Genomic DNA, 57,671 nt, shown 5'->3' with positions numbered 1-57,671 from the left:
CTAATAAGTTTGCTGGGATATCGACATTAGAAGCACGATGAGCGGTTACTAGGAAGAACTTTCCTGAAGTGACACCTAAATCGGCCAAAATGGTACTGGTGCTGGCTGAAATATCTAAATGTTGAAATAATGAATCTGAAACCGTATTGCCAACAGTGAAAATTTTATCACCATCAATCCCTTCTTTCGCCAAAATAGCATACTGATTTGGACCAACCGCAAATAAGTATTCACTCATGTGATCGGTCAGAATACGATTAGTTTCCTCTGGCATCGTGCGATCATAACTACGCAAACCTGCTTCAATGTGACCTACTTTAATATCAAGTTTAGACGCCGCTAATGCGCCAGCTAATACTGTATTAGTATCACCTTGTACTAAAACTACATCAGGCTTTTCTTGCAATAAAATGGGCTCCATCTCAATTAAAATATTGCCCATTTGATTACTATGTAAGCCAAAGCCGACACCCAAATTATAATCGGGTTCAGGTAACTCCAATTCTTTAAAGAAAATGCTATCCATCTCTTGAGAGTAATGCTGATTAGAATGGATGATGAAATAGGCAATGCCGCGTTTTTTACATTCATGAATAACGGGTGACATTTTGATTATTTCTGGGCGAGTGCCAATGATAATCCCTATTTTCATTTTGCTTCCTTATGTTGCTAAATTTATACAGATAATTTTATTTATTGTAAAGCATTTATGGATGCAAGTAACAGTGCTTCAGTGAATTTATTAACTATTTGTTAACTCTTTACTTTACTAAACTTTTACATACTAATTCAATTAACGGACCCTGCATATCTCGTTGAGAAAAAGCGTGGTCCGCCTGGCTAATTGTCAGCTGATTTATAGTAGCGCGAGCCATTAACTCACGCCAGTGCTTATTACTTTTAACTAATAACTTAAATTCATCGGCAGTTAAATCATTACCGCTCAGCAATGTATCACACGTACCGTCAAACTAATTTAACCCTTGTAGCATTTGCGTTACAAAGTAGTCTTACTTATTAATATCATTACTGGCTTGGCTTTGCTGATGGAAACTTTGAATATCAGTAAATGTCGATTTTGTTTTGACTTTTCCTGGTAAAAATTTTGCCAAAAATCTTTACTAATAAATCGTTGAACATAATAGCTACGAAGATAAGCTTTTACTTGGATTTGTATTTGCCTACCCCAAGGGTTTACTAAGAACACTTGTTTTATCTTCACTTGTTGAGGACGTTCATTGAGGTAAAGTAAAATAGCCGATGCTGCATCGCATAACCCCCATATAGCCAAATGAACAAATAGTCAGTGGCTACCAACGCGAGTTTGTGGACCACCAACAACAATGATCACGCCTGTATTAGCCTGCCCTTGATGAATTGGCTCTGGCAAATGCTCAATGACAACTAATTGTCTGCCATTATTGCTAAAAATAACACCTTGCTCACTTATCCGTTTGTCTCAGTTTTAGATAAGACTAACTTCGAAAAAGATAATTGAGAAAAGAGTAGCTGCTTTTGCGTTAAAAAGGATTGCGTAACTGACTAGGTCTTTGTTGATAATAGCTGGCATAATTACTGTTCCCTGTTTGATAGACATTATCCGTTTTAGAAAATATGCGTTGATAAGGAAAGTATTCAACTAGTGCTTGTGCAACTATCCCCTCTTCAAAAGCACCAAGTTGCATACTATGCCACTGATGTTCTTGCGCTATATAGGAAAATAATTGCTGTAGGTCTTCTTTAACTGAGGAAGTGAAAAATATTGGCTCTGCAACTGATGAGTAGAAACTCGTTAACGATGTAATATGATGCTTTGACGATGCACTTTTCTTGATAGCACTATTATCAAAAGTATGCACCAAAGGCCAAGCAATACTTAATATCGGCTCTTCTCCATCAACTATTTGATGTAAGCAATGAACGATCACTTTACTCTTAGCGCTGAGCATAAATTCCTCAGTCGCCGCTAACCAAGGTAGGGTTAATTCAAATAACCTCGCCTTCGGCATCTTACCTTTATGCTGGGTTTCATACTGAATTTTATATAGGTCAATAAATTCAGTAAATGAAAGCATGCGATAAGAGTAATACTCGCTCTCAGTCATAAAAGAAGACTACTCAGCCAATAACAAAGCTAATACTTGCTCTGTTTTTTCCTGCATTAATGCCACATCACCTTTAGACTCAACATTTAAACGAACCACTGGCTCTGTATTGCTGCTTCGCAAGTTAAAGCGCCAGTTACCAAACTCCATACTGATCCCATCTGTTTTATCAATCACTTGTGCTTGCTCTTGATAAAAAGCAAAAACACGGGCGATGGCTGCTTTAGGATCGGCAATGGTATTATTAATTTCACCCGATGAAGGGTAAGCCGCTATACGTTCTTTTACTAAACTAGAAAGCGGTTGTTTACGTAAACACACAAGTTCAGCAATTAACAACCAAGGGATCATACCGCTATCGCAATAGAAAAAATCACGGAAATAATGATGAGCACTCATTTCACCGCCATAAATAGCATCTTCACTACGCATACGTTCTTTGATAAAAGCGTGACCCGTTTTACTTTGAATGGCTTGACCACCTGCTTTTTCAGCAATATCAATAGTATTCCACGTTAAGCGAGGGTCATGGATTATTTTTGCTTCTGCTTTACTGCCTTCAATTTTATTTAAAAAATTCTCGGCTAATAAACCAACAATATAATAACCTTCAATAAACTCGCCGTTTTCATCAAACAAGAAACAACGATCAAAATCGCCATCCCAAGCAATACCCATATCAGCACCATGTTTAATTACCGCATCACGCGTTGCTGCACGGTTTTCGATAAGTAATGGATTTGGAATACCGTTAGGGAAGCTACCATCAGGCTGATGATGTACTTTAATAAATTCAACCGGAACATTCAGCGCATTAAAGGCGCTTTCAATGGCATCAAGCGCAGGGCCTGCCGTACCATTTCCAGCATTTACTACCAACTTCAACGGGGTGATGTTTTTATCGTCGATATAGGTTAATAAGTGTTCTGTATAAGGCTGAGTAATATCAACCTTTGTTAGCTTACCTACTATTTCAACATCAACAAAGTCGTTTTTTTCGGCAAGCGCTTGAATATCGAAAAGCCCCGTATCACCACTGATAGGTTTTGAATTTTCACGTACTAGCTTCATGCCATTGTAATCAATAGGATTATGACTTGCTGTAACGACAATGCCACCGTCGCATTGTAAGTGACTGGTCGCGAAGTAAATATGTTCTGTACCCGCTAAACCTAAATCAATAACGTTAGTACCACCAGCCATTAAACCTTCCGCCAAAGCAAGCTTTAACTCTTCACTGGTTAAGCGAATATCCCCCCCCACTACCACGGTTTTTGCTTGTGTATGTTGGGCAAAAGCGCGACCAACGCGATAAGCAACATCAGTATTTAATTGTTCGCCTAATTTTCCGCGGATATCATAAGCTTTGAAACAAGTAATTGCAGAAGGGCCTGATGTTAAGGCAACTTTAGATGGTGACATGGAATAATCTCGTCCTTGGTATTGTATGAATAATGGTGGTTAACTATTGAGAATAAAACAGTAGTAAATAAAGAGTACAGTTAACTTATATTAGATTAGCTTGATGTTATTTTTTCTTCTAATTCAGCTAATTTAGCTTCAAGCTCAGAAATTTTGGCGCGTGTTTTGATCAATACTTGCGTTTGCACATCAAATTCTTCGCGTGTTACCACATCAAGCTGTGATAATTTACTCTGTAAAACAGATTTCGCTTTATCTTCAAAATCACTCGCCATACTTTTTAAGCCAGGAGGGATAGATTCTGTTACTTGCTTGGCAATTTCTTCAATTTTTTTTGCATTCAACATAATAATTTCTCATCAATTTTCACTTGTTAGCATTGTAACTGTTTTGCCGATGACTAAAAACAGGTAAAATCTACCACATGAAAGTTTATTCGAATTAAATAACGATAAAAGTAATGAAACTAAATCCCGGACAAAATGAAGCGGTAAAATTTGTGAGTGGTCCATGTCTAGTATTGGCTGGCGCTGGCTCAGGTAAAACCGGGGTTATTTGTCAAAAAATCGCCTACCTCATTCAAAAGTGTGATTACAAAGCACGTAATATTGCCGCGGTAACGTTTACCAATAAAGCGGCACGTGAAATGAAAGAGCGTATTCAAAAAATGCTCGGTCGAGACCTGACTCGTGGTTTAACGGTCTCTACGTTTCACTCGCTAGGGCTTGATATTGTTCGTCGAGAAATAAAGATCCTGGGTTACAAGCCCGGCTTTACCTTATTTGATGATCAAGACAGCCTAGCATTACTCAAGGAATTAACCATTGATGAACTTGATGGTGATAAAGATTTATTGAGTAAACTGCAAAGCAAAATTTCAAATTGGAAAAACGACTTATTCTTACCTGATGATGCTCTAAAAGCTGCAAATGATGCCGACAGCAGTGAATATGCTGAATTTTATCAGCGCTATCATAAGCATATGAAAGCATACAATGCATTGGATTTTGATGATCTGATTCTGATCCCAACATTGTTAATGAAAAACTATCCTGAAGTGCGTGAGCGTTGGCAGAACAAAATTCGTTATTTATTGGTGGATGAATATCAGGATACTAACGCTAGCCAATACGAATTAGTTAAGAACATTACCGGCGAACGTGGTCGCTTAACTGTAGTGGGCGATGATGATCAGTCTATTTATTCATGGCGTGGTGCTAAACCAGAGAACTTAATACTGCTTGGTAAAGATTTCCCTGCGTTAAAATTAATTAAACTTGAGCAAAATTATCGTTCCAGTGGTCGTATCTTAAAATGTGCCAATGTACTTATTGCCAATAATCCGCATGTGTACGACAAAGCATTATTTAGTGAACTTGCCTACGGAGTCGAGTTAAGAGTTATACAAGCAAAAAATGAAGAGAATGAGATTGAGCGCGTTATAGGTGAACTCATTGGTCATCGCTTTATGAACCGCAGCCAATATAAAGATTACGCGGTACTTTATCGTGGTAATCACCAATCTCGTTTGCTTGAAAAAGCACTAATGCAAAACCGTATTCCTTATAAAATCAGTGGCGGTACTTCGTTTTTCTCCCGTCCAGAAATAAAAGATGTCATGGCCTATTTGCGCGTACTGGTTAACCCTGATGATGACAATGCCTTTTTACGTATTGTTAATGTCCCTAAGCGTGAGTTAGGACCTGCTACCTTAGAGAAATTAGGTACTTACGCTAACATGCGCCAAATTAGTATGTTTGCTGCCAGTTTTGAACTTGGCTTAGAACAAACCTTAACCGGTCGAAGCTTAATGAAAATGCAAGCATTCACGCAATGGGTCGTTGATATTGCTGATCAGGCTGAACGCGGTGATACTGCCGCAGTATTACGCTCTATGATCCGACAAATTAATTACGAAGATTACCTATACGATACCTCGATGAGTGCTAAAGCAGCCGAGATGCGCATGAAAAACGTTACCGAACTCTTCAGCTGGGTTACCCAAATGCTTGAAGGTAGTGATGACGAAGAGCCCATGACGTTACCGCAAATTGTTACTCGTTTAACTTTGCGCGACATGATGGAGCGCAATGAAGAGGAAGACAGTAACGATCAAGTTCAGTTGATGACACTGCACGCCTCTAAAGGCCTAGAATTTCCTTATGTATTCTTAATAGGTATGGAAGAAGGTTTATTACCCCATCAAACCAGTATTGATGAAGGCAGTGTTGAAGAAGAACGTCGCCTTGCTTATGTGGGTATTACCCGCGCTCAACGTGAGTTAATATTCACTTACGCGAGAGAACGCCGTCAGTTTGGTGAATTGTCTCGTACTGAAGCCAGTCGATTCTTGCATGAATTACCGCAAGATGATTTAAATTGGGAATTAGGTGCAGCGAAGAAAAAGACGGTTGAGCATGTTGAGCAATCAAATAAACAGGGCATGGCCGGTTTACGTGCTCAGCTAGCTAAAGCCAAGGAAGCTAAAAAATAAGTTTACAGCCTTAACTTGAACGATTTAACTTGAGTGATATTTATTCACCTGAACAATATGTAAATATTAGTGTAGGCTCAAGAAATTATTCAGGTATTAATTAACTCTAAATTCAATGTGTAATTAAGTGATATCTATAGATGAAAAAAATCAATAATATAGCTAATTTAAAAGGTGTTTTACTCACTCTTATAATATTTTGGCAAGCGACTTTGTCTGCCAATACACTACCCAAGTCTTTAGCTGAGAGCACCAATAATCAACCTAAAGAAGTACCTATGTCTGATACTGTTCCAACCGTAAAAAAGGCATTAGTTATTCAATTAGAAATCGTTGAATTAACTGATAATAGCGGCTTAATTTATATAGGGGGGAAGGTGAACGCAGCCGATATTGAGCTGTATTTATCTCAAATGAAGGAAATACTAGGTGATGATTTTACTCGTTATCGACAATACCAAAGCGAAAGAGATCATCAGACTTTCCACATGACATTAATTAATCCATACGAATACAAATCAGTCACAAAAGAGGTTGATATCGGGACAGTTATGTCTGTATCTTTAATGGGCTTAGGGCAAGTAAGTAAAAATGATAAAACAACATATTTTGTTGTTGCTCAATCCCCACAGGCATCAAGTTATCGTCAGAACTTAATGTTAACTGATAAAGACTTTCATGTAACCTTAGGGTTTTATCCTAACGATATTTATGGTGTTAGCAAAGGAATAGCAACACTTATCAAATAACATACTGTATTAAAACTTTGTGTTGTTTTACTAACATTCTTTAGAAGAGTATTACTCTCGCCACCTAAGTAATACCAATCAGACTAATTTATTGAGCACCTAGCCAAGATTATATGGTTTCAAGGCAAGGCATTGGTTGAGGAGAATAGCTCCTGCATTATCTAACAACCAGCTACGAGTAATTAAATGCTAGTGGCTTAACAGAATCGCCCCTGCAATAATAGCTGCTGCAGCAACAATACTGTAGATAATGCGATGGTTATTTTTACTCTGGTTCGCCAACAGTGTTTGCATTAACTGCGTTTGTTGGTGCTGGTTTTCACGGCTAGTTTTTAAGTAGTCGTAAATTAAGTCAGGCATTTCAGGTAGTTTTTCGTTCCAAAAGGGTAAATTAGCTTTAATTTTACTTAAAACTGCTTTAACGCCCATTTGCTCTTTCACCCAGTTTTCTAAAAATGGTTTTGCTGTTTGCCATAAATCTAACTGCGGATAAAGCTGACGACCCAAACCTTCAATATACAACAAGGTTTTTTGCAGTAAAACAAGTTGCGGTTGTACTTCCATATTAAAGCGACGCGCAGTATTGAATAAATTAACTAATACTTGTCCAAAAGATATTTCTGACAATGGTTTGTTGAAAATAGGCTCACAAACAGTGCGAATAGCAAACTCAAATTCATCCACACTAGTATTGGCTGGCACCCAACCAGAATCAACATGTAATTGAGCAACTTTTCGATAATCACGATTAAAAAAGGCAACGAAGTTTTCAGCTAAATAGCGTTTATCTTCGCGATTTAATGTACCAACAATACCGCAATCAATAGCAATCCAAGTAGGGTCTTCTGGGCTAGTGGCATCGACAAAAACATTACCTGGATGCATATCAGCATGAAAGAAACTGTCACGAAATACTTGTGTGAAAAAAACCTCTACGCCGCGTTCAGCCAGTAATTTCATATTCACACCAAGCTGGTTAAGAGTCTCTACCTCACCCACACCAATGCCATATATACGCTCCATAACCAAAACATTTTCAAAACTATATGCACTATGAATTTCAGGTACGTAAAGCGCTTTGTCGTACTCACTGCCTTGTTCAAAATTACGCTTTAATTGAATAGCATTAGCTGCTTCACGATTAAGATCTAATTCATCTAAAATGGTTTTTCGATATTCCTCAACCACTTCTTTTGGACGTAAACGCTTACCATCCGGTAACCAACGCGCTACGACGCCAGCAAACAATGACATCACTTTAATGTCGGCTAAAATAGTTTTACTGATATTAGGTCGCAACACCTTAATAACGATATTCTCATTTTTATCAGTTGTAAGTAGTGTTGCAGTATGAACTTGCGCAATAGAGGCAGATGCTAAAGGGATAAGATCGAAGTCTTTAAAGTGTTTTTCAAAAACATCTATGCCCATTGCATTAATGATAAGCTGTCTTGCTTGTTCACCGTCAAACGGGGTTACTTTGTCTTGTAGTAAGGCGAGTTCATTGGCTAATTCGGGTGGCAATAAGTCACGTCGAGTTGACAGCATTTGGCCAAACTTAATAAAAACAGGCCCTAAAGATTCTATAGCCAAGCGAAAACGCTGCTCTGGGGTTTTATCTTTATGCTTATTTCTCAACCAAAATAAGCTGTGCCTGCCGACTTTGGCATACCAAGGCAACATATCCGCAGGTACCATCTCGTCCAAACCGAAATTTAAGAAAGTTTTGACTATTTGATAAAGACGTTGACTACTCACGACGGTTATTATTTCCTATATATTATTAGTGCTGATAGAGCTATTAGTGTTATTCGCTAACTAAATTTTTACTGCTTGCCTGCTATATTGGCAACAAGTTTATCGATACGCGCAGACAAGCTATCAACCTTACTCGCAGCGTCTTTAGTTTGTTGATTAAAAGCATTTATTTGACTACTTGTCACTACCAAACGTTTTTCATGTACAAGATACTCGCTAATATCCGCTTCAAGTTGCTTACCTGTAGCCAAAAGCGATTTGGTAATTTTATTACCAAACTGTAAAAGTTTATGAGTAGGTACGTCACCAAGGTGTTTAGCAAGCTCTGTTTGCCAATCTATTTCAAGTGATTGTGCAATGTTGGCAAATTGTTGTGCTATTTTGATATCACCACTAACATCCAGCTCATCTTGTTTAATTAATTGTGTCAGAGACTGATTGGCTTTTAATTTTTTAAGCGTACTAACGCTCGTTTTTATGCTGCAATCACTACATTCAATAGTAGACCTAACAATGATCACAACTGGGCTAGAAGTATTATCAACAGTAAAACATAACGGGAATGAGAGTTCTGCCAACTCAAGCATTAATGTTTTTTGAGCGACAGTAGCAAAAGAGAGTGATTTATTATTTAAACTTAACGCCTTATTAATGATTAATTCAAGCGTTGCCGTTGCCACTTGTGGTAATAATAAACTGTCACTCAACTTGGTGCCAAATTGAGTACTGAGCTGATTACTTAATTGCTTACTTAATTGAGTATCAGCCTGGTTATTAGAAGGTTTCATTGTTAAAACTTATAACCTTTGTGTAAAGCAACTACCCCACCAGTTAAGTTTTTAAAGCTCGTTTGTTCAAAACCAGCTTTTTCCATCATATCTTTCAAGGTTTCTTGATCTGGGTGCATACGAATTGACTCGGCTAAGTATTGATAACTTTCACCATCTTTTGCTACCAGTTCGCCCATTTTAGGCAATATATTGAATGAATAGAAGTCATAAGCTTTATTCAATAATTCATGTTCTGGTTTTGAAAACTCTAAAACGAGTAAACGTCCACCCGGTTTTAGTACAGAATAAATAGAGCGCAAGGCTTTGTCTTTATCCGTGACATTACGTAAGCCAAAGGCGATGGTGACAATATCAAAAGTATTTTCTTCAAAAGGTAAATATTCAGCATTTGCTTGTACATATTCAATATTTTGAACTAAGCCTTTATCGCGTAATTTATCACGACCCACATTTAACATTGAGCTGTTAATATCAGCTAATATAACTTTGCCTTCTCGTCCAACTAACTTCGAAAACTTAGCCGTTAAATCACCCGTACCACCCGCTAGATCTAAGACCTTATTGCCTGGGCGTACACCGCTTGCATCAATAGTAAAACGTTTCCACAAACGATGAATACCAAATGACATTAAATCATTCATCACATCGTATTGCTTAGCCACCGAGTGAAATACCCCTGCAACCATAGAAATTTTGTCGTCTTTTTCTATCGTTTTATAGCCAAAATGCGTCGTGCTTTCATTGTCTGCATCGACTGACGTATGTGGGGTTGTAGATAAGTCACTGGCTTGAGAGTTTTGATCTGTGGGGGACATGATATTTTCACTTAAAGCAATATTAAAACTATAATTGCCGATAGTTTACTGTATGCATGCTAAATCACCAAATGCCCTACTGACTTTTTATTGATCTAACTAAAACAAAGGTGTCATAAATCAGTAATAAATACTTAAAAGACATTTATTTAGGCTAGATTTAATGTAATAAAGCAACAAATATGAAATAAAATTACAAATTTATCTTGCGAGTATAGAGCATGTACTCTATACTTCTCTGCGTTCTCTAATGCGGACGCTTGTTGTAATAATTGAATATTTTAGCTTTCCTCATAGCTAAGTCACCGATAGCCTTGCTATCGGTTTTTTTTTGCCTTATTTTTGTCTCTACCATAAAACTATTCTCATCCCCCTTATTTCAAATAGCTTAGATCCATTAGAAACTAGATAAGTAATTAAGCAACGACTCTAACTTGTACTGTTAATCAGCAAAATCAATCGAGTTGTTTGCTCCGCCTTAACACGGTAAAATATTGTTCATCTATACAAACCTCCTAGGCAACCATGTCAATCAGCAGCGAACAACTCAATACCATAGAAAAATACGATGAAGAAAAGCGTTTAAGCTACTTACTTCAACAAGTGGTTAGCAACAAAGAAATTTGGATATTAGCTGACGAGCATGGTTGTGTAATGTTAAATACCGAAGATGAAGATTGCGTGCCTGTATGGCCAAACGAAGAGTTTGCGCAACGCTGGGCAACCGATGAATGGCAGGAATGTAAAGCTGAAGCTATATCATTAGACAAATGGTACAGTCGCTGGAGTACTGGCTTAGTCGATGATGAACTAGCGTTGGTTACTTTTCCAAATCAAGATAATCAAGGCTTGGTATTATTTCCTGAAGAGTTTGAAGAAGCCTTATTAAAAGAAACCAAGAAACAAAATCGAAAGTAAATGGCTATATATACCCCTATGATATTTTGAAAATCGAGTTTAAAGAGGTCAGATTGATTCAGGAGAATATGCTCCTGAACAATTCCTAATAAATAATGGTACAAATGGTACAAAATCCAATCACGGATAAATTCACTTTACATTGAAAGATTTCTAACCCGACAATCAATAGTATCTAGAGGTAAAAATGGAAATCCGCATTGGTTCACTAACACATCCTGCAGTCATCGCATTGTTAGATCAGCATCATCAAGATATGTTGTTACACTCTCCAGAAGAAAGTGTACATGCACTCGATTTATCAGCATTAGCGCAAGAGGACATCACCTTTTGGTGTGCTTGGAAAGATGATGCATTAGCAGGCTGTGGTGCCTTAAAAGAGTTAGACAATGCTCATGGTGAAATTAAATCCATGCGAACCTCACCAGACTTTTTACGCCAAGGCATGGCTAAATTACTTTTGGAATATATGATCCGCGAAGCAAGTAGTCGTGGTTACCAAAAACTAAGTTTGGAAACAGGCACTATGGCCGCCTTTTTACCGGCACAAAAACTCTACCAACAACTTGGTTTTCAAGTTTGCCCGCCCTTTGCCGATTATCAAGAAGATCCTTACAGTACTTTTATGACTAAAACCATTAGCTAGATAAACTACCCTGAATAATTTTGTACTTGAACTTAACAAAAAGTAAGTTAAAATAACATTTATCGTCATTTGAATGATATTCGAATAAAATTATCTATAGATATCACATAGGTTACACATGGCTCCAGCTCCACGATTTAGTGCAGAAGAACAAGAAAGATTAATTATATGTGCTGCAATTAAAGCAATACAGGAAAGTAGTTTATTAGACTTTTCCATGTCAGCCATTGCTAAATTAGCGGGCCTGTCCATGGGATCTGTTTATAAATTTGTACAATGTAAAGAAGATGTCCTTATTGCTTTAGCCACGCGCATGTATCAAGAACGACAATCCGTGTTTAAAAAAGTACATGCTTTACCCTTAACAACGCCAGAGCGCATTCTAGCGACAAGTTTGTTAGATTTTTCTAAAGTTCAAATGTATAACTTTGATAATCAGCTCGAAAGCATTGTTAATACTGAAGCAATGATGAAACGATGTTCAGAGCGTTGGTTAACGCAAATGAATGCGTGCGAAGAACGATGCCAAACGATGTTTCAGCAACTTTTGCAAGCTGCCGCTGATTCTGGCGAACTAATATCAGGTAGCCGAGATATTGAAGAAATAAACTTAGGCACTTGGTCGTTATCGGTTGGTTACTTTCAAACGGTGCATTTACATCAATGTTTAAAAAATGATCTTGATGAAAAGACTAATGAAAGTAGTGAAAATAATACCTTCGTGCTAGCCGCAGATAATCCACATATTCGCACGATGAAACGTTTAGTAAACACATACGACTGGCAGCAAAAAATTTCAGATGGAGATATTAAAAAAGTTTGCCTGCACCTAACAAGCGCAGAACTTAGATAAGAAACAAAGGTTTTGCATTGATTTACTACAACTAACAAAATCAAATCGGTGCCGCTGACAAACACAAAATTACTTAGACATAGAATTTAAGTATCTGAATAAAAAGATAAAGGAACAATCATGAACATAATTAAATGGCTTTTAGTAATAATCATATTAGCCGGCACCATTTTTGGCTTACAGAGCTATAAATCATCGCTACAACAAGCCGCGAATGACCAAGCAGCCAATATGCCTGAAATGGCAGCAACAGTAACCGCTGTGAAGGTGGCTAATATTAGCTATCAAAAACAGATTAAAGTCAGTGGTGAAGTGCAGGCATTTAAATATTTAATGCTCAATAACGAACTAGCGGGTGAAATTACCCATTTAAATGCAGCCTCTGGACAGGTTGTTAATAAGGGGCAAGTATTACTTGCACTAGACCATCGTGACGAAGATGCACGCTTAATGGCAGCTAAAGCGACACTGACATTAAATCAACAAACCTTAGACCGTAATATTAAGCTGCATAAAAATCGTGGAATTAGTGAAGAGCAAGTTGATCAAGCTCGCGCTGCAGTACAAATAGCAAAAGCAGATATATCAGTGATCACCACAGCTATCGATAAAAAGACGTTGACCGCGCCATTTACCGCTAAGGTAGGCATTCATACTTTAGAAGTTGGCCAATATTTAGATATAAACAGTCAAGTACTTGAACTTGTTGGTGTTAATGACTTTACTTGGATTGATTTCAAGCTGCCGCAACTTTACCAAGAATTAGCTTTATCTTCGACGGTAAAAATTAGCCCTATCAATCAAGATTCGATATTTGAAGCAAAAATTATAGCTATCGACCCACAGTTATCTCGCCTTTCTCGTCACTTAAAATATCGCGCGCAACTGCCATCAGCAACGTTAGCATTGAAACCCAATACCTTGGTATCGGTGATCGTGCCTATTGCGAATAAAGCAACGCATACTGTTGTGCCTGATTTAGCCATAAAACGTGATGCATTAGGTAACTATGTCTTTGTTTTAGAAGCTGATGAAGCAGGTAGCTATCGCGCTAAACAAGTCCCCGTTGAGTTGGGTGAACGACAAGGTGAACAGGTTATGATCCTTGCTGGTGTAGAAGCAGGACAACTTATTGCAAATAAAGGCGCGTTCAAGTTATTTCCAGGCATGAAAGTATACCTTGCTGATGCAATTGCTACTGATACAACCAAAGACAAGCCTCAAACAGTAGTTTCTGATGCTAGCGCGCAATAATAAGGGATTATGATGCAAGAAAGTAAACCATCTGTAATGGACATATTTGTAAGACGACCAGTCGTTGCGATTGTCTTATCTATCATTATCTGTATTGCTGGTCTTTGGTCAGCAAGTAAAATTCCTGTACTGCAATTTCCCAAAATAGACAGTGCCTCATTAGTGATTGAAACTTATTATATTGGTGCTTCAGCTGACGTAGTAAAAGGCTTCATAACCGAGCCCATTGAACGTGCAGCCGCGACTGTACCTGGCGTTGAATACGTTGATTCAACAAGTACTTCTGGCAGCTCTAAAGTAACCGCTTGGCTCAAGTTAAATGAGAACTCAACACTGGCATTGGCAGAGTTAACAGCAAGATTAGGACAAATTCGTTTTGAATTACCCCAAGGAGCTCAAGACCCTGTTGTGTCAGTCAGTCGTGCCGATAGACCCTTTGCTGTCTTTTACTTAAATGTCCAAGCCAATGGTAATGACTTATCACGTATTACTGACTATTTAACTCGCCAAGTAAACCCTGTTTTAAATGCTATTGAAGGCGTACAACGCGTGGGTATTGAAGGTGCGAGAACACCTGCAATGCGCGTATGGCTCAATGCGCAAGCACTACAGGTATTTAACTTAAGTGCTAGTGATGTATATCAAGCCTTAGCAGCAAATAACACCATAGCCACTATGGGCTATGTGGAAAATAGTCGGCAGAAAATTGATATTGTTGCCAATACACAACTCAGTAGTGTTGAAGAATTTCAACAACTAGTCATTAGTGAGATTGATGGTGCTACTATTTATTTAAAAGATGTCGCGAAGATTGAACTCGCCGCAGAAGATACCAGTGTCACCGCAAGATTAAACGATAAAGATGCTGTTTATATTTCTATTTGGCCTTTACCTGGCGCTAATGAGATTGCCATTGGTGATAGATTATATAAAAAAGTTGATGAACTGAACAAAACGCTACCCCACGGTATTTCAATTGATTATGCCTACGACGGCACTTTATACATGCGCGATGCATTAAGAGAAATTTTTACCACGCTCGCCGAAACGGTTATTTTAGTTGGCTTAGTTGTTGTGCTACTTATGGGTTCATTTAGAAGCGCTATAGTCCCTTTAATTACCATACCTATCTCTATTTTAGGCGCAATTGCCGCCATGGGTATGATGGGATTTTCGTTAAACCTATTAACCGTATTAGCGATAGTGTTATCCGTTGGTTTAGTGGTAGATGATGCCATTGTGGTGGTTGAAAACGTTGCACGCTTAATGCGCCAAGGTTTGTCGAAATTTGATGCGGCGCTCATTAGCTCTCGCCAGCTGCTTGTGCCTATCATTTCAATGACATTAACTCTGGCAGCCGTTTACGCTCCTATTGGCTTTTTATCAGGGCTAACAGGTGTATTGTTCAAAGAGTTTGCTTTTACTCTAGCCATTGCCGTCATCATTTCAGGTATCGTTGCTATTACTTTGTCACCGATCATGAGCGCTTATGTGTCACCCAAAGGTGGCGAGGAAAGTTGGTTAACCACTAAAGTAAACCATATTTTTGAAAGGCTACAACGAAAATATGGACAATTGTTAAACCATATATTTAAGTGGCAGGGACAAGTATTTTTAATAGCGCTAGTCGTCTCACTGCTCACTGTACCTTTCTATCTCTATTCAAAAAAAGAATTGGCACCAATAGAAGATCAAGCCACCGTTATGTTTGTCATTCAATCCCCTCCTGATGCGTCAATGGCTTATAACGTTGCGCAAATGAACCCTGTTATTGAAAGCTTACAAGAAATTGAAGGCGGTAAGCAAATATGGCAAATAATTTTTGGTGGCGGCGGATTTGGCGGTTTAGAGTTAGTTAATGCTGACAATCGTGATTACAGCGCGCAATCTCTAGTACCTAAAATTTATGGTAAATTATCGCAAATCCCGGGACTTAACATGTTTCCTATTTTGCCATCCTCATTACCGAGTTCCGGTCAATTTGAAATAGAAATGATTGTTAAAGCAACTGCCCCGTATAGCGAAATGAAGCAATATGCGGATCAACTTGTTGGTGCCGCATTTGCTAGCGGTAAATTCCTGTTTGCTGATACCGATCTGAAAATAGATTTACCGCAAGTAGAATTGCAATTAAATCGAGAGAAAATTGCCGATTTAGGCATGAACGTCGGCGCAGTAAGCGAACAATTAGGTGTTTTATTATCGAGCAATTTTGTGAATCGCTTTGATGCTAATGGCAAAGCTTATCGAGTGATCCCTATTGTAAATGATGAAGTGCGTAGTAAAACTGAAGCAATTTTATCATTGGATATTAAATTACCTACCGGTGAGTTATTGCCCGTTTCAGCCGTAGCAGATTTAAAATGGAAAACCGTACCTAGACAACTGGGAACTTTTGCTCAGCAAGCGTCTTTTAGAATCTACGGAGGTGTTGCGCCAGGATCGAATAAAGAAGCGGCGTTATCAGCTATTGAAGATGCAGCAAAAGAAATATTACCTCTAGGGTATTCCATTGATTATGCGGGAGAATCAAGACAATTACGTAAAGAGGGTAATACCTTAGTTATGGTATTGGGTATTTCTTTATTGATTGTATTTTTGGTATTAGCGATACAGTTTAATAGCTTTAGAGACCCGTTGGTTGTATTGCTTGGCTGTGTACCATTGGCCTTATCAGGTGCCCTACTCATCCCTTATATTGAATTAACCACTATTAATATTTATTCGCAAATAGGGTTAATTACCTTAATAGGTTTAATTGCTAAAAACGGGATTTTGATTGTTGAATTTGCTAATCATGCACAAGAGCTCGGCGCGAATAAACTCGCTGCAGTAACTGAAGCGGCAACCACACGTCTACGTCCTATTTTAATGACCACAGCAGCCACTATATTGGGGCATTTCCCGTTAGTATTAGTGACAGGTGCTGGTGCAGAAGCGCGAAATAGTATTGGTATTATTTTAGTCGCAGGTATGTTTATTGGTACTATCTTCACCTTGTTTATTTTACCAAGTTTCTATTTACTCTTAGCAGAAAAGAGACAAAAAATTATCGGTGAAGAGATGCAAGTTTCTGACGAAGCTTTGCAGAAAGTAAATCATTAACTATTTTGTAATAACACGTATACCCATCCGCTAAGGACAGACGGGTAGTTATTAACCTAAGGTAAAATTGAATCTATCACTTAATATTAGTTTTCTTGCCAAGTGCGCTGACATCATAAAGATGGGTCATAGTGAGTATATTTCTTAAGATAAGTAAATAGAGTGCACACGTGAGCTTTTTCTTTTACTGTATAAAGCGACATTAAATTTTTCACTGCGCAGCTTTAACATTATGAAGTTACATCACATAGATGGCCATATTCAAACAATTTTACTAGCAGAGTATCCTGATAGGCTACTATTGCTTGATGGTTGCTGTCGCTCAGATATTTCTATGCTCAAGCATTTTATCACCAAGACCTTACAACGTTCTTTCAATGATTTAACCTTAGTCGTCGTAACACACATGCATCCTGATCATGCGGGCGCCGCCGATAAGCTTCGAAAACTAACTGGGTGTAAAGTTGCTGCTGCCAATGTCAGGGGCCAATGGTACTCTGGCATAGACGGTCGGCTCATGCATCTTGCTGACATTCTATTAGCTAAATGGGTAGCAAAACGCATGAAAAAACCGCGTCTTAACTTCTGGTATTCTAGTCAGTTAATCGCCGATTATAAACTTGATGACGGTGAGCAATTACCCGGATTTTCTGAATGGGTTGCTCTAGCGACTCAAGGTCATACAGATAGGGATTTATCCTTACACCACCTGCCCAGTAATAAAGTATATGTTGCTGATTTAATAGTTAAGGTAAAGAATAAATTCATCCCGCCCTTCCCTATATTTTACCCTAATCGTTATCGGGCCTCGCTCCACAAAATCATCGAATTAAAGCCACAAAGTATAATTCTTGCGCATGGCGGTGAAGTAACTCCAACAGAACATGATTACCAACATTTATTATCATTAGCACCTAAAATACCAAAAACACATTGGCGGTCAGTTAAATCGAGGTTGTTCAAACCATTTAAGAAAATTCGTAATTGAAACTGAAAATAAGTGTAAAAACTAATGATTTTGATACTGAAGCAACTGAGTTTTGTTCATTTATGTCATTAACAACTTCGTTTTTTACAATAAACATGAGCTTATTTTATGAACAAATTGGTTAATAATGATCTAAATCAAAGAAAAAGAGTAATTACTCTATAAATGACTTTACTTGTGTAGAGTTGTTACTCTATAATTACCTTGTTCTTAAGCGAACACTTATTGTAATAATTTTTTTGTAGCTTCCCCATAAGCTTTGCCGATGTAATTCATAACTACTTATTAGTTCTGAAAATACCATCGGCTTTTTTTTATCTATAAAAACATCAATTCCCGCTAATAGTATTACTTCCTTTTACATGCTTACATCAATTTCCAGTAAAACTTTCTAGTTCAACGTCTACGTAAAGCGTAAACTATTGTTCAATAATTCATTCACTAGTCGCTAATATACTTAATGGCTAGTAATAGACTCTGAGATTTTATGTCTGACCAACCTGCTGCTAGTGATCTAGCAGAGAATGCTTCAATTGATGCTCCTGAAAAGAAAAAGATCTCCATTCTTCTTGAGCTTATTCAATTTATTCGCCCTTATAAAAGTCAGGTGCTAGCCGCTTTTATTGCCCTTATTTTTACCGCTGGTGTAATGCTATCGGTGGGCCAAGGGGTAAGAATGCTCATTGATGAAGGTTTTGCTCAACAATCAATACAGCAATTACAACACGCGGTGCTATTTATATTGGCTATTACTGTGTTAATTGCTGGGGGAACATTTTTCCGTTTCTATCTGGTTTCTTGGCTAGGTGAGCGAGTCAGTGCTGATATTCGCTTAGCCGTTTTTAATCATGTCATAACTTTGCATCCGAGTTATTTTGAAACCAATGGCAGCGGCGATATTATGTCGCGCATTACTACCGACACTACCTTGCTACAAAGTATTATTGGCTCGTCCTTTTCTATGGCTATCCGCAGCTTATTAATGCTATTAGGTGCGTTAGTGATGTTATTCGCTACCAATATTAAATTAACTTTCATTGTTTTACTGTCAGTGCCTTTTATCTTGGTACCTATATTATTTTATGGTCGTAAAGTCAGAAAATTATCACGCAAAAGCCAAGACTCAATGGCCGATGTTGGTAGTTATGCTGGTGAGGCAATAGAGCACATTAAAACGGTGCAAAGTTATACCCACGAAAAGCATGAAAGACTTTCTTTTGGCAAGGAAGTTGAAAAGTCATTTAATATTGGCCGTCATCGTATAAAACAGCGAGCCACATTAATTGCTGGCGTTATTATTATCGTTTTTGGCGCTATTACTGGCATGTTGTGGGTCGGTGGTAGCGATGTTATTCAAGGTAAAATGAGCGGCGGAGATTTAGGTGCTTTTGTATTTTATGCCATTTTAGTCGCTTCATCTTTAGCCACTATTTCAGAAGTATTAGGGGAATTACAGCGTGCAGCTGGAGCGACAGAAAGGCTGATAGAGATTTTACAGGTTGAAAGTCATATTCTCCCTCCGGTAGAAAATACCATTTCAGCTAAAGATCTCAACGCACAAATTGCTTTTGAAGCGGTCAGTTTTAACTACCCTTCTCGTCCGGACCAAGCAGCAACCAAAATGCTTAACTTAATAGCTGAGCAAGGCAAGGTATTAGCGTTAGTGGGTCCGTCTGGCGCAGGAAAAACTACCTTATTTGAATTACTACAACGTTTTTACGACCCCCAAGTTGGTCGTATTACCTTAGGTGGCACTGATATACGTCAGCTTGATCCGAAAGATCTTCGCCAACAAATGGCCTTAGTACCACAACAACCTGCACTATTTAGTAGTGACGTTTTTCATAATATACGTTACGGCAAACCAGATGCTAGTGATGAAGAAGTGATCTCGGCGGCTAAAAAAGCCCATGCTCATGAATTTATAAGTCAGTTGCCTGAAGGTTATAACAGCTTTTTGGGTGAACGTGGTGTGCGATTATCGGGCGGTCAACGCCAACGTATTGCTATTGCGCGTGCAATATTAAAAGACCCGCATATTTTACTGTTAGATGAAGCGACTAGTGCCCTTGATAGTGAGAGTGAACATCATGTACAACAAGCATTAGAAGAGTTAATGCGTGGTCGCACCACCATTATAATCGCGCACCGATTATCAACCATACAACACGCCGATCAAATTGCTGTACTTGATGGTGGCAGCTTGGTTGAAATGGGTGATCACCAGTCGCTATTACAGAACTGTGAATTATATCAACGATTGGTGGAATTACAGTTTAAAAAGCTGAGTTAGTTTCACTAAGTTTACATTAGCTTAAGTAGATAGTTTTTCTTTATGATTATCAAAACAACAGGCACAAAAAAAGGAGAATAGCGTAATGCTTTCTCCCTTTTTAACAGTATGAGGTAATTACTGCACTTTAATATCACTTTGCGGTGATTTTACCTTGCAACAATATTATTCTTCTTCAGAAAATTCATCAAAATCATCTTCTTCAGGTAAAACATACTCTTCTGCTTCTTGTTCAAGCCACTCACAAATAACTGCGTCAGCTTGTTCTTTTCCGGTATATTTAAGTGATGAAAAAGCCTGCACTTTAATATCAGCATTTAATGATGATAATGCTTTTTTCACCGCTAATACTTCTGAACTACGTTTACCTTGCGATAATTTGTCACACTTAGTTAATAAAGCCAAAACTGGTAAATCACTATCAGCGGCCCACTGTATTAAATCCATGTCTAAGTCTTTTAATGGATGACGGATATCCATTAAAACAACTAAGCCTTTTAAACACTGGCGCTTTTCTAAATATTCACCCAGTGCTTTTTGCCATTTTTTCTTCATTGCTAATGGCACTTGGGCAAAGCCATAACCAGGTAAATCAATAAGACGTCTATTTTCTGCTACTTCAAATACATTGATAAGCTGAGTTCGACCTGGAGTTTTACTAATGCGTGCTAAACCACGTTGATTGGTTAGCGTATTCAAAGCACTTGATTTACCTGCATTAGAGCGCCCTGCAAAAGCAACTTCAATACCAGAATCAGCTGGTAAACGGCGAATATCTGGAGCGCTTATGGTAAAGGCGGCTTTAGTTAAATGTATCTTTGTAGAAGACAAGGGCTTCACTCGTTTAAAATTTTCGCCATTATAGCGTTTTTCTTTCACTTTTATTATTAAAAAAATGCATAAAACTGTGAATTTATGGTTTTTTTTGTTCAATTTTTACTTATCCACTATTACACAGGACTAATATTCGTGTAAAATGCCGACATCCATCATACTTTTTTTATCATTTCTTAATTAGATAGCTAATATTTTGTTCAAATAGCTACGTAATTATTGACAAGCAGAGAGCAACTCAATGAAAAAAATTATCTTTTCGCTATTTGTAGCTTTAAGTTCAGTAAGTGCTGTACAAGCCGCAGATGCAAACGCAGGCAAAGAAAAATCAGGTGCTTGTAGCGCTTGTCACGGTCCTACAGGTGTTAGTGGAAGTCCTATGTTCCCTAATATTGCCGGTCAAAATGACGCTTACATCATAAAGCAATTAAAAGATTTTAAATCAGGCGCTCGTACCGATGCCATGATGGCACCTATGGCAGCTAACTTATCTGATGCAGATATGGCTGATTTAGCGGCTCACTTCTCAAGTTTACCTAGTGCAAATGAGCAAGCGGCAGCATCATCAAGTGCAGATACAAGCACAGGTGCAGCACCAGCAACTGCTCCCGCAGCAGGAAACGTTGAAATCGTTTCTTCTACACCAGCAGCAGCAATTTACGCAGGTAATGTAGCTGCAGGTAAAAACAAATCAGCAGCGTGTGCGGCTTGTCACGGCGCCGACGGTAACAGCTTAGTACCAATGTATCCTAGTCTTGCTGGTCAAAGTGCTAACTATATTGCTAAGCAATTAGCTGATTTCAAATCAGGTAATCGTAACGACCCAATAATGGCTGGTATGGTTGCAGGTCTTACTCAAGAAGACATGAATGACTTAGCTGCATACTTTGCAGTACAAAACACTAAAGCAGGTACTGGTGAGTCAAATGTATCAGGCCATAAATTATACCTAGGCGGCGATGCAGCTAAAGGTATTACAGCATGTATTGCGTGTCATGGCGTATCAGGTAAAGGCATGAAGCAAGCTGGTTTCCCAAGCCTTACTGGTCAAAGTAAAGATTACTTGAAAAAGCAACTTGCTAGCTTCCGCGATGGCAGTCGTGGTAATGACAACAATGGTATTATGCGTAATATCGCGATTAAATTGTCAGATGCTGATATTGAAGCTGTTTCTCAATACATCACGTCATTAAAATAATAATGGCTTGGTTGCTTCATTAACAAGTTTCTAAAAAAGCAGCGTTTATCGCTGCTTTTTTTTCATTATACTTTTGCATAATTAGTAATACCAAGTTGATTAAGTTCTTTCCCACTCAGCGAGAATTAAAAGGCTTAGAGGCAAGACATTGATTGAAGAGAATGGTTATTCAGGAGAATGTGCTCCTGCATTCTCTAATAAGCTGCATCCATGCAGCGTCCTTGTCAAAATCAATAACGCCGCATGTAAGCCTTTTAAACTCGCCCTTTGGGAGCTTGTTTAATGCCCATTAACATCGTTAAATTCATTCGATTTAGAATGACTAGACCTAAATAAATTTGCCTTGTTATTGAACATTTAACATAGCTCTGAGTTGGGAAGAAATTTAATCAAATTGGTATAAATGGATAACTAGCAGCGAAATGAACAACAACACTAACACCTCATTATTAGTCGCTTGTCAGCAATGTGATGCGCTATATGACAGGCCACAATTGAAACAAGGGCAACTTGCCAAATGCAACCGTTGTGGCAGCACCTTGATAGAACGAAAAGTCGATTCTATTGAGCGCAGCTTTAACTGGTCTCTTGCTGGCTTACTGTTAATGTTACCCGCAATTTTACTACCCATTATGGGTGTAACCTTGGCAGGACAATTTCATCAAGCTTCTTTATTTGATTGTATTTTAGTGTTGATTGACCGCGGATTTTTTATGATTGCCTGTTTGGTCTTTCTATTCGCTATTGCTGTACCCATTGTACGTTTAGCCGGTGCGCTTTATATTTCCTATAGTTTTAAATTCAATAAGTTAAAACCATCCTTATTAAACTTCTTCCGCGCTTATCATCATCTTGATAACTGGGCTATGCTCAACGTCTTTATGCTTGGTATTGTCGTATCTATGTATAAGCTAATTGATGACACTGAGCTATCAGTTAATCTTGGCTTACTGGCTTTTATTCTTTGGTTAATTTGCTCTACTATGTCCGCTGTAGCTCTAGATCAAGACTATATTTGGGACAAGCTAGAGCAAGCTTTTTCAAAAGACGAGGCACAAGATGAAAACAGCTAAACAACTTGAGCTAACGTTATGCCCTAAGTGTCACAAGCTTAATAGTTTAAAAGCAGAACCCCAGCAGTGTAGCCGCTGTAATGGTATGTTCTATCAACGTAAGCGTAACAGTTTACAATACACCTTGGCGTGGAACTTTGCTGCTTTGTTAGCCTTTATTCCTGCAAACCTTTACCCAATAATGATCGTCTATCAATTGGGTATTGGTGATGAAGCAACTATTTTGTCAGGCATCGGCGAGTTTATTGACCATGGTTTATACCCTATAGCTGTGATTATCTTTACTGCCAGTATCATAGTGCCTTTATTAAAAATTATCGGCTTATTTGTGCTAGTTTATAAAGTGCATACGGGAATTCGTTTAAAACCAGACAAACATAGTAAGTTTTATCATATGCTTGAGGTATTAGGGCCATGGTCAATGCTTGATGTTTTCGTTGTTGCTTTAATGGTGACTGTGGTTGAACTTGGGTTTGTAACCTCAGTAGCTGCAGGTCCTGCAATCAACTATTTTACCATTACGGTAATTTTCACCATGTTTGCTGCTAACAGTTTTGACCCGCGTTTGTTGTGGGATAAAAAAGCGGATAATAAAATAGCAACACAAGCGCTATTATTATCAGAAAATTCGCCAGGCACTTTACCAGAAGAAAAGGGATAGAAATGACCGATAAAAAAGAGTTTGCTGCCTCTGAGCATAATGAAAATAAAAATATTCGTGCAGAAGTTGTGCCTCGACAGGGCATATCTATCATTTGGTTTGTGCCTTTTATCGCCTTAATTTTTGGTTTATGGCTCACCGTAAAAACAGTATCTGAACAAGGAACTGTTATCACAATAGAATTTGATAACGGCTCAGGCATAGTACCTAATAAAACAGAAATTCGTTATAAAGGCTTAGTGACTGGCTTAGTGAAAAAAGTGGTGCCTTCAGCAGATTTACAGCGAGTTATTGCTGAAGTAGAAATTTCTAAAAACTTTACCGACTACCTCACGGAAAACACTCGTTTTTGGTTAGTCAGTGCTGATATTTCACTGCAAGGAGTCTCCGGGCTAGATACGCTTATTTCGGGAAGTTACATCACGATTATGCCCGATACTAATCAAAAGGCAGACAGCCAAGATCATTTTGTCGCGTTAACCGAAGCGCCGACCTTAGATATGTCGACCCCTGGCTTACACCTTACCTTGCATACTGATGTATTAGGCTCGATCAGTGAAAATTCACCCATTAGTTTCAAGCAAATCCCCATTGGTCATGTTACGGGTTATCACTACAAAGAAAGCAGTAAAAAAATTGGTATTAATATTTACATTAAACCCGAATTCGCTCATTTAGTAAAAGAGAACTCCTTATTTTATAACACCAGTGGTGTACAAGTTACCGCTTCACTCTCCGGTGGCGTGAAGGTTAATACGGAGTCATTGGCCTCTATTATGGCTGGCGGAATATCCGTTGATAATTTAAGTTATCAAGCTGAATTAGCGCCCGCTAAAAACGGTCAAACATTTCCCTTACACGCTGACTTTCAATCGGCTGAAATGGGCCATGAGGTTGAATTAACGTTAGAATGGAACTCAGGCATAGATCACAATGCAGCCATTTTATTCCAAGGCTTAACCATAGGCGTTATTGAGTCCTTCAGTAAAATAGATCCCGTAAGTCGAAAAATTACCGCAATCGCTAAAGTTAACCCTCGCGTGGTGCCTTACTTAACAGATCAATCTCAGTTTTATATTGTTGCACCTCAAATTAGCCTTGCCGGTTTAACAAACGCTAAGACAATATTAACGGGAAATTACCTAAGTATAAGACCATCTTTAGCAGGTAACCCCAGCAATAAATTTAGTGTATTTAGTAGCAAACCTCCCTATAAATACACTGAGCCGGGCTTGCACTTAATGTTAACCAGTAGTGATCGTAGTTCATTACAAGTTGGTAGTAATGTATATTACAAACAACAAGTTGTTGGTAATATACAAGCCATTGAAACGACTGCGCCAGAGCGCCATTTAATTCATATTCATGTCCAACCAAAATTTAGCCATTATGTGAATCACAGCAGTCGTTTTTACAATAATTCTGGCGTTAAAATATCCGCAAGTTTACTGGGTGTCGATATTCAAGCTCAGTCATTACAAAGTATCTTAACGGGTGGCATTGCTTTTACTAGCCAAGATAATAAACAAGAGTCACAAAAAAAATCGGTCAAAAATGGTGATAGTTTCTCACTCTATGCTAATAACAAACTCGCCGAACAAAATATAAATTTCACACTAAATTATACCGCTAGCGAGCAAATAAGTGCTGATACTAGGCTTTTATATCGCGGCGTAGAAATTGGCGCGATTCATCAAACTAAGATTCAAGGTGACAAGCAGCAACTACAGCTAGGGTTATTACCTGAGTATCAACATATATTAAAAGCTGACACGCAGTTCTATATAGTAAAACCAAACTTAAGTATTTCAGGTGCTAGTGATACCGATGCTTTATTCGGTGGCGCCTATATCACCTTTAATCTTGGGCAAGGTAAAGCCAAAAAGCAGTTTACTTTGTTTAGCCAACCGCCCGTAAAACTTGCAAGCTCTCCCGGCTTACAGCTTTCCTTATCCACCGAACATGCCAATGTGGCAACACCGGGTAGTGCTATTAGCTATCGAGGAATATCTATTGGTCAAGTAGATAATGTCAGCCTAAATAAAATTGATGACGAGATTAAAGTCAACATAACAATTGATGAAGAACACCGAGATTTATTACAAAGCACCAGCCGCTTTTATAATGCTGGGGGAATGACTATTTCCGGTGGTTTAAGTGACTTTGTTGTAAAAACTGAATCGATTGATGCCATTTTACGGGGCGGAATAAGCTTTTATAATCCAGAAGTATTGCTGCCAACGTCACTAATAACTAGCACCCAAGTTGAAGAATTGTCGAACTTCACTTTATTTAAACATGAAGAGCATGCCAAAGGTGCTGGACAAACGATTAGCATCCATTTTAATGATATTACTGGCTTAAAAGTAAATACAAAAGTTATTTACCAAGAGCAAAACTTGGGTACTATTGAGCGCTTAATATTTACTAAAGACAAAGTTGGGGTAACCGCTTTAGTGCTATTAAATGATTTAGGCAGTCAATTTGCTCGCCAAGGAACAAAGTTTTGGAAAATTGAACCTCAAATTGGATTAGTAGGATCGAAGAATGTTGCGGCATTACTTGATGGTGCCTTTATTGGTTTGCTACCGTCACATAATGTTGAAGCTAAGCTGAAGGCTGAATTTGAAGCCCTTGAGTTGGCCCCTACCGTTGAGCAACTGAGTTATGGCTTAAATATCAAATTGACTGCGGCTCGTCTTGGATCGGTACGCGTGGGTAATCCTGTATTGTATCGTCAAATTAAGGTCGGTAAAGTAATTGGTACCGATTTATCTGCTACCGCTGACCAAGTAAATATTTTTATCAATATCGCCAAGCGTTATTCGCCGCTTGTTAACAAGAAAAGTCAGTTTTGGAATACCAGTGGTATTAATATAGAAGCAGGTATTTTCTCTGGTATTAATATTGATTCTGAATCGATAGAAACTCTAATTGCGGGAGGTATTGCCTTTGCAACACCTGTAGATGATGAAGAGCAAGATGATGAAACGAAGTCCTTACCGGGAAGCTTTATGTTGCATCAAGACATCGATGAAGACTGGTTAGAATGGCAACCAAAAATAGCAATCAACAATCAAAATACTTCAGTTGAGTAATTACGCTAATTAATTACTTACATTTTAATTAACTCCAATACTTTAATTTGGCGACTTTCTCATTTATGTTATCTTAATCTGCTTTTAAGTGACCGAACAATAAATAAATGAGTAATCGCCTTGCCGCATTATTAGCTAGCTGGTTTCCCGAAAAAGACTCATGCCAATGGGTTCTTGCCAGTATCATTGAAACACAAAGATCTTCGTATCGTAAATCTGGCGCTATGATGCTTATTAGTAGCTTAGGTAAGAGCTATGGCTTATTGAGCGGTGGTTGTCTTGAAGCTGATTTAATGCGCCAAGCGCAAAAGTGTTGGCATCAAAATAGTAATATTACTGTCTGTTACGATATGCAAGATGACAGTGATATAGCCTGGCAGCTAGGCATAGGTTGCGGTGGTTTAGTAAAAGTATTACTACAGCCCATCAATCACGATAATAATTACCTCGATTTACTCACCTTAAAAAGTCAACTTGATAATCGTAATGCTTGTTTTTACCATATTGATACCATCAATACACAAAGCGCCTCTGTAAGTGATAATCAGGTTCTATCAAAACCGGTTAGCTCACTCGCCCCCTTAATTACCATTAAACCAGCCCCCGCTTTAGTTATATTTGGTGGTGGCGTTGACGCACAACCTCTCGTTAAAATAGCACAGACTCTAGGCTGGTTTATTTGTTTAATTGATTGCAGAACTGCCTATGCAAGATCGGCCTATTTTAAAGAAGCCGATATAGTCATCAATCAAGATTACGCTAACTTAGAGCAAAATTTACTTTTACCCAAAGCCGATGCTATCGTAATAATGCATCATAATGTATCTCTTGATGCGCATGCTCTACAGTTAGTTAAAAGCCAAGATAATTTAGCTGCCGCGAGTTATATTGGATTATTAGGACCTCAACATCGAACGGAGAAAGTATTGGAAAAAGCACAACTAAATTCAACGGATTTACCTAATAAGCTAGCTAATCCCATTGGTTTCGATCTTGGCGGAGATCTACCTGAATCTATTGCTCTGGCTATATTATCGCAAGCACATGCCACCCTAGAACAAGCTTCCGGCAACTCTTTGGGTTACTTCCAAAGCCAGATAACAAACAATATTAAACAGGTAATTAACCATGCAGGTTAATATTATTCTACTAGCGGCAGGCAAAGGTCAGCGCTTTCAATCGTCATCCCCCAATCAAATAGGTTGTTCGACCATTAAACAGCTTGCTCAGATTAATGACAAACCGCTGATTATTCATAGTATTGATAAACTAAAACCTTTACTTAAAAACGCAAACGTTCATAATTTTTTTGTTACGCTTGGCGCCAATAAAAACGCAATTCAGTCAGTATTACCTCAAGATATTTCGGTCATTGCAAGCCAGTATTGGTCAGAGGGTATGGGACATACCTTAGCGGAATCTGTCCATTCAATTAAAGCACAGAGTAGTCATGTGTTAATTGCCCTAGCCGATCAAGCATTAATCACCACTGAACATTACCAAGAGTTACTCAGTACTAGCAAAGAGCAGCCTAACAAAATTATTGCCACCTTGTGTGAGGGACAATTGATGGCACCTGCTATTTTTCCAGAAAAGTACTTTCCACTGCTAGTAAAAATCCAAGGCGATAAAGGTGCGGGTAAATTATTACTGCAACATGCAAAAAAAGCAGATGCTGTAACCTGTGAAGATGCAAAAACCGATATTGATACCTTCTCTGATTTAGAGCGAGTCAGAGAACATTTAGAATATGCTTTACAAGATAACCTACAAAGCTCTCTATAAATTTTAATATAAAATAATAACTTAATAGATGAAACAACTTCACACTGTCAAAACCTGGAGCCAGTATGATCAAAATAACCTTAAACAATAAGCCCGTTGAACTAGATGTTGATCCGCAAATGCCACTTCTTTATGCCCTGCGTGATGAGCTAAAACTCACTGGCACTAAATTTGGCTGCGGCGCAGGACAATGTGGCGCTTGTACTGTTCATCTCAATGGCACCGCCATACGTTCATGTATAACGCCGGTATCTGCTATTGCTGAACAAGCCATTACCACCATTGAAGGCTTAGCTGATAGCAAGGGAAGATTAGGTGAAAGCTCTGTGCAAGTTGCTTGGCGAGAATTTAAAGTACCACAATGTGGCTATTGCCAAAGTGGTCAAATGATGAGTGCAGCAGCGTTATTAAAAGTAACTCCTCAACCAACTGATGAGCAGATAATTGAACACATGCAAGGTAACATTTGTCGATGCGGTACCTATAAACGTATTAAAGCAGCGATAAAGTCAGCCGCAGCTCATTCATCGGGCAGTGATTTATCTGCAAGTCATTCACCTGTAAGTAAAAACGGTGTAGAAATTTTTGATGCCAGCAAACAGGGAGCATAACCATGAATTCTATTGAAAATGTAAGTCGTCGTGGCTTCTTAAAAGTTGCGGGGATCACAAGCGGTACCTTTGTCTTAGGCATGAACTTACCTATTGCTTCAGCACAAGGAAAATCGTCTACTGCTGACCTCAGTCATGAATTAAACTTCTTTGTCAGTATTGCCAGCGATTCTATGGTGACGTTAGTGTGTCATCGCAGTGAAATGGGTCAAGGGATCCGCACCAGTGTACCGCAAATTATTGCTGAAGAGTTAGAAGCCGACTGGCAAAAGGTAACTGTTGTTCAAGCTAAAGCTGATGCAAAATATGGCTCTCAGGGCACCGCAGGCTCAGCTTCTATTCGTAATCATTTCACCAGCATCCGTCAGATAGGTGCTGTAGCCCGTGATATGCTAGAGCAAGCTGCCGCTAATATTTGGCAAGTACAACGCAACACTGTAAAAGCAGAAAAACATTTTGTTGTTCATACCGCTACTGGTGAAAAAATTAGTTTTGGCGAACTTGCCAGTCATGCCGCTAAACTTACCCCGCCTGATAGCAAAAAAGTAACGTTAAAAAACAGTGCCGATTTCTCTCTCATTGGTAAAGATGTCAAGCTGGTCGATTTAGATAATATTGTTGCGGGTAAAGCGCAATACGCACAAGACATTCAACTACCTGACATGCTTATTGCAAGTATTGTAAGACCGCCAGTAGTCGGCGGTAGCCTTGTATCCTTTGATGCCAGTGACGCATTAAAAATAAAAGGTGTTGTTGACGTTATTGCTTTAAAACCCCGTAGCATTCCTGTTACCACCAATCCATTATCAGGTGTGGCCGTGCTTGCCAATAATACTTGGGCAGCAATTGAAGGACGTAAGAAGCTTAAAATCAAATGGCAACATGGTGATAAGGCATCTCATAATAGCGCAGAGTTTATCAAGCAACTTGCAAAACAAGTAAACCAGCAAGGTGAAACTGTTGCCAAAAAAGGGGACGTTTATAACCATCAATATAATGATAAAAATACCGTAGAAGCAACCTACACTGTGCCATATATACATCACGCGCCAATGGAAACACCTGCTGCGACCGCAATAGTGAAAGGCAAAAAGTGTACGATTTGGGCAGGAACACAAAACCCACAATGGGCTAAGAGAAACGTGGCGCAAGAGTTAGGCTTAGCTAAGGATGAACACGATAATATTGAACTAAATGTCACACTCATGGGTGGCGCTTTTGGTCGAAAATCAAAAGCCGATTTTATTATTGAAGCGGTTGAATTAGCCAGAGCCAGTAAGCGTCCGGTAAAAGTCATCTGGAGTCGTGAAGATGACATACAGCATGGATTTTACCACTCTATTTCAGCCAATTACTGCAAAGCTGAGTTAAACGATAAGGGTAGTGCTGACTACTGGGTAAGCCGCAACGCTTACCCGCCGATTGGCTGGCTTTGGAACCCTGATGCTAAAATGCCAAGTGATGATCAACTCGCCCTTGGATTTGGTGATATACCCTTCGCTTTGAATAATTTAAGTATAGAAAAACATGCAGTCGACTCTTTTGTCAGACCTGGTTGGGTCCGTTCAGTTGCCTGTATCAATAACGGCTTTGCTCTTGGTTCTTTTGTTGATGAATTAGCGGTAAAAGCAAAATTACCTACCCGACAAATGTGGCTCAATTTATTAGGTGATGATCGTCATGTTGACCCGAATAAAAATGGTTTTAAGTACTCTAATTATAATTTAGCGCTAACTGACCATCCTGTTGATACCAAGCGCATGAAAGATCTCATCAACTTAATCAGTGATAAAGCTAACGTTGAACAAAAATTGCCTGAAAACCAAGGTTGGGGCATAAGCTTCTTACGCAGTTTTGGCTCTTTTGTTGCCGCCGCCACTAAGGTTGAAGTGGTTAACAATAAAGTTAACGTACTTGAAATGCATACTGCGGTAGATTGCGGCATTGTTGTTACTCCAGATAGAGTTAAAGCACAAATGGAAGGCGCTATGGTGTTCGGCCTTTCGATTGCCTTAATGGGCGAAATATCAGTGCAAGATGGCAAAGTTCAACAGAGTAACTTTCATGATTATCCTGTAACGCGTATTAATCAGGTACCTGAAATGTATGTGCACATTGTTGAGTCTGATGCACCTCCAGGAGGTATTGGCGAGCCCGGTGTGCCACCCGTCGCACCTAGCATTACCAATGCTATTTACCATGCTAGTAAAACCAGAATACGTGATTTACCGGTAAATAAAGTATTTACAGTTTAAGGCTTTCCTTATTCACAGTACGTAGAACACTAGTTGAAACACGTAAAGACAAGATATTGATGAAAGGATTTGTAGGAGTTTATACCCGCTCCACTTGAAGATGCTCGTTTCAGGAAACTTGAGGGAATCATAAACAAGGCACATTTTTTGTTAATGGTTATTCCCTTAAAAACAAATGTAACGACGAATATGGTTTACTCAGGTTTCCCCGAAGGGCTGGTTTATAAACGCTTTATGCGACGTTATTGATTTCGACAATAGAATAACTATTTTCTTCAATCAATGCCTTGCCTAAAGGCGTTTATAATTCCAGCTGAATCTGCATATTCAAGTGGAACGGGTATAGGCTTAGGCTAAATGCTCCTGCACTTTCTAATAAACTGCATATACCCTTCAAAAAACTCAGTAGATAAACTTAATAAAATAGATGTACGATTATTTTTAGTTATTCTCCTAAAAGACAATCAACTAAAAACCTCACAACACTCATCATAAAATACAATACTTACAACAACTTAACTGTAAATAAAACAAAATAAAAGCGTCTAAACTACATAAAAACTATGCGATTTATCCACAGAGTGAATAAAATTTCAACTTATAGCACACACAATGGTTGACAAAAGCAGCGTTTTGAATGAACATATAGCCATCTAAACGTCCAAAGAAAGTAAGAAGAAATATTTTGAGCACACAATCAGAGCTTCAAGCCAGATACAATGATATTAATCGAGGCGTCTACTTTATTGGTACCACACCACCTAAAAGTGATACTCCACTTGATAAAGTGACCGAAATTGCTGAAAAACTGCTTGATCGCGTCAGTGATATCGATTTTGATGGCCTGATTGTTTATGACATTCAAAATGAAGATTCGCGAACTAGCAAACCTCGACCTTTCCCGTTTAAATCAACTCATGATACTAGGCTTTATTCTTCTTTATTGAATAAAAAATCAAGTCGTCCTGTCATTACTTATAAGAGCGTTATTCAATCTAACAGCGATGACTTTAATGAGTGGGCAAACGAAGCGTGGCAAAAGTATGGCGTAAAAGATGTAGTCTTGGTTGGAAGTCCATCAAAGGATAATAAAATTTCTTTATCTTTGGCTGATGCGTATAAAACCTTAGTAGATAACCCGCATGACTTCTTTATTGGTGGTGTAACTATTGCTGAGCGCCATGCCAGTAATAAAAATGAACATGAGCGCTTAATTTCAAAACACCAACAAGGTTGTAGTTTCTTTATTTCTCAAGCGATATACAATCCACAAGCGACCATAGACTTGCTAACCCGTTATGCTATTGAATGCCAAAAACAGGGTGTAAAACCGCAACGTTTGATCTTGACATTCTCTCCATGTGGCAGCGAAAAAACCTTAGAATTTATAGAGTGGTTAGGCGTTAATGTTCCCGAAGCGACCAGTTTACGTATTCTTAATGCGCAGAGCCCTTTATATGAATCAATTCGTTTTTGTGTCAATAGCTTGCAACAAATTTTAGATGCGGTACTTCCCTATGATTTACCTTTAGGTTTAAATATTGAGAGCTTAACTAACCGTAAAGAAGAAATAGACGGATCTATTTTGTTATACAAGTTATTACGTTCAAAAATGGATAACTTTTTAGCAAAAAAAGAATTATCGGCTTTAAATAAATAGTAATAGTTGCCGAAAGAACTCAACATTATGTTGAGTTCTTTGTACAATTTTTTGTTCGCTATCTCACCCTGTCTCCTATGAAAAAGTAAAAGCGCAGTGTTTGTTCTCAAATACGCGCTTTTTATATGACCATTTTATTGATCTCCCGCCAGATTTCTCCCTCTATACCTGATAAACTATCACAACGCCACGATATGTCGTGCATTTGATTTTACCAAGAGAAAACAAGGTATGCCCGCAAATATAAAAGAATTTTTAGCTGACTCACAACTACTTCTCAATGCCGTCGGCGAAGGTGTCTATGGCTTTGATAAAGAAGGGAATGCTGTATTTGTGAATCCAGCATCTGAGCAAATGACAGGTTGGAAATCAGCAGAGTTACTCGGAAAAAACATCCACAAATATCATCACCATACCCACGCTAATGGTGAGATCTATCCGAGTGAAGAGTGCAATATTTATAATACCATGCGTGACGGTTTAGAGCGTAAAATTACAGATGAAGTATTTTGGCGCAAAGATGGTACTAGTTTCCCAGTAGAATACACCTCAACCCCCGTTTTTAAAGACGGTGAACTCATCGGTGCGGTCGCTGTTTTTCGTGATGTCAGTCAACAAAGACTAGCTGATAGTAATCTACGTTCTGCATTAAAAAAAGTACAAGACCTCACTGAAAAGCTGCAAGCAGAAAATAGCTACTTACAAGAGGAGATAAATGAAAACTGGCATGGTTCAGGATTAGAAGGTAACAGCCCAAAGTTTCTTGCCATGTTACAGCAAATAAAACTGGTCGCTCAAACAGATAGCACCGTACTTATCTTAGGTGAAAATGGTACAGGTAAAGAGCTTGTAGCACGTAATTTACATCAATTGAGTCAACGCCATAATACCCCCTTAGTAAAAGTAAACTGTGCTGCATTCTCGTCAAACTTATTAGAGTCTGAGCTTTTTGGACACGAAAAAGGGGCATTTACAGGCGCAAGTGAAAAAAGGCGAGGCCGTTTTGAACTCGCCGACAAAGGCACCTTATTTTTAGATGAAATTGGTGAACTCTCCCCCGATGCGCAAAGTAAATTATTACGTGTTTTACAGGAGCGTGAGTTTGAGCGTGTTGGTAGTAGTAAAACTATTAAAGTTGATATACGTATTATTGCCGCTACCAACCAAGATTTACTCGCCATGGTTGAGCAAGGTAAGTTTAGAATGGACTTATATTACCGCTTAAATGTATTCCCTATCGTTATGCCCGCGTTAAGAGAGCGAATAGAAGATATTCCCTTGCTTTGTCACAGTATTTTAGCGCAACTTAATACTAAACTTAATAAAGATATCAAAAGCATAAGTAAACATAGTCTAAACAAACTGGCGAGTTATCATTGGCCTGGGAATATTAGAGAGTTGCAAAACATTCTTGAGCGTGAGGTTATTCTATCCACTTCGACCACTTTGCATATTCAACAAAAATTTGATAAATCTCAATCGGTTGTTCGTACCTTTAACAAACCTTTGGCTGACATTGAAAAAGCTTACATTATTGAAGTATTAAATGACTGTCATTGGCGGATCGGCGGTAAAAATGGCGCAGCAAAAATACTAGGTTTACCCGATAGTACCTTACGTTCAAGGATGATAAAGCTTAAAATCAAGCGCGGTTAAACTTATACCCAAACTACATGAATCGCTCAGGCGCCCTGAAACACCCATCTTCAAGTAGCTTGGGTATATATCCCTTCTTAAAAAGCACTCAAATTACACGATATATCGCGCCAACGCGATATGCCGTGTTACCAAGTAGTTCACACCTTTATTTTTTCAATAAAATACAACAACTTAAATGCTCGAAATTCTGGCGTGATTATTGATATAGAGTAATTACTTAATTATGACCCTGTAGTAATTTATGAAGTTTGATATCAAAGAAGAGCACCTCATTATTAAGCCCTATAAATCTCAAACATCTGTATATGTAAGAGAGCAAAAAGGCTTTTATCAAAAAATACGCCGTTATATTAACTGGCTACTTATGTTGGCTTTTATTGCCATGCCTTTTGTGCAATTTAACGATCAACAAGCCGTTTTACTTGATGTAGTTAAACAAGAGTTTAGAATTTTTAACCTGACTTTCTGGCCTCAAGATTTTATTTTATTGGCTGGTATTCTTATGGTGGCAGCTTTTGCACTATTTTTTATCACCACTTGGCTCGGTCGAGTTTGGTGTGGCTATGTTTGCCCACAAACCGTTTGGACACTGGCCTATGTTTGGGTAGAGCACAGAATTGAGGGAACTCGCAACAAACGAATGGCTTTAGATAAAGCCCCTTGGACACTGAGTAAAGCTTACAAAAAGACACTAAAACATATTATTTGGCAGTTAATGTCGTTATTTACCGCGACAACCTTTATCTCCTATTTCGTTCCCGTGAGTGAACTATATAGCACTATGCTGACATTCGATTGGAGCGGTGCAGTGACTTTTTGGGTGTTATTTTTTGCCCTAGCTACATACGGTAATGCGGGCTGGATGAGAGAACATGTTTGTATTCATTTATGCCCTTACTCACGTTTTCAGTCGGCCATGTTTGATAAAAGCACTTTGTTGGTAGCCTATGATGCACAACGTGGTGAAAATAGAGCACCTCGTAAACGCAAAGATGATCCCAAAGCCCTTGGTCTAGGTGATTGTGTTGACTGTAATTTATGTGTTGATGTCTGCCCTGCAGGCATTGATATTCGTAATGGTATTCAATACGAGTGTATCAACTGTGGTCTATGTATTGATGCTTGTGACCAAACCATGGAAAAGTTTAACTACCCTAAAGGCCTGATTAAATATACCAGTGAACAACAGCTCGCCGGTAAAGAAAGCAGTCGCTTTAATTTAAAACTCGCTTCTTACGCAGGTTTAACGTTGATGTTTATCCTGTTATTAGGCATTTGGATAGATAGCAGAATTCCGCTAGAAGCTAATATCATTCGCGATAGAACTGCGCTGTACCGCGTTAATTATGAAGGCGTGGTTGAAAACACCTATACCTTAAAGATTCTGAACAAAACACAGCAACCCTTACATTTTGATATCAAGGTTGAGAACTTAAACGGCATAGAAATAAAACTCCCTAAAAATGTGCTAATAGGCGCAGGAGTTATGGAAGAAATTCCCGTGACCTTAGCTATAGATGGTTACAAGCTTGAGAAGAAAATCACCAACTTTGATTTCATCATTCAAGCGATTGAACAACCCAATATGTTAGTGCAAAAGAACACAGTTTTCTTTCGTAATTAACCCTAAAAATACTAAAAGCTACTTAGATAAGTAGCTTTTAGTAAGTAACTTTTAATTATCAACTTCACTCTTAAAGACAGGTGATGGCTTAGTCAGCCACTTGTCTAGGAGTAAGGAACTATATGAGCATTACAGCAACTGACTTTCATTTAAATGGTAGTGGGATAGTCACTAAAGAACCAGAGACACTCAACAAAATACCAGGTAACAGAGCTGTTTGGGTAGGTATCTTCGCCGAAATGACAGAGTTCGCTTTGTTTTTTCTGGTCTATTTCATTGCTAAAGCGCACTACCCTGAACAGTTTAATCAAGGACCATTAAAGCTAAATACTTTGGCTGGTACATTTAATACCTTCGCCCTGATCAGCAGCAGTTATTTTGTTGCCAAAGCATTGGCAGCGGTTCGGTTAAATGACCCTAAAAAGAGTATTACTTGGTTATGGCGAGCAGTGTTTTGTGGTTGTGTTTACTTGGTAATAAAAATTTGGGAATATCATTGGAATGTTGATCAAGGCATAACCACTAATACCAATAATTTTTATACCGTATATTACTATCTCACCTTTAATCACTTGCTTCATGTTACCTGGGCTAGCGGAAGTTTGTTATGGGCTATTCGCCAACTAAAAGCAGGTAATTATACTCAAAATAATCATCTTGGTTTTACTGCAATTGCTTGTTATTGGCATATGGTCGATCTCGCTTGGGTCATTATTTTCCCACTCTTGTATGTACTGCGATAAGGAATACTCATGCTAAAAAATAACTTCACACTCAACACATTAGATATTTCTTGGGTCTTGTTGATGATAATCACTTCTGCTAATGCCTTTGTTGCAGAAACAGCCGAGCCGAGCTTAGCCATTACTGCCATTATTTGTTGTTCTATAGCCTATAAAGGCAGGCGCATTATGGATTATTTTATGGAGCTTAATCATGCCAACGAAACTATTCAATTTTTTATGCGTAGTTACTTCCATGTGCTCCCTGCGCTCATTTTTCTTAGTGATTTATTTTCTGAGGAACTTGCTAGTTTAACAACTATTTAGCGGCAATTGAAAATGATGATACTGCCGCTATAAGCAAAAAGAATTAATTTAATAGCTGCTTATATTGAGTTGGACTAAGCCCTGACCAACGCTTAAAGGCTCGAGTAAAGTTTGCGGCATCTGAATAACCCAGCGCTAAAGCAACATCAAGTACCGATAACTGCACAGTGCTTAACATGGCTTGCGACTGTTTAAAAAGTACCTGTTCACTTAGTTCTCTATATGAACACCCTTCTTTTTTCAATAGTCGCTGCATGTGCCTAACATTTAAACCTATCAATTTAGCAATTTGTTGTGCACTAAGCGGTTGGTTTGCACATGATTGCGTCAGTAACTCCTTTATCACTTGGCTATTAACCGTTGTAATAACTGTTTGATTAACAACCTCTCCTGCAATTTTCCCCTTAGGCTTTATCACGGCACGGTTAAGTAATAACGATTTAGCAATGCATATGCCCGTAAAGGGTTTATTAATAAGAATTTGGCTATTATTAAAGGAAGCCGTATTTTTAGCACCTTTTAGTGTGTGAGTTTGCAGATGTACTTTCGGTGGAGCCCAAGCCGCTGAGGTAAAGCCACGCACGAGCTGAATCATTAAACTGATCACATGTTGCTCTATTGGCCAGTGACCTTTTTTAATACCTTGAGTACCTAAGCGGCAAAACCATATGAAATCACCATGTTCCATTAACCAAAAAGGCGGACAATTTGATTGTTGTCCCATATCACGAATAAAAGTGGTTAATGCTTGGTACAAGCTGTCCGCCTGCATCACTTTAGCGCCAAAAACACCAAAACTGTCAAGAGACAATTGTTCAGTAACTTGAAATCCTAAGTCTTCAATACCCTGACTATATGAAGCATGTTCGAGCAATGCCCAAAAGGGTGCTTCTGCAATCAAGTTTTCCTGATCGGAAAAATAATCAGCATGAAGATTCACTTGATTTAATAAACGGTCAAGCGGAGCTCCTACACTTTCAAGAAAGCTAATAAAGGGTTGTAAATGACTGGCTTTAACTACGGTAATTTCGGTGTTCAAAATTTACTTCCTGTAATTATTTTCTCACGACTAAAACATGGCTATCTAATAATCTAGCTTCCTTGTCGCAATATGACAAGAAAATTATTGAAAGTAAAATTATGATAAAGAAGATGTAAAAACGTTGAATATTATGAACTTTATCTCATTTAAAACGTATCTAACCAATGGAATATTTAACATTGTTTACTATGATTAATATTCCACAACACATTTAGCATGCCGTACTCATAACAAGCACACCTCCACAGTTATTAAAGGGACATATAATGAAATTAAAAAGCACCCTCATAAGTAAAGCAATCAGTAAGGTAGTTATTACTACCACGATTGCCGTATCACTGACTTCAACAGTTTTTGCTGAACAAGTCTTATTTGAAAATGTAAATATTTTTAATGGCACTGAAAACAAAATTTACAAAAATCATAACGTGCTCGTTGAAGATAACTTAATTAAAGCTATCTCTAAAAAATCAATTAAAGCAGAATCTGGTGCAACCGTTATCGATGGCAAAGGTAAAACCCTTATGCCAGGGCTGATTGAAGCTCACGCACATCTGATGCTAATGGGCCCAAGTCTTCCATTGATGGAATCCAATACAACATGGGAAGACTTTGCCATCCATGGTGCCGCTATGGCGAAAATGTACCTAATGCAAGGTTTTACCACATTACGTGATGCTGGTGGAGCAGGTGGTGGTATTCCAAGGGCTATTGATAAAGGTACGATTGTTGGGCCCCGTGTATATACTTCAGGCGCCTTTTTGGGTACTCGCGGTGGACACGCTGATTTCGCGAACTTTACCGCACCGGTAGGCCAGTCGACTAACTTCAGTCGTCTGAATATGGCGCAGGAAGTGGATAGTGTCGCCGACGTGCAAAAATTTGGCCGCAACAACTTCCGTATGGGTGCTACCCAACTTAAATATATGCAATCTGGTGGTGTCGTTTCAGCCTTTGACCCATGGCAGTTACTCGCAGGCTCTAATGCAGAGATCGAGGCAGCGGTTCAGGTTGCCAACGAATACGGCTCCTATGTCATGGCACATTCATACAGAAAAGAGGCCATGATGACTGCCCTTAACGCGGGTGTACGTTCTATTGAACATGGTTTTTCTTTTGATTGCGAAGTGGCTGATCTGATGAAGGAAAAAGGCGCTTTCATCACAACCAACTTAACCGCATTCGACCCAAATCTTTTGGATATCCCAGCGATTAAAAATGTTCCTGCAAGCTTGCGCAAGGCAAAATCCGCCTCGGCCACGTTTGCGGATTACATCCCTAATATGAAAAAATGTCCTGTCAAACGTGCCTTTCAGACTGACTGTGTCGGCGACGTAAAATCATGTAGCAAGCAAATTGCTTATGAAAAGCATCTTAATGGGAAGTTCTTTGACCCATACACTGCATTAGTCGTGATGACGTCGACTGGCGGTGAGCTTGTAGCATTATCAGGTGACTTTTCGAACCCGTACCCTGAAGGAAAACTTGGTGTAATCGAAAAAGGTGCTTATGCAGATATTTTGATTGTAGATGGCAACCCGCTTGAAGATTTTTCTGTCATGGGAACTTCGGAAGAATGGTTTACCGGCCCAGCACGCCCTGAAAGCCCTGAGACTATTCGAGTCATCATGAAAGATGGTGTTTTTTACAAAAATACACTTTAATCGTTTAAGTCGTTAATCAATTAACTAAAAGGTATTTTCTGTAAGGTAAATGCCTTTTTTATTGAGTGATTATCACTAAAAATGAACAGATAAACAGATAAACAGATAAACAGATAAACAGATAAACATCACACGGTATTAAATGGTCACCCCATACTTACCACTATACTAAAAGATTAGGTCATTATTATATTGAACTCAAGAAACAGGCTGCTCGTTTTCTTCAGTTAATAATGACTAGTTTTAATCTGGCAATACATACTGCTATTTAAATATAATTTTGTACGAAAACTAATTAAACTCAAGTAATATAATTACTTATATAAAAATAATGGAGTCACATGTTCTCTCATAAAAAATTATTAACCTTAGCTATTTCTGGTTTATTAGTTACGACAAATTCATTAGCTAAAGAAGATGACAAAGCAAACTTTGGCAGCTCAGATGCAGTAGGTAATAAAATTGCCAACGACAATAAAAAATCAAAACCAACGTTTAAAACCCAGTTAGAGCAACATGGTATTGAAATAGGTGCGGATTATTTCGCAACTTTCATGACTGCCAATAAAGCACTCCCCACTAAAGAAGACTCAGCCAGTAGTGGGCTCGTTAGGTTTTATGGCAGCTGGACAGCAATGTCTGATGAAAAGAATAACCGCGGCTCGTTAATTTGGAAAGTTGAACACCGTCATTCGTACACTGACAATACCGTTAAAGACTTTGAATTTGATGTGGGTGGTTTAGGATTAATAGGTCCAACGTTTAGTGATGAAGGTGCACGATTAACCAATCTTTATTGGAAGCAAGAATTTATGGATGGCAATGCTACCGTAGTAGGTGGTTTTTTAGATGTTACTGACTTTGTTGATTTATATGCCATGACAAGTCCATGGTCGGGCTTTATGAACTTTGCTTTTAGCACCGGTACAACAACGATAGCTTTGCCTGGAGATGCCACGTTAGGTATGGCAGGTGGCGTTATGTTATCTGACCAATATTACCTTATTGGAAGCTTTGCCGACATGAATTCAATTTCGTCAAAACCTTTTAAGGGCTTTGAATCATTTTTTAGTGATAACAAATATTTTAAAAGTGTCGAGTTTGGTTGGGCAAAATCAAGAGGTGAACTTTTTGTAGACAATATTCATGCAACTTTATGGCATTCCGACGAAAGTGAAATTCAGGGCTCTACTGAAGGTTATGGTATTAATTTTTCTGCCTCGCGTTTAATTAATAGCACGTGGTATCCCTTCATCAGAGCAGGTATTTCAGAAGATGCTGGCACACTGATGGAAAAATCGGTTAGTGCTGGTATTGGTTATTACGGTTTAGGTGGAGAATCAAACAATCTTGGTTTGGCTGTAAACTGGGGTGATATAAAAGGCAGTGATGATCAATACACCACCGAGCTATTTTACTTTATGCAAATCACATCAAATTTTGAGTTAACAGCCGATATTCAATATATAGCTAATCCGGCATTAAACTTAGCAGAAAAAAGTGCCTTGATTTATGGTTTAAGGTTACGTTTAGATATCTAATTCCTTAATATTGACAGATACTTGCATAGTAACAATAGGCTTTATTTTCAAATTATTACTCGCTTCTCAAAGCTAACTTTTACTTATTACCACCTAAAATAAATAGGGACGTGATGAAAATGAAAAATAAAAAATTTACCATGATCTGGAAATTTTTGACTATAGTCTTTTTCAATTTAAGTCTATTACCTATTATCCAAGCCGAAGAAGTTATACCCGGAGTTATAGAGGTCACAGAAGTGATTCCTGAAGTCATAGAACAGAAAATAGTTATTCACAATGTCACTTTTATTGATCCAAAAAAGCCAAATGAAAGCACAATTGCTAGTTTAGTTATCACCGATAAATTATTTGACTCAGTCACCCAAGATGATGTTGAAGTTAACCTTAGTGATATCATTTTTGATGCGCAAAGTGGTTTTATTTTAGGCACGCTAAAGTCAGGTGAAATTGCTAATTTCATGATTTTAGATGAAGACCCTCATAAAAATATTGAAGCCCTACTCGACACTAAAAAACATGTTTTACTTGCGATACGTGACGGCATAATTATCCGAAATAATTTAAAAACCGAAAGTAACATTTCATCGACAGCTCCCCCTAAAAAGAAAAAAACAAAACGTGCTGGTTGGATTGGCTACACCCCGCCACAGATTTTACTTCATTCAGTTTATACATCAGATAGTTGGAATGTGTATAGCAATGATTATTTCTCTACCCTTTTTGTAGGTGCAATCGCATTAGACAGACAAAAGTGGTTCTATCAAGATGCCGAGAGTGAGCTTCAAGTGGGTGATAATTCTTTGTTTGATGGCGGAGAAATACGCGCATTAAGGTTTGGCGTGGGCGGCGCATTAAAATTCGACTCACCTTGGATGTATACCATAGCAGGTGCCACTAATTCATTTGATAAAGGTTTTGATACCAATACATCAGATAATGTAACTTTTTTTGATTGGCGCCTTGATATACCTACTGCTTTTAATACAACCCTGAGTATTGGTAAACAAAAAGAACCTATCTCTATGGAAAGATTAATGGGTATGGTTTTTTTACCTAACCAAGAAAGAAGTGTTGTTTCAGATGCTTTATTACCCTCACGGAATGTTGGTATGGTACTCAGTGGTCGCAATGAAGCTAACACTGTTACCTGGGCGGGTGGTATTTTTAATGATTGGCTCGATGATGATGGTTCAATAGGTGAAAATTCAACACAATTTGTTGCTCGTTCAACATGGTTACCTTATGAATCTGAAGATGAGAGTGAACTCATTCATTTAGGTTTTGGTTACCGTTACAGTAATGGAAAAGAAGCAATGAGATTTGCTTCAAGTCCTGAATTTAATCTTTCGCCCAATTATATAGATACAGGGGCAATTGATGCAGAAAAAATGTCGACTTATAATTATGAAGCATCATGGCGCTCTGGTCCTTATTGGATATCAAGTGAGTATATAAATACAAATATTGATGCTCCATCACTCAACACTCCTTCACTATCGGGCTATCATGTCAGTGCTGCATGGGCAATAACGGGAGAGATGCGTGCGTATAATAAAAGAAGTGGTACTTTCTCCCCTCTTCCCGTAGCAAGAAGTGTAGAACAAAGTGGCTTGGGTGCTTGGGAGCTTACTTCTCGCTGGTCTGTTTTTGATGGTAATAATGGCGGTATAAGCGCAGGAAAAACTAAAATATTCTCTGTTGGGGTCTTTTGGTGGTTAACGGCCAAATTAAATTTGAGTTTCAATTATCGCCATATCGATTTAGATCGCTGCAGTTTTATTTCAAATAACTGCGACCTGCAAGGCACGAGTAGTGGTATGAATACCCGTATTTTATTACTACTATAATACCCCCGACTCTAACCGCAGGGTTGACTTAGAGTACTGTAGGGTTTTTATATTCACTTGATTTACAAGGTAAAAACAGCCACTTCAATACTCGTATAGTATTATTCCTGTAACAACTTTATTGCTTTAGTCGTTTCGACATGGCCTAAGCAGTCATATACTTAATCAACATACCAAAACACATGATAACCACTAAGTATCTTAAATAATTTATGGGTATTTTAAAGAGGCAGTGAGAGCCTAACCAAGCGCCAATCAATTGCCCTAACATCATGGTGATACCAACAAGCCAAATGACCTGCCCCGCAAATAGAAAAACAATTAAAGAAGCGATATTTGTAGAAAAGTTCAATGTTTTAGCAATTGCTGTTGCTTCAAGAAAATTCTGTCCACGTAAAGATCGGCCGGCAAGGGTGAAAAACGATCCTGTGCCCGGACCTAAAATTCCGTCGTAGCCACCTATGATAGGCACCACCATATTTTTATATCGGGAAGCTGATACTTTAGCGGACTTGTTTTTTTCATCAACCGTTGGCGTGATTAAAAAATAAATGCCAATAAAGCTAATCACCACAGGGATGATAAACGTCAATGCTTCGGTATTAATGAATTGAATGATGATAGTGCCAATTGTAGAGCCGATAAAAGCAGCTGGCATTAAATCTTTGACCTGATGCCACCTCACCCGTCGTTTGCGCAGCATCATCACGCTAGCAGTCCCTGCCCCCACGCATGATTGTAACTTATTGGTACCAAGTGCAATTAATGGCGGTATACCAGTCATCATTAATGCTGGTAACGTTAACAAACCACCACCGCCCGCTAAGGTATCGAGAAAACCTGCAATAATGGCGACGGTAAATAAAAACAATGCTATTTCAATAGTTAAGCCAGCAAACTCCAAGGTACTTCCTCTACACTTTAATAATAACGATACAATCGAGAGCCGAAGACTGTAAGCAAGTACTTGGTAATAAGCAATACATCAACATCAGAAATTAATAGGAACAACACTTAAACTAGCCATGAAAGGCAAAACGATAGCTAACTGTGGCACTATTTTAGCCCGGTATGTTAATAATAAAGTCAGTAATAAAACCGCTATAGTAAGTGCACCAAATAACAATGCTGGCCCAATAGACCAGCCAAATAGTTCAATACTTAAATAAGCGGTAAACATGAGTAAGAGCCAAGCTAATGGTCTAAAAAATCGTATCATAAGCTTAGGTACTGTTTGCGTTAAGACTTGCTCGCGATGTTTGTTCATCGCAAGGCAAAGAAGCACCATAGCTGGAAAGCATAAACAGATAAGTATTAACATTAACCATTCCCCTTACTTACTCGCTGCAACTGCAGTAGCTTTTCATTACCTACACTTTTATCTTGTTTAACCCTCTGCCTGCTCGTTTTTTTATCAACCGTTAGCGCTTTATATTTATAGGCCGAAAAAGCAAAACAACAGCCGACGCCCAACAATGTTAGATCAAAAGCAGCAAGCCCCCAATCCTGTTGCAGCAGACTATTAATGAGGTGTTTATCCGTGGTCAATATATTCACTAGCGGCAGCGCTATATAAACCAATGCAGCTAATTGTAATTGCTCATGCCATGCCTTATTAGCAGGGCGAAACGCCGGATAAACTAATAATAGCGCCCAGCTAATAAACATCACATTGGCTTCCCAGTTTACTCGGTCGGCCATATCAATAGGTAATAACCGATTAGCATAGAAATACATGGCGATAGCGATAGGTAAACCCACAATAGTACCGATATTGAGTTGCTCAACCAGTCGGTAACCAAAATCAGGTCCATTGGGTTTTTTCATTTGTTGAGGTTTACGTTTGGTTGTCCACAGAATTAACCCCGAGGCAATCATTGCGGTACCGATAAGACCCGTGAAAAAGTATATCCAACGGGCTATTGGCCCAGCAAACTGCCCTTCGTGCAAAGAAAAAAAGCCATTATGAATTATACCCGCTGCAGTATATTCTCTCGGAGTGTGCGTTATCATTTCTCCAGTAATTGCATTTACCAACACTTCATCATTAGGGTTATAGGTGATATCGGTTTCATGACGAACAAAGCGTACTTGGGCATTACTATCGTTTGCAGCAAATACCTCAATAGTGCTTAATTCGTCTGCCTGCCAGCTATTTTTTGCTTGTTGGTATAACACTGAGATATCAATCATTTTTGCTGGTTGATTAGTACTCTGTGCATGGGGAGTACGTGGGTATATTTCTTTACGCATTTCCCTGTATTCATCTTCATTAGTTTGTAAATTAGTACTTAGTGCCATGTAAGTAAAAAGGAAAAACAGTAAACCACTATAAGTGATCATAAAGTGAAACGGCAGGGCAATAACACTTAATACATTGTGAATATCTAACCAGCCAGGTAAACCTTTTTTCGCTCTAAAGGTAAAAAAATCAGTGAATATCTTTTTATGTATCACAACACCCGTAATAACCGCTAACAGCATCAACATGCTACAAAAACCAACAATCCAATAGCTGATTTTGGTAGATAAATAGTGTAAACGATAGTGCATTCTATACAGTAACCTACCGCCACCTGTGGCTCGACTTTCGACTTTTTCACCTGTTGCTATATCCACTACGCTTGATTCATATCGACCACGTTTTTTCCCAGCTTCTGGCGGGTGGCGCCAACCTACTCGCAGGTTTTGATTACGAGCAGTGGGTAAATCGATATCCCATTCATCAACATCCTGAGCATTTTTTTTCAGGTACGTTTGAGCAATATTAATGAGTTGTTCATTACTAATGTTATGCTCAATAAAAGGTCTTTCAGGTTCCATCCAACGGGTAATTTCTTGATAGAAATAACCGAGAGTGCCCGTTAAAAACATAAAAAATAAGATCCAGCCAACAATAAGACCAACCCAGGTATGAAACCACTTCATTGACTGTCTAAAGTTATCTTTCATCAGCTACTAACCCTCGTAAACTGCATTAATAACCAAGCCCCTACAACAAAGAAAACATTAGCTTTTATTAGGCATATCCAAGCCTTAGTGGCATTTGATACTGAAAATACCCACATGGCAGCGCAGGCATAGACGAGAAATGAGAACAATAAACCAATATGAATAGCTTGATATTTTCCGACGTTATTTAAGAGTAATTGACCAATAAAAAGAGAGCTAGATGTTGCTAAAGCATAACCACCAAAAATGGCAGCTAGCGATCTAGAGAAAACAGCCCAACGTGGGCTAGATAAATTGATGTTATTTAAGAGGTAAGACACTGAGATTCCATGCTTGCATCAGGCAAAGGTAATTTAAAAGAAAGAACTATACCCGTAATCATTAGAAGCCCCGTGATATTCCCTTTAATGATTACGGGTCAGGATATGATATCAGTAAACGTAATAAAAACCATTATCATTTACTTGCATTGTCTACTTTAAATTAACAAACAAACTTTTTATTGCTGTATGTACGATGCTTCATGCTACATTGACCTCAACATAGAATGTTCAGCAAGAGAAAAACGTGAAACTGCAAGAAAAAGAAGTACTATTATTCGATCTCGATGGCACCTTAGTAGACAGTGCCCCTGATCTTGATTTAGCCGTAAATAGAACCCTTAAAGATTTAAACAAAGCAACGTTCGACCAAGACACTATTCACCATTGGGTGGGTAATGGTGCCAAAGTGTTAATTGAGCGCGCATTATCAGGTTCAGCAATCATTGATAAAGAGTTAGATGAAACGCTAACTCAGGATGCGCTAACCATTTTTCTAGCGCATTACCAGCAGTGCTTATGTATTGAATCAGTATTATATGATGATGTACGAGAAGGGTTATTTTCCTTGAAATCGGCTGGCTTTCGCCTTGCTATTATTACCAATAAACCCGCTGTTTTCATTCAACCCATATTAACGGGCTTAGGTATTGATAACGTGTTTGAGTTATTAATTGGTGGTGATACGTTAGCGGAGAAGAAACCACATCCAGCTCCATTAAATTATGCCCTGAATCAGCTTAACGTTGTTGCTGAACAGTGTGTGATGATCGGAGATTCTAAAAACGATATCTTAGCAGCAAAAGCAGCCAACATAGATAGTGTTGGCTTAACTTACGGTTACAACTACGGTGAAGACATCAATCGATATGGCCCACAGTGGTGCTTTGATACTTTCAATGAACTACTAATTTCGTTAAAGCGTTAAAGGCTAATCTAACGATAAGCTATAGGTTTTTTGCTAACGCTATTGGATATTCCCGCTGCTTGGCTAACATCATTGCTCGTTCTGTTACTTCAATTTCGGAGCATTGTTGGCTTACAGGGAAGTAATGTTCTGTCAGATAACACCCTAATTCCGACGCCGCTATTAAACCGCAATCGACTAGGTTTTGTAATATTGCATCGCCTGCAGCTAATGCAGAGGATGCTTTAACGATTTCTGCGCGCGCATAGTGTTGGCCATAAAACGAAACATCGGCTGCACGTAAATCAGCATCTTCCCCTGGAATTTGCTGAGCACCGAATAATGGCTTTGCTGCGACTTCTGCCGAGCTAAAAGCCGAAATAAACTGAGCAATATGTTCGATAGATCCTAAGGTTCTATTATTCACCAATTGCTCAGGCCATTGCTTCTCAATCTTTTCAATAAAGCGTTGTGCTAATTGTGGCTGTGCACTTTCTAAAGAACTCGCGACTAACCCTTGGTCAAACAAGGTAATGTCTTGCGTCATGCCATGTAACTGAAAATAACCATCAGGGTAAGGTGTTAATTGAGCCATACCTTGAGGAGTGCCTCGCTCACCGTAGAAAACAATCTCAGGCCATAGTCCTTGGCATTGAGGCCAATGTGCGACATAAGCAGCTTTAAATTCCACCATACGTTTACGTTTGGCACTTACCATGTCATCAATTTCACCACTTTTAAAACCACAAGCATTAATAACATAGTCAAAGTGCTGGTGAATAATAGTTGGGCTTTGCTGGTGTTGAGGTAATGCTTGAGTGGATACTTGCCAACCTAAGCTATTTTCTTGCTGAACAATGGCAACAACTTGGTTATTTGATTGAAGATGACAACTGGGTAAACTCTCGATCGCTAAGCTCGCGATAGCGGCAAAGCGAAATGCAGACAAACCATACTCTTGCACTAGTAACACAGGAAATTTAAGACTTTCTAAATCAACATGTTGTGCAAAAGCGATTAACCAATCACTATCATTCTTAGCCGTTTTGGGTAAAGGTAAATCCAGTAAAGCATCGAGCTCAGACCGTGAATAAAACCTAAAATAATTTTCCGGTTCACCGAGCACCTTGTTACGACTATCTTGAGCCACAAGCTCACTATATTTAGCGCGTAACTTCTCTAAACGAGGTAATAAATCTTCAGGCTGGCCATTATCCGTTTTAGGCAAAGCAATAACCGTTGGTCGAATGTTGACACTTTGTGGATAAACTTTAACTGTGTCTATCGATTGCTTTAATAGCGTAAGACATTGCTCATCACAAATTTCGCGGTACAAGTTACCGCCGGCATGTAAATGACAAATAGGCGGCCCATTAACTAAGCTAGGACCTTTTTCTATTAGCGTGGTATCTAAACCTAATTCAGCAAAACGCAACGCAATAGTTGAGCCTGCAACTCCACCACCAATAATGGCAATTTTTGCATTTGAATTGAGTAATGGCTGATAAAAATCTGAGGTTTTATTCATAACGATTTTGAGAAAATACATTCATAGATGATATGTTACTTGGATGCGCACGATTTGCGTAGCGGTGGAGACTAAAAATGTTACACCAATGTGCTTTTATTTTTACGTTTCAGAAAATAGTAGCCAACAAAGCAAACTATTCTACGCTAGTCTTTAAACGTTGTTGGAGCTGATAACTTGCGATACAAACATTACACACGCAACTGACACCTTTTAGATGAGCTGGTACTTTTGCTAAAAGCGCCTCGGGAACTGGAGTATTCATACACCAACAACCACTGCCCGCTTTAACATCACAGCGATTATTTTTCTGGCATAAAGGACAAATACTGTCATCATTTTTATCAGTCATTTGTATTTAGCAAATTTTATTAAGTAAAAACTGTTAGTGGCGATTATGTTAACAGCTTTACTTGCATGGGTAAGCATATGTTTGTTTCAAGCATAAAAAAACGACCTAAAGGTCGTTTTTTATGCTTATTTGTTAGTTAATTCTACAAGAATAAATACAAAAGAAACTAAGCAGAAAAGTCATTTGCTTTTTTGTTACGGCTTTTAGCCATAAAACCTAAAGCTAATAACATTAATAATAATGTCGTTGGCTCTGGTACGCTAGTAGGACGATCAACATTAACTACACCATCAACTACATCGTTTGCACAAGACATCGCCCAACTAAATGCTAATTGTGAAGCATTTTGGAATGCATCAATACCGTTAACATTAAAGCTAAAGCTAATTTTATCCGTTTTACCGGTTTTCCAACCGTAATTATTTACAGACCAATCACCTTCGGTACTATTACCTTTAGTAGTACCTGCCATCACTTCACCTGTACCGGTATTGCTAGGTGAACCGTGATAGTCTTTCGAAGATAATGTAGAGTCGATTTCAGTCAGATTGCCTTTCTTATCCCAATGTTTAGTACGATATTTTGAGTTACTGTATAAGTTACTATCTCTATCTGATAAAACAAAAGCATAATCAAATGGGTTACTTTTACCTTTAGTACCGATAAGGAGATCACCTAACACAATTCTACTATTGCCAGCACTAGTTCTATTATTATAACCAACAAAATTGGTATAAATATCAACAGTAATTAAATCGTTATCCGCCCATTGAACATACATTTTCTTAATTTCATAAGCCCAACCACCATTGGCATCACCTTGTAAGTCACTAATAGTAGTATCAACGAGGAAATCAGCGGCAAGTACATTAGCAGATGAAAATAAAGCAGTTACTGCAAGAGTTTTAAATATTTTTTTAATTAAAGTCATAGTCTTATACGTTATCACTTTCAGATTGAAGAAATGGGAGAGGATGAGGTACTTATTTTAATACTCACCACCAATTGATTAGCTTTAAAGCAATTATTGTACCAACACTTAAAATTAACCGTATAGCAACATATCAGCCCTGTTAAGTTGATAAAACCATAGAGTAATATGCTCTATTGTAAAAAATCCTGACATGGTAAATTACAATTTTTATCTCTTCTTTTTAGATAAATGTTTATCAACTAAGTGACTAACAGTGTTACTATTTTAGCGTTTTATTTATTCCTATATTCCAAAACATTACTAATAATCTTTATCTATTTCGTAAAATTAAACGTGCTTTGTCGCCATATAGAAAATCATCATTAAATCGGTATCACATGAAAATTAAAAATAGCTTACGTGCATCCCTACTCTCATTCTTATTTATTTCCACTTCTACATTTGCTAACGAAAGTCTTGATGCCAATTATGAAGAAGCCTTAATTGCTTTCCAAAATGAAGAGTTTTCTAGTGCCGTTATTCATCTAAAAAATATTATTCAAGAAAATCCGACGCATATGCCATCTCGGGTTTTAATGGCACAAATATTAATCACTCAAGGCAATGGCTCTGCCGCGCAAATTGAGCTAGACCGGGCAAGAGATGGTAAAGTTGATAATGATCGATTAATTACGCTATACGGACAAGCTTACGTCCTACAAGGCAAGTATGACGAAGCATTAGCCGTGGCAAAGCTTGGTCAGCGTAACGAGCAAATTGAAAGTGAATTATTACTCATTAGAGGACAGGCTTATATTGGAAAAAAACAGTATAAGTTAGCTGATAAGGCTTTTATTTTGGCACTTAGCTTAAAACCTAAAGACCAGTTAGCCTTATTAGGTAGAGCTCAAATTGCTTTGCAAGTATCTGAGATTAATCAAGCACTAACCTATATTGATTTATCCCTTAGCAGTGTAAAGCCCTTTATTAATGGCTGGATTTTAAAATCAAAAATATTACATCGTTTAGATGACCGCCAAGGTGCATTACTTGCGATTGATGAAGCACTCAAGATTAATAATAAACACTTATCTGCTCGCTTAACTAAAGCTATGCTGCATATTGAACTACAAGAATATCAACAAGCAGTTCCTCATGTGGATTATATACTTAACGAAATTCCCAATGAGCCAAGAGCAGGTTATTTAAAAGCGATAATCAATGCTAGCTTATCCAGTAATGACAGTGGTACTTCAGACAATAATAAGTTAACTGAAGTCATTGCTACGTTAGCTGCAGTTCCACCTGAAGTTATGCGAAACACGCCAGATTATTATTTTTTAGCTGGATTAACTAATTTTCAATTTGGTAACTTAAATGATGCCCATCGCTACCTTAGCTATTACCTCAGTTATGTAGAATTTGATATAGATAGTGTGCGAATGTTGGCCAGTATTGAAATAGAGCAAGGTGATTTGAATTCAGCTCGACATTTATTAACTAAAACGAATGTCGCCCGTCCAGGAAATCCTGACATCCTAACCCTGTTAGGCTTAACTTATTTACAATTAGAAGACAGTGCCAAAGCACAATTTTATTTTGAAAAAGTAGTTGATAGCTACCCTCACTCAACAGTTAGCGTCAGTAACTTAGCACGCAGCAAAATGCAATCAGGTGACTATCAGTCAGCCATTGAGGTTTTATCTGCGGTTAAAGATAATGAACTTAATGGTACACAAATTAAACTACTGCTTATTGATTCATACCAAAACACCAAAAATTACTCCTCCGCCATTAATATCGCTAAAGCATTGATAGCCGAGTTCCCACAAAATAGTTTTTTCCAACAACGCCTTGGTATGCTCTATGGTTTAAACAGACAGCTTCCTGAAGCTAGGGCTGCATTTGAACAATCACTGAAATTAAACGATGCCAATATCATTGCTATAGTGCATTTAGCGCGTATGGATAATATTGCCGGTGACTTTGATAAAGCACTCAGTTTTTTACAAGCTAAGCTGGCAATATTTGATAAAAACATTCTTTTGATGACTGAAATATCTGACAGTTATTTATTCAAAAAGGATATTGATAATGCTTTACTTTGGATACAAAAATCTTATGCACAAAACCCCAATGATTTTTATGTGGTGTTAAAGTTAAGTCGTATTTTAGCAAAACAAAATAAGTTAGATGAAGCAGTTGATTTAGTTGATGAATTTATTGGAGCAAACCCCAAAAAGCCACAAGCTTTATTAACGATCTCTACCCTGTATCAACAACAAAATAAACATCAACAAGCGGTCTTAGCATTAAGAGATTATGTTGAAAAATCTCGTAAAAAAGCAAAACCACTTATCATTCTTGCTAAAGCACAGCTGAAAGCTAAAGATAATGCTGGCGCAATTAAGTCTTATAAAAAAGCCATGATCGCCGATGATAGATACTTGCCGGCTTACCTAGGTCTAGTCAACCTTACAATTAAAGATAAAAATAAAGGGTTTTCATTAAACCTAATTTCATCCATTGCCGATATCACCCAAAGTGAGAGCTTACCTTTGGTACTCAAAGGGGATTTATACCTCGCATTAGGTGACAATAAGCAGTCCATTAAATTTTATCGACGTGCTCTAGAAAAGTCAGATCAAAAACAAGCAGTCCTCGGTTTATACCGTAGTTACAAACAACAAGATAATCCGAGTAAAGCGATCAGGCCATTGAAGAAATGGTTAAAAAATTATCCTAATGACATGTTAGTGGCCATCGCCCTTGCTGATAGTTACAAAGCTAATCTCCAGATGCAAAAATCTGCTGACCAATACCAAGTATTAATTAAAAAATATGGGCCCTTACCTATTTTATTAAATAATGCTGCTAGCGTTGAATTTACTTTAGGTAATATTGACAAGGCTGAACAATATGCTCAGCAAGCCTATGATTATTTACCTGAAAACGTTGTAATTATTGATACACTTGCTTGGATTAAAAGTAGATTAGGTGAGCACAAACAAGCGATTGCACTGTTCCGTTTAGCACTCACTAAAGATTTTGATAACGCTGAAGTGAAGTACCACACTGCCGTGACATTGTTTGCCCTTTCAAGAAAAGTAGAAGCTAAGAAGTACTTAATTGAAGCGATAGATAGTGAGCAAGTTTTCCCTGAAAAAGCAGCAGCTAAAGCTCTTTTAAATAAATGGCAGAGTTAAAAAATCAGTAAAGTAAGTTTATTAAGTATAGAGGCGTTAAATTAGCTAATTTAATGCCTATAAAGAGCTAATTCTTTTTAGTGTAAAAATCAGTTTCAACTTATATTAAAATTTTTACTTCATCACACGGTCTTTTAGGTCAGAACCCATAAAACCGTAACCTAAATGAATAATAAAACTTACTCTGCTATTAATAAAAAAATATCAATATCACTTTTCTCACTACTATTGTTATTAACGAATAACGCCTTTGCCAACACCAGCATTAATGTGGGTCCAACACTCGGTGAACAAGCGCCCAAAATTTCGGTTTTGAATACTCAAGAGCAAGCAGTTAATATCAAAGAACTTAGTGGTGAGCAAGGTTTAATTATTTTGTTTTTTCGCTCTGCCGATTGGTGCCCTTTTTGTAAAAAACACCTAATAGAATTAAATGAACATGCTGAACAATTTACAAAGTTAGGTTACGGCTTAGCAGCTATTTCTTATGATAATCCTGATATTTTAAAAACGTTTGCTGAACAGAAAAGTATAAGTTACCCATTACTTTCTGACCAAAAAGTACAAACGATGCTGGCATATAGTATCGTTAACAATGAATATACTGCAGATAGTGATCATTACGGTATCCCTTACCCAGGTGTAGTGGTAATTGATAACAAAGGAAATGTGATTCATAAGCACTTTTTCAAAGGTTACAAAAAGCGCGTTAAATTTGCCGATCTTTATGAGCAACTAAAAAAGGGTTCGTAGACATTACTTACCCAGATTATTGATGCCCATTTTAGAGGCGATGGTTGACTGATAATAGTTGTATGAGTGGCGATTTTATTGATAAAGACCACTATCAACAAAAGCTTGAGTAACCTGCTGATATAGTTTTTCTATTGTCGGTCGTTCGGTAATATTTTCAAAAAGCGTAGTATGTACCTGCGCTTGTACTCGCTCCGTTTTATCAGATAACTGGTAGCACAAGTTAACAGGCTGCACGATCTCATCAAGTATCACATCAATCAGAATAAAGGCTTGTGCTAATACTATCTTTCCGCCACCTTTTTTTATGATCACTCGCTGAGCAGTACCAACAACCTTTTTACCATTCAAGTTAATATTATAATCACCATCACAGTAAGAAAACTCTGTGGCATGCGCTTGGCTAGTTAAGTTAAATTGACGAAAGAAAGCATGTAACACAGTGCATAAATTCTCATAGGCTTGGGTAATTGAATAAGGCGTATCATTTGACCAAAGATAGAGGTGAGATAAGTTAATTATACCCGGACATTGTGGTACAGGTGCTCCTCCTGTTTTACGAGCCTGTAAAAGCCACTTCTCAGCTGATAAACCCGCTTTAAGCTCGTCAGATTCTAGCCATTTCTTACCTGCTGGCAATACTAAAGTAGCTTCTTTGGCCTGCCATAACATTAAGCATTGTTTGAGTTCTTCTGCCTGTATTTGGGCAATAATCTGTGTCTCTTTTTCAAACACCTTAGCTACAGAAATTTTCTTGTATTTCAGTAATTTATTACCACTCATATTCACTTCTTATGCTGACATTCATGTTTGTTTTTATATTTTAAGCCCAAGCAGAATGATTCAACAAGCTAATTATCAGATATAACTCATCCTGCAGGTTACAATTTTTAACATAGTAAACATGACGGTCAGGAGGTTGTCATGACGTTTTACTGTAGCATAGACATTATCAACTTATGATGTAAGCAAGAAAAAACAAAGCATAATATTATTCGCATGTGGCATTACCTAAACTATAGTGACCCATAGTATCGCTTTAAACACATAATGCGCCTGCTACATAGCAAAATGGTAGTCTAGTTTTTTCATGCAATACCCCTAAAACCATTTTCTATACTGACCATAATGTATATAAAAATACAGTAATGCTAATTGTCATAAGTGACCCGCTAATCAACAATCTTAAGGATACAATATGAAGACGAATATTATTGCACTGACTGTCGCCGCAGCATTAATTCCGCTAATAGCTTTTGCTGGCAGTGAGCCTGCCAACGTTTCAGATAACGTAATTAAAAAGCAACGAGCTATGTTAGAAAATAATACTGTTAGTAAAGGTTATGGGCCGCAATCACCACGTGATTTATCAATGAAACAAGGTAATAACCCACGTATTTTTGGTCTAGCACCAGAATCTACTAACATGAATTTATGTAATATCCATATGCATAAAAATGCTGAGCATAAAGGTGGTGAGTTTACTAAATATGCTGGTAATGGCGATGGTACGGGTTATCAAACAGGTTTTGTTTATACCGGTAAATTAAGTAGCAAAGAAACTAAAAAAATTAATAAAGATATCTGCCCTAACCCACACGGCGGTTTATTCCCTGGTGATACTATCGAAGTACACTATGTTCACTCTACCGCACAAGCAGCGCCTGGCAACACTTTAGGCGCTTGTTTAGGTGAGTCGACTATCAATCCACAATTTCGTGTTGAGACCCAAGTATTTGTTGTTGTGAATGATAAAAATGCTTTAGATTTTGGTGAACTAACTAAGCACGGTATTAACAATGATAAACATCAAGCGCTTAACATTCCAAATAACACCGGTACACCGATTCAATACGCTGGCTCGACTACAGGCCCTAGTTACAATGAAAAAGGCTCTCCATTTCAAGTAACTTGGAGCGTTCGCCCACAAGTGGCGAAAGTAAATATAGAATCTGTTGGTCAGTGGTGTAAAGGTAATGCCTTTAAAGAAGATCACGCCCACGGTGTTAGAAACTTAGTCGTTAACCCAAGATTATTATCTGCAATGTAATACTTCATTAAATATAAATGATTGATAACGAAAAAAGCGGGAAATACAAAACTGTATTTCCCGCTTTTCATGTTTAATAAGTAACATTATTTCAGAATTTTGGCTTACATTCGTTCTATCCAGTCATTATAACCAAGGACGAACTTTTTCTTTATAGTCTGTAAACTCTTCTTTGAATAATATTGTTAGCGCTCTTTCTTCAGGAGCTATTTGAAAAAATTGAATATAAGCCACATACAACGGAATTAGAATAAGTCCCCACGCCGAGCCTAAAAAGCTTGCCCAAGCCAATAAAAAAGCAACAAAGCCTACATACATGGGATTACGGGTAACTTGATAAATACCTGATGTTACTAAAGAGCTTGCTGTATTAGGTTTTAGCGGGTTCACCGTTGTTTTAGCCATTCGAAAAGATATAACTCCTGCAAGATCAAAGAAAACACCGATAGAAATAAAACCAACAACCAGAGCTATTTTTACTGTATTTGTTAATAAGATAACGGGCGTTACTGTACTTAACCCCCACATCAATAGCGCAACCAGTAAGCCTACTAAAGGCGGCGGTATTTTATTTTCTAAAATTTTCATTATTATCCTTAACCGATATTTATCAAAGACATTACAAATCCAAGCAATTTGAACATGTATGTCGTTTCGATATTATACTATACCCAAACTACCTGAAGATGCAGGTTTCAGCTGGAATTAGAAATACTTTAGGCAAGGCATTGATTGAAGAGAATAGTTATTCTATTGTCGAAATCAATAACGTAGCATAAAGCGTTTCTAAACCAGCCCTGCGGGGACAGTTGAGCAAACCATGTTCTTCGTTACCTCCTTTTTTAAGGGAATAACCCTTAATAAAAAGAGGCGCCTTGATCATGAATCGCCCAAG

The 57,671-nt window shown here is 38.2% G+C and carries 48 protein-coding genes and 1 pseudogene (2 of these 49 only partly in view); 30 read left to right on the top strand and 19 right to left on the bottom strand.

Annotation, left to right across the window (positions count from 1 at the left end; all coding sequences use genetic code 11):
• The 4 genes from wecB to ubiK form a co-directional block, all read right to left on the bottom strand.
• On the bottom strand, positions 1 to 652 hold the start of the coding sequence (gene wecB / locus ESZ36_RS16020) for a non-hydrolyzing UDP-N-acetylglucosamine 2-epimerase (RefSeq protein WP_146789726.1). Its footprint begins 1,631 nt before the window's first position; 652 of the gene's 2,283 nt are visible here — the first part of the coding sequence; it begins with the start codon at positions 650 to 652; its stop codon lies off the left edge, out of view.
• A gap of 868 nt (positions 653 to 1,520) precedes the next feature.
• Complete coding sequence (locus ESZ36_RS16015; protein WP_146789724.1) at positions 1,521 to 2,105, bottom strand: hypothetical protein; 585 nt, start codon at positions 2,103 to 2,105, stop codon at positions 1,521 to 1,523.
• A 9-nt stretch (positions 2,106 to 2,114) separates the two neighbouring features.
• Positions 2,115 to 3,527 (bottom strand): phosphohexomutase domain-containing protein, encoded by a 1,413-nt coding sequence (locus ESZ36_RS16010; RefSeq protein WP_146789722.1) that lies wholly within the window; start codon positions 3,525 to 3,527, stop codon positions 2,115 to 2,117.
• 95 nt (positions 3,528 to 3,622) lie between these two features.
• Positions 3,623 to 3,874, bottom strand: a complete 252-nt coding sequence (gene ubiK / locus ESZ36_RS16005) for a ubiquinone biosynthesis accessory factor UbiK (RefSeq protein ID WP_146789720.1) — start codon at positions 3,872 to 3,874, stop codon at positions 3,623 to 3,625.
• Positions 3,875 to 3,987: 113 nt separating this feature from the next.
• Here ubiK and rep point away from each other — a divergent pair, with 113 nt between their 5' ends.
• Complete coding sequence (rep, locus tag ESZ36_RS16000; RefSeq protein ID WP_146789717.1) at positions 3,988 to 6,021, top strand: DNA helicase Rep; 2,034 nt, start codon at positions 3,988 to 3,990, stop codon at positions 6,019 to 6,021.
• A 140-nt stretch (positions 6,022 to 6,161) separates the two neighbouring features.
• On the top strand, positions 6,162 to 6,770 hold the full coding sequence (locus tag ESZ36_RS15995) for a hypothetical protein (protein ID WP_146789715.1): 609 nt from the start codon (positions 6,162 to 6,164) through the stop codon (positions 6,768 to 6,770).
• Positions 6,771 to 6,959: 189 nt separating this feature from the next.
• Here ESZ36_RS15995 and ubiB read toward each other — a convergent pair whose 3' ends face one another.
• The 3 genes from ubiB to ubiE all read right to left on the bottom strand — a co-directional run bounded on the left by ubiB (position 6,960) and on the right by ubiE (position 10,134).
• Positions 6,960 to 8,528 carry a ubiquinone biosynthesis regulatory protein kinase UbiB gene (ubiB, locus tag ESZ36_RS15990; RefSeq protein WP_146789714.1) on the bottom strand — a complete coding sequence of 523 codons (1,569 nt, stop codon included), beginning with the start codon at positions 8,526 to 8,528 and terminating at the stop codon, positions 6,960 to 6,962.
• Positions 8,529 to 8,596: 68 nt separating this feature from the next.
• Complete coding sequence (locus ESZ36_RS15985; protein WP_146789712.1) at positions 8,597 to 9,316, bottom strand: ubiquinone biosynthesis accessory factor UbiJ; 720 nt, start codon at positions 9,314 to 9,316, stop codon at positions 8,597 to 8,599.
• A gap of 2 nt (positions 9,317 to 9,318) precedes the next feature.
• Entirely contained in the window at positions 9,319 to 10,134 is an 816-nt protein-coding gene (gene ubiE / locus ESZ36_RS15980; protein ID WP_146789710.1) for a bifunctional demethylmenaquinone methyltransferase/2-methoxy-6-polyprenyl-1,4-benzoquinol methylase UbiE, read from the bottom strand.
• A 525-nt stretch (positions 10,135 to 10,659) separates the two neighbouring features.
• Here ubiE and ESZ36_RS15975 point away from each other — a divergent pair.
• The 7 genes from ESZ36_RS15975 to ESZ36_RS15945 all read left to right on the top strand — a co-directional run bounded on the left by ESZ36_RS15975 (position 10,660) and on the right by ESZ36_RS15945 (position 20,191).
• Complete coding sequence (locus ESZ36_RS15975) at positions 10,660 to 11,052, top strand: DUF2750 domain-containing protein (RefSeq protein ID WP_011041166.1); 393 nt, start codon at positions 10,660 to 10,662, stop codon at positions 11,050 to 11,052.
• A gap of 187 nt (positions 11,053 to 11,239) precedes the next feature.
• Positions 11,240 to 11,698: a GNAT family N-acetyltransferase gene (locus ESZ36_RS15970; RefSeq protein WP_146789708.1), complete on the top strand. Its 459-nt coding sequence runs from the start codon at positions 11,240 to 11,242 to the stop codon at positions 11,696 to 11,698.
• 118 nt (positions 11,699 to 11,816) lie between these two features.
• Complete coding sequence (locus tag ESZ36_RS15965) at positions 11,817 to 12,551, top strand: TetR/AcrR family transcriptional regulator (protein ID WP_146789706.1); 735 nt, start codon at positions 11,817 to 11,819, stop codon at positions 12,549 to 12,551.
• A 120-nt stretch (positions 12,552 to 12,671) separates the two neighbouring features.
• Positions 12,672 to 13,805 (top strand): efflux RND transporter periplasmic adaptor subunit, encoded by a 1,134-nt coding sequence (locus ESZ36_RS15960; RefSeq protein WP_146789704.1) that lies wholly within the window; start codon positions 12,672 to 12,674, stop codon positions 13,803 to 13,805.
• Positions 13,806 to 13,817: 12 nt separating this feature from the next.
• Positions 13,818 to 16,910, top strand: a complete 3,093-nt coding sequence (locus tag ESZ36_RS15955) for an efflux RND transporter permease subunit (protein WP_146789790.1) — start codon at positions 13,818 to 13,820, stop codon at positions 16,908 to 16,910.
• Between the two features lie 232 nt (positions 16,911 to 17,142).
• Positions 17,143 to 17,898 carry an MBL fold metallo-hydrolase gene (locus ESZ36_RS15950; RefSeq protein ID WP_146789702.1) on the top strand — a complete coding sequence of 252 codons (756 nt, stop codon included), beginning with the start codon at positions 17,143 to 17,145 and terminating at the stop codon, positions 17,896 to 17,898.
• A 487-nt stretch (positions 17,899 to 18,385) separates the two neighbouring features.
• Positions 18,386 to 20,191 (top strand): ABC transporter ATP-binding protein/permease, encoded by a 1,806-nt coding sequence (locus ESZ36_RS15945; RefSeq protein WP_146789700.1) that lies wholly within the window; start codon positions 18,386 to 18,388, stop codon positions 20,189 to 20,191.
• Positions 20,192 to 20,356: 165 nt separating this feature from the next.
• Here ESZ36_RS15945 and yihA read toward each other — a convergent pair whose 3' ends face one another.
• On the bottom strand, positions 20,357 to 21,022 hold the full coding sequence (yihA, locus tag ESZ36_RS15940) for a ribosome biogenesis GTP-binding protein YihA/YsxC (protein WP_146789698.1): 666 nt from the start codon (positions 21,020 to 21,022) through the stop codon (positions 20,357 to 20,359).
• A gap of 244 nt (positions 21,023 to 21,266) precedes the next feature.
• Between yihA and ESZ36_RS23210 the strand changes: the two are divergent.
• From ESZ36_RS23210 to ESZ36_RS15875, 14 genes and pseudogenes are all read left to right on the top strand, one after another.
• A pseudogene (locus ESZ36_RS23210) lies at positions 21,267 to 21,548 on the top strand (c-type cytochrome); the annotation flags it as partial.
• Positions 21,549 to 21,653: 105 nt separating this feature from the next.
• Entirely contained in the window at positions 21,654 to 22,223 is a 570-nt protein-coding gene (locus tag ESZ36_RS23205) for a c-type cytochrome (RefSeq protein ID WP_425457407.1), read from the top strand.
• Between the two features lie 422 nt (positions 22,224 to 22,645).
• Positions 22,646 to 23,296 carry a paraquat-inducible protein A gene (locus tag ESZ36_RS15930; protein ID WP_146789694.1) on the top strand — a complete coding sequence of 217 codons (651 nt, stop codon included), beginning with the start codon at positions 22,646 to 22,648 and terminating at the stop codon, positions 23,294 to 23,296.
• On the top strand, positions 23,283 to 23,957 hold the full coding sequence (locus ESZ36_RS15925) for a paraquat-inducible protein A (RefSeq protein WP_146789693.1): 675 nt from the start codon (positions 23,283 to 23,285) through the stop codon (positions 23,955 to 23,957). The genes ESZ36_RS15930 and ESZ36_RS15925 overlap by 14 nt, the downstream gene beginning before the upstream one ends.
• Before the next feature lie 2 nt (positions 23,958 to 23,959).
• Positions 23,960 to 27,055: a PqiB family protein gene (locus ESZ36_RS15920; protein WP_146789691.1), complete on the top strand. Its 3,096-nt coding sequence runs from the start codon at positions 23,960 to 23,962 to the stop codon at positions 27,053 to 27,055.
• A gap of 107 nt (positions 27,056 to 27,162) precedes the next feature.
• Positions 27,163 to 28,194: an XdhC family protein gene (locus tag ESZ36_RS15915; protein ID WP_146789689.1), complete on the top strand. Its 1,032-nt coding sequence runs from the start codon at positions 27,163 to 27,165 to the stop codon at positions 28,192 to 28,194.
• Positions 28,184 to 28,840 carry a nucleotidyltransferase family protein gene (locus ESZ36_RS15910; protein ID WP_146789687.1) on the top strand — a complete coding sequence of 219 codons (657 nt, stop codon included), beginning with the start codon at positions 28,184 to 28,186 and terminating at the stop codon, positions 28,838 to 28,840. The genes ESZ36_RS15915 and ESZ36_RS15910 overlap by 11 nt, the downstream gene beginning before the upstream one ends.
• Before the next feature lie 65 nt (positions 28,841 to 28,905).
• On the top strand, positions 28,906 to 29,451 hold the full coding sequence (locus ESZ36_RS15905; RefSeq protein WP_146789685.1) for a (2Fe-2S)-binding protein: 546 nt from the start codon (positions 28,906 to 28,908) through the stop codon (positions 29,449 to 29,451).
• A 2-nt stretch (positions 29,452 to 29,453) separates the two neighbouring features.
• Entirely contained in the window at positions 29,454 to 31,706 is a 2,253-nt protein-coding gene (locus tag ESZ36_RS15900) for a xanthine dehydrogenase family protein molybdopterin-binding subunit (RefSeq protein WP_146789683.1), read from the top strand.
• Positions 31,707 to 32,391: 685 nt separating this feature from the next.
• Positions 32,392 to 33,366, top strand: coding sequence for a methylenetetrahydrofolate reductase (locus tag ESZ36_RS15895; RefSeq protein WP_146789681.1), 975 nt, complete (start codon positions 32,392 to 32,394; stop codon positions 33,364 to 33,366).
• A gap of 231 nt (positions 33,367 to 33,597) precedes the next feature.
• On the top strand, positions 33,598 to 35,022 hold the full coding sequence (locus tag ESZ36_RS15890; protein ID WP_146789679.1) for a sigma-54 interaction domain-containing protein: 1,425 nt from the start codon (positions 33,598 to 33,600) through the stop codon (positions 35,020 to 35,022).
• Positions 35,023 to 35,266: 244 nt separating this feature from the next.
• Positions 35,267 to 36,649 carry a cytochrome c oxidase accessory protein CcoG gene (gene ccoG, locus ESZ36_RS15885; RefSeq protein ID WP_146789677.1) on the top strand — a complete coding sequence of 461 codons (1,383 nt, stop codon included), beginning with the start codon at positions 35,267 to 35,269 and terminating at the stop codon, positions 36,647 to 36,649.
• A gap of 122 nt (positions 36,650 to 36,771) precedes the next feature.
• Positions 36,772 to 37,392, top strand: coding sequence for a cytochrome c oxidase subunit 3 family protein (locus ESZ36_RS15880; RefSeq protein WP_146789675.1), 621 nt, complete (start codon positions 36,772 to 36,774; stop codon positions 37,390 to 37,392).
• Positions 37,393 to 37,401: 9 nt separating this feature from the next.
• Entirely contained in the window at positions 37,402 to 37,698 is a 297-nt protein-coding gene (locus ESZ36_RS15875) for a cytochrome C oxidase subunit IV family protein (RefSeq protein WP_146789673.1), read from the top strand.
• A 43-nt stretch (positions 37,699 to 37,741) separates the two neighbouring features.
• Here ESZ36_RS15875 and ESZ36_RS15870 read toward each other — a convergent pair whose 3' ends face one another.
• Positions 37,742 to 38,737, bottom strand: coding sequence for an AraC family transcriptional regulator (locus tag ESZ36_RS15870; protein WP_146789671.1), 996 nt, complete (start codon positions 38,735 to 38,737; stop codon positions 37,742 to 37,744).
• Between the two features lie 269 nt (positions 38,738 to 39,006).
• On the opposite strand from ESZ36_RS15870, the gene ESZ36_RS15865 reads away from it, so the two are divergent.
• The 3 genes from ESZ36_RS15865 (at position 39,007) to ESZ36_RS15855 (ending at position 43,795) form a co-directional block, all read left to right on the top strand.
• Positions 39,007 to 40,404 (top strand): metal-dependent hydrolase family protein, encoded by a 1,398-nt coding sequence (locus ESZ36_RS15865; protein ID WP_146789669.1) that lies wholly within the window; start codon positions 39,007 to 39,009, stop codon positions 40,402 to 40,404.
• Between the two features lie 341 nt (positions 40,405 to 40,745).
• Positions 40,746 to 41,945 carry a carbohydrate porin gene (locus tag ESZ36_RS15860; RefSeq protein WP_146789666.1) on the top strand — a complete coding sequence of 400 codons (1,200 nt, stop codon included), beginning with the start codon at positions 40,746 to 40,748 and terminating at the stop codon, positions 41,943 to 41,945.
• A 119-nt stretch (positions 41,946 to 42,064) separates the two neighbouring features.
• Positions 42,065 to 43,795 carry an OprO/OprP family phosphate-selective porin gene (locus ESZ36_RS15855; RefSeq protein ID WP_170235860.1) on the top strand — a complete coding sequence of 577 codons (1,731 nt, stop codon included), beginning with the start codon at positions 42,065 to 42,067 and terminating at the stop codon, positions 43,793 to 43,795.
• 145 nt (positions 43,796 to 43,940) lie between these two features.
• Here ESZ36_RS15855 and ESZ36_RS15850 read toward each other — a convergent pair whose 3' ends face one another.
• The 4 genes from ESZ36_RS15850 to ESZ36_RS15835 all read right to left on the bottom strand — a co-directional run bounded on the left by ESZ36_RS15850 (position 43,941) and on the right by ESZ36_RS15835 (position 47,067).
• On the bottom strand, positions 43,941 to 44,699 hold the full coding sequence (locus ESZ36_RS15850; protein ID WP_146789663.1) for a TSUP family transporter: 759 nt from the start codon (positions 44,697 to 44,699) through the stop codon (positions 43,941 to 43,943).
• Positions 44,700 to 44,786: 87 nt separating this feature from the next.
• On the bottom strand, positions 44,787 to 45,116 hold the full coding sequence (locus ESZ36_RS15845) for a DUF3325 domain-containing protein (RefSeq protein WP_146789661.1): 330 nt from the start codon (positions 45,114 to 45,116) through the stop codon (positions 44,787 to 44,789).
• Positions 45,116 to 46,747, bottom strand: coding sequence for a PepSY-associated TM helix domain-containing protein (locus ESZ36_RS15840; RefSeq protein WP_146789659.1), 1,632 nt, complete (start codon positions 46,745 to 46,747; stop codon positions 45,116 to 45,118). Before ESZ36_RS15840 ends, ESZ36_RS15845 begins: the two co-directional genes overlap by 1 nt.
• A complete protein-coding gene (locus tag ESZ36_RS15835) occupies positions 46,747 to 47,067 on the bottom strand; it encodes a hypothetical protein (protein ID WP_211357800.1) in 321 nt (106 codons plus the stop codon). Before ESZ36_RS15835 ends, ESZ36_RS15840 begins: the two co-directional genes overlap by 1 nt.
• A gap of 247 nt (positions 47,068 to 47,314) precedes the next feature.
• Here ESZ36_RS15835 and ESZ36_RS15830 point away from each other — a divergent pair, with 247 nt between their 5' ends.
• Positions 47,315 to 47,995 (top strand): phosphoglycolate phosphatase, encoded by a 681-nt coding sequence (locus tag ESZ36_RS15830; RefSeq protein ID WP_146789657.1) that lies wholly within the window; start codon positions 47,315 to 47,317, stop codon positions 47,993 to 47,995.
• A 19-nt stretch (positions 47,996 to 48,014) separates the two neighbouring features.
• On the opposite strand, the gene ESZ36_RS15825 is transcribed toward ESZ36_RS15830, so the two are convergent.
• From ESZ36_RS15825 to ESZ36_RS15815, 3 genes are all read right to left on the bottom strand, one after another.
• The gene (locus ESZ36_RS15825; RefSeq protein WP_146789655.1) at positions 48,015 to 49,502 is read right to left on the bottom strand and encodes an FAD-dependent oxidoreductase; all 1,488 of its coding nucleotides are present in this window, start codon (positions 49,500 to 49,502) and stop codon (positions 48,015 to 48,017) included.
• A gap of 136 nt (positions 49,503 to 49,638) precedes the next feature.
• Positions 49,639 to 49,854: a cysteine-rich CWC family protein gene (locus ESZ36_RS15820; protein WP_146789653.1), complete on the bottom strand. Its 216-nt coding sequence runs from the start codon at positions 49,852 to 49,854 to the stop codon at positions 49,639 to 49,641.
• Between the two features lie 166 nt (positions 49,855 to 50,020).
• Positions 50,021 to 50,785 (bottom strand): PEP-CTERM sorting domain-containing protein, encoded by a 765-nt coding sequence (locus tag ESZ36_RS15815; protein WP_146789651.1) that lies wholly within the window; start codon positions 50,783 to 50,785, stop codon positions 50,021 to 50,023.
• 380 nt (positions 50,786 to 51,165) lie between these two features.
• Here ESZ36_RS15815 and prsT point away from each other — a divergent pair, with 380 nt between their 5' ends.
• Positions 51,166 to 53,973, top strand: a complete 2,808-nt coding sequence (prsT, locus tag ESZ36_RS15810; RefSeq protein ID WP_146789649.1) for an XrtA/PEP-CTERM system TPR-repeat protein PrsT — start codon at positions 51,166 to 51,168, stop codon at positions 53,971 to 53,973.
• A gap of 165 nt (positions 53,974 to 54,138) precedes the next feature.
• A complete protein-coding gene (locus ESZ36_RS15805) occupies positions 54,139 to 54,726 on the top strand; it encodes a peroxiredoxin family protein (RefSeq protein WP_146789647.1) in 588 nt (195 codons plus the stop codon).
• A 75-nt stretch (positions 54,727 to 54,801) separates the two neighbouring features.
• Here the strand turns inward: ESZ36_RS15805 and ESZ36_RS15800 are convergent, their stop codons facing one another.
• Positions 54,802 to 55,509 carry a lipoate--protein ligase family protein gene (locus ESZ36_RS15800; protein WP_146789645.1) on the bottom strand — a complete coding sequence of 236 codons (708 nt, stop codon included), beginning with the start codon at positions 55,507 to 55,509 and terminating at the stop codon, positions 54,802 to 54,804.
• A 415-nt stretch (positions 55,510 to 55,924) separates the two neighbouring features.
• Here ESZ36_RS15800 and ESZ36_RS15795 point away from each other — a divergent pair, with 415 nt between their 5' ends.
• Positions 55,925 to 56,776 (top strand): delta-class carbonic anhydrase, encoded by an 852-nt coding sequence (locus ESZ36_RS15795; protein WP_146789643.1) that lies wholly within the window; start codon positions 55,925 to 55,927, stop codon positions 56,774 to 56,776.
• 126 nt (positions 56,777 to 56,902) lie between these two features.
• Here ESZ36_RS15795 and ESZ36_RS15790 read toward each other — a convergent pair whose 3' ends face one another.
• Together ESZ36_RS15790 and thiE are read right to left on the bottom strand one after the other, a co-directional pair.
• A complete protein-coding gene (locus tag ESZ36_RS15790) occupies positions 56,903 to 57,364 on the bottom strand; it encodes a methyltransferase family protein (RefSeq protein WP_146789641.1) in 462 nt (153 codons plus the stop codon).
• Positions 57,365 to 57,655: 291 nt separating this feature from the next.
• On the bottom strand, positions 57,656 to 57,671 hold the 3' end of the coding sequence (gene thiE, locus ESZ36_RS15780) for a thiamine phosphate synthase (protein WP_146789639.1). It continues 1,622 nt past the right edge of the window; 16 of the gene's 1,638 nt are visible here — the last part of the coding sequence; its start codon lies off the right edge, out of view — the gene reads right to left on this strand; the stop codon is at positions 57,656 to 57,658.

The sequence above is a fragment of the Colwellia demingiae genome (genome assembly GCF_007954275.1).
Lineage (GTDB): Bacteria > Pseudomonadota > Gammaproteobacteria > Enterobacterales > Alteromonadaceae > Colwellia > Colwellia demingiae.
The sequence above is the reverse complement of the archived record's forward strand: the minus strand, read 5'-3'. Positions and strand labels throughout refer to the sequence as shown.

Bases quoted from the DNA above. Each gene is read 5' to 3' on its own strand.
- ESZ36_RS16015 (WP_146789724.1), bottom strand. From the start codon at position 2,105: ATGACTGAGAGCGAGTATTACTCTTATCGCATGCTTTCATTTACTGAA.
- ESZ36_RS16010 (WP_146789722.1), bottom strand. From the start codon at position 3,527: ATGTCACCATCTAAAGTTGCCTTAACATCAGGCCCTTCTGCAATTACT.
- ubiK (WP_146789720.1), bottom strand. From the start codon at position 3,874: ATGTTGAATGCAAAAAAAATTGAAGAAATTGCCAAGCAAGTAACAGAA.
- rep (WP_146789717.1), top strand. From the start codon at position 3,988: ATGAAACTAAATCCCGGACAAAATGAAGCGGTAAAATTTGTGAGTGGT.
- ESZ36_RS15995 (WP_146789715.1), top strand. From the start codon at position 6,162: ATGAAAAAAATCAATAATATAGCTAATTTAAAAGGTGTTTTACTCACT.
- ESZ36_RS15985 (WP_146789712.1), bottom strand. From the start codon at position 9,316: ATGAAACCTTCTAATAACCAGGCTGATACTCAATTAAGTAAGCAATTA.
- ubiE (WP_146789710.1), bottom strand. From the start codon at position 10,134: ATGTCCCCCACAGATCAAAACTCTCAAGCCAGTGACTTATCTACAACC.
- ESZ36_RS15975 (WP_011041166.1), top strand. From the start codon at position 10,660: ATGTCAATCAGCAGCGAACAACTCAATACCATAGAAAAATACGATGAA.
- ESZ36_RS15970 (WP_146789708.1), top strand. From the start codon at position 11,240: ATGGAAATCCGCATTGGTTCACTAACACATCCTGCAGTCATCGCATTG.
- ESZ36_RS15965 (WP_146789706.1), top strand. From the start codon at position 11,817: ATGGCTCCAGCTCCACGATTTAGTGCAGAAGAACAAGAAAGATTAATT.
- ESZ36_RS15960 (WP_146789704.1), top strand. From the start codon at position 12,672: ATGAACATAATTAAATGGCTTTTAGTAATAATCATATTAGCCGGCACC.
- ESZ36_RS15955 (WP_146789790.1), top strand. From the start codon at position 13,818: ATGCAAGAAAGTAAACCATCTGTAATGGACATATTTGTAAGACGACCA.
- ESZ36_RS15950 (WP_146789702.1), top strand. From the start codon at position 17,143: ATGAAGTTACATCACATAGATGGCCATATTCAAACAATTTTACTAGCA.
- ESZ36_RS15945 (WP_146789700.1), top strand. From the start codon at position 18,386: ATGTCTGACCAACCTGCTGCTAGTGATCTAGCAGAGAATGCTTCAATT.
- ESZ36_RS15930 (WP_146789694.1), top strand. From the start codon at position 22,646: ATGAACAACAACACTAACACCTCATTATTAGTCGCTTGTCAGCAATGT.
- ESZ36_RS15925 (WP_146789693.1), top strand. From the start codon at position 23,283: ATGAAAACAGCTAAACAACTTGAGCTAACGTTATGCCCTAAGTGTCAC.
- ESZ36_RS15920 (WP_146789691.1), top strand. From the start codon at position 23,960: ATGACCGATAAAAAAGAGTTTGCTGCCTCTGAGCATAATGAAAATAAA.
- ESZ36_RS15915 (WP_146789689.1), top strand. From the start codon at position 27,163: ATGAGTAATCGCCTTGCCGCATTATTAGCTAGCTGGTTTCCCGAAAAA.
- ESZ36_RS15910 (WP_146789687.1), top strand. From the start codon at position 28,184: ATGCAGGTTAATATTATTCTACTAGCGGCAGGCAAAGGTCAGCGCTTT.
- ESZ36_RS15905 (WP_146789685.1), top strand. From the start codon at position 28,906: ATGATCAAAATAACCTTAAACAATAAGCCCGTTGAACTAGATGTTGAT.
- ESZ36_RS15900 (WP_146789683.1), top strand. From the start codon at position 29,454: ATGAATTCTATTGAAAATGTAAGTCGTCGTGGCTTCTTAAAAGTTGCG.
- ESZ36_RS15890 (WP_146789679.1), top strand. From the start codon at position 33,598: ATGCCCGCAAATATAAAAGAATTTTTAGCTGACTCACAACTACTTCTC.
- ccoG (WP_146789677.1), top strand. From the start codon at position 35,267: ATGAAGTTTGATATCAAAGAAGAGCACCTCATTATTAAGCCCTATAAA.
- ESZ36_RS15880 (WP_146789675.1), top strand. From the start codon at position 36,772: ATGAGCATTACAGCAACTGACTTTCATTTAAATGGTAGTGGGATAGTC.
- ESZ36_RS15875 (WP_146789673.1), top strand. From the start codon at position 37,402: ATGCTAAAAAATAACTTCACACTCAACACATTAGATATTTCTTGGGTC.
- ESZ36_RS15865 (WP_146789669.1), top strand. From the start codon at position 39,007: ATGAAATTAAAAAGCACCCTCATAAGTAAAGCAATCAGTAAGGTAGTT.
- ESZ36_RS15860 (WP_146789666.1), top strand. From the start codon at position 40,746: ATGTTCTCTCATAAAAAATTATTAACCTTAGCTATTTCTGGTTTATTA.
- ESZ36_RS15855 (WP_170235860.1), top strand. From the start codon at position 42,065: ATGAAAAATAAAAAATTTACCATGATCTGGAAATTTTTGACTATAGTC.
- ESZ36_RS15845 (WP_146789661.1), bottom strand. From the start codon at position 45,116: ATGTTAATACTTATCTGTTTATGCTTTCCAGCTATGGTGCTTCTTTGC.
- ESZ36_RS15840 (WP_146789659.1), bottom strand. From the start codon at position 46,747: ATGAAAGATAACTTTAGACAGTCAATGAAGTGGTTTCATACCTGGGTT.
- ESZ36_RS15825 (WP_146789655.1), bottom strand. From the start codon at position 49,502: ATGAATAAAACCTCAGATTTTTATCAGCCATTACTCAATTCAAATGCA.
- ESZ36_RS15820 (WP_146789653.1), bottom strand. From the start codon at position 49,854: ATGACTGATAAAAATGATGACAGTATTTGTCCTTTATGCCAGAAAAAT.
- ESZ36_RS15815 (WP_146789651.1), bottom strand. From the start codon at position 50,785: ATGACTTTAATTAAAAAAATATTTAAAACTCTTGCAGTAACTGCTTTA.
- prsT (WP_146789649.1), top strand. From the start codon at position 51,166: ATGAAAATTAAAAATAGCTTACGTGCATCCCTACTCTCATTCTTATTT.
- ESZ36_RS15805 (WP_146789647.1), top strand. From the start codon at position 54,139: ATGAATAATAAAACTTACTCTGCTATTAATAAAAAAATATCAATATCA.
- ESZ36_RS15800 (WP_146789645.1), bottom strand. From the start codon at position 55,509: ATGAGTGGTAATAAATTACTGAAATACAAGAAAATTTCTGTAGCTAAG.
- ESZ36_RS15795 (WP_146789643.1), top strand. From the start codon at position 55,925: ATGAAGACGAATATTATTGCACTGACTGTCGCCGCAGCATTAATTCCG.
- ESZ36_RS15790 (WP_146789641.1), bottom strand. From the start codon at position 57,364: ATGAAAATTTTAGAAAATAAAATACCGCCGCCTTTAGTAGGCTTACTG.